General features: G+C 60.8%; 65 protein-coding genes (2 of these 65 running past the window's edge). 16 read left to right on the plus strand and 49 right to left on the minus strand.

Annotated features, from left to right (window positions below; all coding sequences use genetic code 11):
* Positions 1-1,605, plus strand: partial view of a TonB-dependent receptor domain-containing protein gene (locus RHM60_RS13065; protein ID WP_322212026.1) — the 3' portion only. 285 nt of this gene lie to the left of the window's left edge; 1,605 of the gene's 1,890 nt are visible here — the last part of the coding sequence; its start codon lies beyond the left edge, outside the window; it ends in the stop codon at positions 1,603-1,605.
* A gap of 14 nt (positions 1,606-1,619) precedes the next feature.
* Here the strand turns inward: RHM60_RS13065 and RHM60_RS13070 are convergent, their stop codons facing one another.
* The 12 genes from RHM60_RS13070 to nrdR form a co-directional block, all read right to left on the minus strand.
* Positions 1,620-1,970: a hypothetical protein gene (locus tag RHM60_RS13070; RefSeq protein WP_322212027.1), complete on the minus strand. Its 351-nt coding sequence runs from the start codon at positions 1,968-1,970 to the stop codon at positions 1,620-1,622.
* Between the two features lie 127 nt (positions 1,971-2,097).
* Positions 2,098-2,898 (minus strand): cobalamin-binding protein, encoded by an 801-nt coding sequence (locus RHM60_RS13075; RefSeq protein WP_209985316.1) that lies wholly within the window; start codon positions 2,896-2,898, stop codon positions 2,098-2,100.
* Complete coding sequence (locus tag RHM60_RS13080; protein WP_322212028.1) at positions 2,895-3,314, minus strand: MFS transporter; 420 nt, start codon at positions 3,312-3,314, stop codon at positions 2,895-2,897. The genes RHM60_RS13075 and RHM60_RS13080 overlap by 4 nt, the downstream gene beginning before the upstream one ends.
* A complete protein-coding gene (ribA, locus tag RHM60_RS13085) occupies positions 3,311-3,928 on the minus strand; it encodes a GTP cyclohydrolase II (protein ID WP_003232505.1) in 618 nt (205 codons plus the stop codon). The genes RHM60_RS13080 and ribA overlap by 4 nt, the downstream gene beginning before the upstream one ends.
* A gap of 128 nt (positions 3,929-4,056) precedes the next feature.
* Complete coding sequence (locus RHM60_RS13090; protein WP_322212029.1) at positions 4,057-4,782, minus strand: transporter substrate-binding domain-containing protein; 726 nt, start codon at positions 4,780-4,782, stop codon at positions 4,057-4,059.
* A gap of 54 nt (positions 4,783-4,836) precedes the next feature.
* Positions 4,837-5,802: a thiamine-phosphate kinase gene (thiL, locus tag RHM60_RS13095; RefSeq protein ID WP_322212030.1), complete on the minus strand. Its 966-nt coding sequence runs from the start codon at positions 5,800-5,802 to the stop codon at positions 4,837-4,839.
* An 18-nt stretch (positions 5,803-5,820) separates the two neighbouring features.
* Positions 5,821-6,321 (minus strand): transcription antitermination factor NusB, encoded by a 501-nt coding sequence (gene nusB / locus RHM60_RS13100; protein WP_003232499.1) that lies wholly within the window; start codon positions 6,319-6,321, stop codon positions 5,821-5,823.
* Positions 6,318-6,794 (minus strand): 6,7-dimethyl-8-ribityllumazine synthase, encoded by a 477-nt coding sequence (gene ribE / locus RHM60_RS13105; protein WP_003194576.1) that lies wholly within the window; start codon positions 6,792-6,794, stop codon positions 6,318-6,320. Before ribE ends, nusB begins: the two co-directional genes overlap by 4 nt.
* A gap of 88 nt (positions 6,795-6,882) precedes the next feature.
* Positions 6,883-7,974 (minus strand): bifunctional 3,4-dihydroxy-2-butanone-4-phosphate synthase/GTP cyclohydrolase II, encoded by a 1,092-nt coding sequence (gene ribBA, locus RHM60_RS13110; RefSeq protein ID WP_209985329.1) that lies wholly within the window; start codon positions 7,972-7,974, stop codon positions 6,883-6,885.
* A 15-nt stretch (positions 7,975-7,989) separates the two neighbouring features.
* On the minus strand, positions 7,990-8,652 hold the full coding sequence (locus tag RHM60_RS13115; protein ID WP_209985332.1) for a riboflavin synthase: 663 nt from the start codon (positions 8,650-8,652) through the stop codon (positions 7,990-7,992).
* 46 nt (positions 8,653-8,698) lie between these two features.
* Positions 8,699-9,826 carry a bifunctional diaminohydroxyphosphoribosylaminopyrimidine deaminase/5-amino-6-(5-phosphoribosylamino)uracil reductase RibD gene (ribD, locus tag RHM60_RS13120; protein ID WP_209985335.1) on the minus strand — a complete coding sequence of 376 codons (1,128 nt, stop codon included), beginning with the start codon at positions 9,824-9,826 and terminating at the stop codon, positions 8,699-8,701.
* Positions 9,823-10,293, minus strand: a complete 471-nt coding sequence (gene nrdR / locus RHM60_RS13125; protein ID WP_003232491.1) for a transcriptional regulator NrdR — start codon at positions 10,291-10,293, stop codon at positions 9,823-9,825. The genes ribD and nrdR overlap by 4 nt, the downstream gene beginning before the upstream one ends.
* Positions 10,294-10,433: 140 nt before the next feature.
* Here nrdR and RHM60_RS13130 point away from each other — a divergent pair, with 140 nt between their 5' ends.
* The 3 genes from RHM60_RS13130 (at position 10,434) to trxA (ending at position 12,565) form a co-directional block, all read left to right on the plus strand.
* On the plus strand, positions 10,434-10,889 hold the full coding sequence (locus RHM60_RS13130; RefSeq protein ID WP_003232489.1) for a YbaY family lipoprotein: 456 nt from the start codon (positions 10,434-10,436) through the stop codon (positions 10,887-10,889).
* Positions 10,886-11,542 carry a class I SAM-dependent methyltransferase gene (locus RHM60_RS13135; RefSeq protein WP_322212031.1) on the plus strand — a complete coding sequence of 219 codons (657 nt, stop codon included), beginning with the start codon at positions 10,886-10,888 and terminating at the stop codon, positions 11,540-11,542. Before RHM60_RS13130 ends, RHM60_RS13135 begins: the two co-directional genes overlap by 4 nt.
* Positions 11,543-11,692: 150 nt before the next feature.
* Positions 11,693-12,565 (plus strand): thioredoxin, encoded by an 873-nt coding sequence (gene trxA / locus RHM60_RS13140; RefSeq protein WP_209985342.1) that lies wholly within the window; start codon positions 11,693-11,695, stop codon positions 12,563-12,565.
* On the opposite strand, the gene RHM60_RS13145 is transcribed toward trxA, so the two are convergent.
* Positions 12,562-12,906, minus strand: coding sequence for a hypothetical protein (locus RHM60_RS13145; RefSeq protein ID WP_322212032.1), 345 nt, complete (start codon positions 12,904-12,906; stop codon positions 12,562-12,564). The two genes, trxA and RHM60_RS13145, sit on opposite strands and share 4 nt — an antisense overlap.
* 131 nt (positions 12,907-13,037) lie before the next feature.
* Between RHM60_RS13145 and RHM60_RS13150 the strand changes: the two genes are divergently transcribed.
* From RHM60_RS13150 to RHM60_RS13170, 5 genes are all read left to right on the plus strand, one after another.
* Positions 13,038-13,649, plus strand: a complete 612-nt coding sequence (locus RHM60_RS13150; RefSeq protein WP_209985347.1) for a DUF2796 domain-containing protein — start codon at positions 13,038-13,040, stop codon at positions 13,647-13,649.
* Between the two features lie 6 nt (positions 13,650-13,655).
* Positions 13,656-14,366 (plus strand): ABC transporter ATP-binding protein, encoded by a 711-nt coding sequence (locus RHM60_RS13155; RefSeq protein ID WP_322212033.1) that lies wholly within the window; start codon positions 13,656-13,658, stop codon positions 14,364-14,366.
* Between the two features lies 1 nt (position 14,367).
* Entirely contained in the window at positions 14,368-15,633 is a 1,266-nt protein-coding gene (locus RHM60_RS13160) for an ABC transporter permease (protein ID WP_231423541.1), read from the plus strand.
* 11 nt (positions 15,634-15,644) lie between these two features.
* Positions 15,645-16,166 carry a DUF3299 domain-containing protein gene (locus RHM60_RS13165; RefSeq protein ID WP_322212034.1) on the plus strand — a complete coding sequence of 174 codons (522 nt, stop codon included), beginning with the start codon at positions 15,645-15,647 and terminating at the stop codon, positions 16,164-16,166.
* Between the two features lie 157 nt (positions 16,167-16,323).
* Complete coding sequence (locus RHM60_RS13170; RefSeq protein ID WP_209985360.1) at positions 16,324-17,022, plus strand: OmpW/AlkL family protein; 699 nt, start codon at positions 16,324-16,326, stop codon at positions 17,020-17,022.
* A gap of 75 nt (positions 17,023-17,097) precedes the next feature.
* On the opposite strand, the gene RHM60_RS13175 is transcribed toward RHM60_RS13170, so the two are convergent.
* On the minus strand, positions 17,098-17,982 hold the full coding sequence (locus tag RHM60_RS13175; RefSeq protein ID WP_231423542.1) for a sugar nucleotide-binding protein: 885 nt from the start codon (positions 17,980-17,982) through the stop codon (positions 17,098-17,100).
* Between the two features lie 167 nt (positions 17,983-18,149).
* On the opposite strand from RHM60_RS13175, the gene RHM60_RS13180 reads away from it, so the two are divergent.
* Positions 18,150-22,400: a DEAD/DEAH box helicase gene (locus RHM60_RS13180; protein WP_322212035.1), complete on the plus strand. Its 4,251-nt coding sequence runs from the start codon at positions 18,150-18,152 to the stop codon at positions 22,398-22,400.
* Between the two features lie 104 nt (positions 22,401-22,504).
* Here the strand turns inward: RHM60_RS13180 and RHM60_RS13185 are convergent, their stop codons facing one another.
* The gene (locus tag RHM60_RS13185; RefSeq protein ID WP_209985369.1) at positions 22,505-24,601 is read right to left on the minus strand and encodes a mechanosensitive ion channel family protein; all 2,097 of its coding nucleotides are present in this window, start codon (positions 24,599-24,601) and stop codon (positions 22,505-22,507) included.
* Between the two features lie 192 nt (positions 24,602-24,793).
* Here RHM60_RS13185 and RHM60_RS13190 point away from each other — a divergent pair, with 192 nt between their 5' ends.
* Genes RHM60_RS13190 through RHM60_RS13205 form a run of 4 tightly spaced genes read left to right on the plus strand, consistent with a single transcriptional unit; the run spans position 24,794 to position 28,698 of the window.
* Positions 24,794-25,720, plus strand: coding sequence for a DUF72 domain-containing protein (locus RHM60_RS13190; protein WP_322212036.1), 927 nt, complete (start codon positions 24,794-24,796; stop codon positions 25,718-25,720).
* Positions 25,717-26,496, plus strand: a complete 780-nt coding sequence (locus tag RHM60_RS13195; protein ID WP_209985374.1) for an endonuclease/exonuclease/phosphatase family protein — start codon at positions 25,717-25,719, stop codon at positions 26,494-26,496. The genes RHM60_RS13190 and RHM60_RS13195 overlap by 4 nt, the downstream gene beginning before the upstream one ends.
* Positions 26,493-27,752 carry a cardiolipin synthase ClsB gene (clsB, locus tag RHM60_RS13200; protein WP_322212037.1) on the plus strand — a complete coding sequence of 420 codons (1,260 nt, stop codon included), beginning with the start codon at positions 26,493-26,495 and terminating at the stop codon, positions 27,750-27,752. Before RHM60_RS13195 ends, clsB begins: the two co-directional genes overlap by 4 nt.
* Positions 27,745-28,698, plus strand: a complete 954-nt coding sequence (locus RHM60_RS13205) for a lysylphosphatidylglycerol synthase domain-containing protein (RefSeq protein WP_231423547.1) — start codon at positions 27,745-27,747, stop codon at positions 28,696-28,698. Before clsB ends, RHM60_RS13205 begins: the two co-directional genes overlap by 8 nt.
* Before the next feature lie 93 nt (positions 28,699-28,791).
* Here RHM60_RS13205 and RHM60_RS13210 read toward each other — a convergent pair whose 3' ends face one another.
* Positions 28,792-29,547 (minus strand): alpha/beta hydrolase family protein, encoded by a 756-nt coding sequence (locus RHM60_RS13210; RefSeq protein ID WP_231423548.1) that lies wholly within the window; start codon positions 29,545-29,547, stop codon positions 28,792-28,794.
* A complete protein-coding gene (locus RHM60_RS13215) occupies positions 29,537-30,646 on the minus strand; it encodes a DUF3182 family protein (protein ID WP_209985385.1) in 1,110 nt (369 codons plus the stop codon). The genes RHM60_RS13210 and RHM60_RS13215 overlap by 11 nt, the downstream gene beginning before the upstream one ends.
* A 262-nt stretch (positions 30,647-30,908) precedes the next feature.
* Between RHM60_RS13215 and RHM60_RS13220 the strand changes: the two genes are divergently transcribed.
* Positions 30,909-31,472 (plus strand): cysteine hydrolase family protein, encoded by a 564-nt coding sequence (locus tag RHM60_RS13220; RefSeq protein WP_231423550.1) that lies wholly within the window; start codon positions 30,909-30,911, stop codon positions 31,470-31,472.
* Between the two features lie 15 nt (positions 31,473-31,487).
* On the opposite strand, the gene tam is transcribed toward RHM60_RS13220, so the two are convergent.
* The 4 genes from tam to RHM60_RS13240 form a co-directional block, all read right to left on the minus strand.
* On the minus strand, positions 31,488-32,249 hold the full coding sequence (tam, locus tag RHM60_RS13225; protein WP_209985391.1) for a trans-aconitate 2-methyltransferase: 762 nt from the start codon (positions 32,247-32,249) through the stop codon (positions 31,488-31,490).
* 92 nt (positions 32,250-32,341) lie between these two features.
* Positions 32,342-34,366 carry a methyl-accepting chemotaxis protein gene (locus RHM60_RS13230; RefSeq protein ID WP_322212038.1) on the minus strand — a complete coding sequence of 675 codons (2,025 nt, stop codon included), beginning with the start codon at positions 34,364-34,366 and terminating at the stop codon, positions 32,342-32,344.
* Between the two features lie 377 nt (positions 34,367-34,743).
* A complete protein-coding gene (locus RHM60_RS13235) occupies positions 34,744-35,259 on the minus strand; it encodes a single-stranded DNA-binding protein (RefSeq protein WP_003232445.1) in 516 nt (171 codons plus the stop codon).
* 9 nt (positions 35,260-35,268) lie between these two features.
* A complete protein-coding gene (locus RHM60_RS13240) occupies positions 35,269-36,663 on the minus strand; it encodes an MFS transporter (protein WP_209985398.1) in 1,395 nt (464 codons plus the stop codon).
* A gap of 178 nt (positions 36,664-36,841) precedes the next feature.
* On the opposite strand from RHM60_RS13240, the gene uvrA reads away from it, so the two are divergent.
* Positions 36,842-39,676: an excinuclease ABC subunit UvrA gene (gene uvrA, locus RHM60_RS13245; RefSeq protein WP_322212039.1), complete on the plus strand. Its 2,835-nt coding sequence runs from the start codon at positions 36,842-36,844 to the stop codon at positions 39,674-39,676.
* A gap of 63 nt (positions 39,677-39,739) precedes the next feature.
* Here the strand turns inward: uvrA and bfr are convergent, their stop codons facing one another.
* The 28 genes from bfr to rplD all read right to left on the minus strand — a co-directional run.
* Positions 39,740-40,204: a bacterioferritin gene (bfr, locus tag RHM60_RS13250; RefSeq protein WP_003176400.1), complete on the minus strand. Its 465-nt coding sequence runs from the start codon at positions 40,202-40,204 to the stop codon at positions 39,740-39,742.
* Between the two features lie 155 nt (positions 40,205-40,359).
* On the minus strand, positions 40,360-41,808 hold the full coding sequence (locus RHM60_RS13255) for a catalase (RefSeq protein ID WP_322212040.1): 1,449 nt from the start codon (positions 41,806-41,808) through the stop codon (positions 40,360-40,362).
* A 239-nt stretch (positions 41,809-42,047) separates the two neighbouring features.
* Positions 42,048-42,434 carry a 50S ribosomal protein L17 gene (rplQ, locus tag RHM60_RS13260; RefSeq protein ID WP_003176402.1) on the minus strand — a complete coding sequence of 129 codons (387 nt, stop codon included), beginning with the start codon at positions 42,432-42,434 and terminating at the stop codon, positions 42,048-42,050.
* A 41-nt stretch (positions 42,435-42,475) separates the two neighbouring features.
* Positions 42,476-43,477, minus strand: a complete 1,002-nt coding sequence (locus RHM60_RS13265; RefSeq protein ID WP_003176403.1) for a DNA-directed RNA polymerase subunit alpha — start codon at positions 43,475-43,477, stop codon at positions 42,476-42,478.
* A gap of 22 nt (positions 43,478-43,499) precedes the next feature.
* Positions 43,500-44,120: a 30S ribosomal protein S4 gene (gene rpsD, locus RHM60_RS13270; RefSeq protein ID WP_003210056.1), complete on the minus strand. Its 621-nt coding sequence runs from the start codon at positions 44,118-44,120 to the stop codon at positions 43,500-43,502.
* A gap of 18 nt (positions 44,121-44,138) precedes the next feature.
* The gene (gene rpsK, locus RHM60_RS13275) at positions 44,139-44,528 is read right to left on the minus strand and encodes a 30S ribosomal protein S11 (RefSeq protein WP_002555466.1); all 390 of its coding nucleotides are present in this window, start codon (positions 44,526-44,528) and stop codon (positions 44,139-44,141) included.
* Positions 44,529-44,558: 30 nt separating this feature from the next.
* Positions 44,559-44,915, minus strand: a complete 357-nt coding sequence (rpsM, locus tag RHM60_RS13280; protein WP_003210063.1) for a 30S ribosomal protein S13 — start codon at positions 44,913-44,915, stop codon at positions 44,559-44,561.
* A 129-nt stretch (positions 44,916-45,044) separates the two neighbouring features.
* Positions 45,045-45,161: a 50S ribosomal protein L36 gene (gene rpmJ / locus RHM60_RS13285; RefSeq protein ID WP_002555468.1), complete on the minus strand. Its 117-nt coding sequence runs from the start codon at positions 45,159-45,161 to the stop codon at positions 45,045-45,047.
* A 28-nt stretch (positions 45,162-45,189) separates the two neighbouring features.
* Positions 45,190-46,518 carry a preprotein translocase subunit SecY gene (secY, locus tag RHM60_RS13290; protein WP_003194637.1) on the minus strand — a complete coding sequence of 443 codons (1,329 nt, stop codon included), beginning with the start codon at positions 46,516-46,518 and terminating at the stop codon, positions 45,190-45,192.
* Positions 46,519-46,956, minus strand: a complete 438-nt coding sequence (rplO, locus tag RHM60_RS13295; protein WP_003176407.1) for a 50S ribosomal protein L15 — start codon at positions 46,954-46,956, stop codon at positions 46,519-46,521.
* A 3-nt stretch (positions 46,957-46,959) separates the two neighbouring features.
* Complete coding sequence (gene rpmD / locus RHM60_RS13300; protein ID WP_003176408.1) at positions 46,960-47,136, minus strand: 50S ribosomal protein L30; 177 nt, start codon at positions 47,134-47,136, stop codon at positions 46,960-46,962.
* 2 nt (positions 47,137-47,138) lie between these two features.
* Positions 47,139-47,639: a 30S ribosomal protein S5 gene (gene rpsE / locus RHM60_RS13305; protein WP_003176409.1), complete on the minus strand. Its 501-nt coding sequence runs from the start codon at positions 47,637-47,639 to the stop codon at positions 47,139-47,141.
* A 3-nt stretch (positions 47,640-47,642) separates the two neighbouring features.
* Positions 47,643-47,993 (minus strand): 50S ribosomal protein L18, encoded by a 351-nt coding sequence (gene rplR, locus RHM60_RS13310; RefSeq protein ID WP_003176410.1) that lies wholly within the window; start codon positions 47,991-47,993, stop codon positions 47,643-47,645.
* A 10-nt stretch (positions 47,994-48,003) separates the two neighbouring features.
* Entirely contained in the window at positions 48,004-48,537 is a 534-nt protein-coding gene (gene rplF / locus RHM60_RS13315; RefSeq protein WP_003176412.1) for a 50S ribosomal protein L6, read from the minus strand.
* Positions 48,538-48,549: 12 nt separating this feature from the next.
* On the minus strand, positions 48,550-48,942 hold the full coding sequence (rpsH, locus tag RHM60_RS13320; protein ID WP_003176413.1) for a 30S ribosomal protein S8: 393 nt from the start codon (positions 48,940-48,942) through the stop codon (positions 48,550-48,552).
* A 208-nt stretch (positions 48,943-49,150) separates the two neighbouring features.
* Positions 49,151-49,456 carry a 30S ribosomal protein S14 gene (gene rpsN / locus RHM60_RS13325; RefSeq protein ID WP_003176414.1) on the minus strand — a complete coding sequence of 102 codons (306 nt, stop codon included), beginning with the start codon at positions 49,454-49,456 and terminating at the stop codon, positions 49,151-49,153.
* A 13-nt stretch (positions 49,457-49,469) separates the two neighbouring features.
* On the minus strand, positions 49,470-50,009 hold the full coding sequence (gene rplE / locus RHM60_RS13330) for a 50S ribosomal protein L5 (protein ID WP_003176415.1): 540 nt from the start codon (positions 50,007-50,009) through the stop codon (positions 49,470-49,472).
* A 20-nt stretch (positions 50,010-50,029) separates the two neighbouring features.
* Positions 50,030-50,344 (minus strand): 50S ribosomal protein L24, encoded by a 315-nt coding sequence (gene rplX / locus RHM60_RS13335; RefSeq protein ID WP_003176416.1) that lies wholly within the window; start codon positions 50,342-50,344, stop codon positions 50,030-50,032.
* Between the two features lie 11 nt (positions 50,345-50,355).
* Complete coding sequence (gene rplN, locus RHM60_RS13340; RefSeq protein WP_002555479.1) at positions 50,356-50,724, minus strand: 50S ribosomal protein L14; 369 nt, start codon at positions 50,722-50,724, stop codon at positions 50,356-50,358.
* Between the two features lie 23 nt (positions 50,725-50,747).
* On the minus strand, positions 50,748-51,014 hold the full coding sequence (gene rpsQ / locus RHM60_RS13345; RefSeq protein ID WP_003176419.1) for a 30S ribosomal protein S17: 267 nt from the start codon (positions 51,012-51,014) through the stop codon (positions 50,748-50,750).
* 2 nt (positions 51,015-51,016) lie between these two features.
* Entirely contained in the window at positions 51,017-51,208 is a 192-nt protein-coding gene (gene rpmC, locus RHM60_RS13350) for a 50S ribosomal protein L29 (RefSeq protein ID WP_002555481.1), read from the minus strand.
* Positions 51,208-51,621 (minus strand): 50S ribosomal protein L16, encoded by a 414-nt coding sequence (gene rplP, locus RHM60_RS13355; protein ID WP_003232424.1) that lies wholly within the window; start codon positions 51,619-51,621, stop codon positions 51,208-51,210. The genes rpmC and rplP overlap by 1 nt, the downstream gene beginning before the upstream one ends.
* A gap of 12 nt (positions 51,622-51,633) precedes the next feature.
* Positions 51,634-52,320, minus strand: coding sequence for a 30S ribosomal protein S3 (rpsC, locus tag RHM60_RS13360; protein ID WP_003176422.1), 687 nt, complete (start codon positions 52,318-52,320; stop codon positions 51,634-51,636).
* Between the two features lie 13 nt (positions 52,321-52,333).
* Complete coding sequence (gene rplV, locus RHM60_RS13365) at positions 52,334-52,666, minus strand: 50S ribosomal protein L22 (RefSeq protein WP_003103908.1); 333 nt, start codon at positions 52,664-52,666, stop codon at positions 52,334-52,336.
* An 11-nt stretch (positions 52,667-52,677) separates the two neighbouring features.
* On the minus strand, positions 52,678-52,953 hold the full coding sequence (rpsS, locus tag RHM60_RS13370; protein WP_003232420.1) for a 30S ribosomal protein S19: 276 nt from the start codon (positions 52,951-52,953) through the stop codon (positions 52,678-52,680).
* 16 nt (positions 52,954-52,969) lie between these two features.
* Complete coding sequence (rplB, locus tag RHM60_RS13375; protein ID WP_057010373.1) at positions 52,970-53,794, minus strand: 50S ribosomal protein L2; 825 nt, start codon at positions 53,792-53,794, stop codon at positions 52,970-52,972.
* 14 nt (positions 53,795-53,808) lie between these two features.
* Positions 53,809-54,108: a 50S ribosomal protein L23 gene (rplW, locus tag RHM60_RS13380; protein ID WP_002555488.1), complete on the minus strand. Its 300-nt coding sequence runs from the start codon at positions 54,106-54,108 to the stop codon at positions 53,809-53,811.
* A protein-coding gene (rplD, locus tag RHM60_RS13385; protein ID WP_209985407.1) for a 50S ribosomal protein L4 crosses the window boundary here: on the minus strand, positions 54,105-54,198 show its 3' portion. The gene runs 509 nt beyond the window's last position; only the last 94 of its 603 coding nucleotides appear in the window; its start codon lies off the right edge, out of view; the stop codon is at positions 54,105-54,107. The genes rplW and rplD overlap by 4 nt, the downstream gene beginning before the upstream one ends.

Below are 54,198 nucleotides of genomic sequence, written 5' to 3' on the forward strand. Positions count from 1 at the left end.
GCACAAAGCCTGGTGCTGGTGGACGGTCAGCGCATTGCCAATGCCACGTCCGGCGACAGCGGCCTGCAATACCTGAATGTCGACCAGATTGAGCGGGTGGAAGTGCTGCGCGGCTCACGCTCGGTGATCTACGGCAGTGATGCGATTGGCGGGGTGATCCAGGTGTTCACTCGGCGTAACGCCGAGCAGGGCCTGCAACCGCGCCTGAAGCTGGGTTTTGGCAGCAACCAGAGCTGGGAGCGCAGCGTCGGTCTGTCTGGTGGCGACGAACACACGCGCTTCAACCTCGGCGCGAGCCTGGATGAAACGGCTGGCATCAACTCGAGCCATGAGTCGTTTGCCAGCGACGGCGACCGCGACGCCTACCGCAACCAGTCCGTCAGCCTGAACCTCAGCCATTCGTTCAGCGATGACTGGGAAGCGGGTTTCAATCTGTTGGATAACCGTGGCAAGTCGGAATACGACAACAGCTTCGGCCGCTACGACCTTGCCACCGGGCAAAGCGTCGGACAAAAGCCCTACACCGACTACACCGTGAGCAGCGCCAGCGGCTACGTGGATGCGAGGCTCAGCGAGGGCTGGCAATCGCGCCTGGAACTGGGCCACAGCGAAAACCGTGACACCAAGCGCGACACCCTCAGCGATGATTTCAGCGTATTCAACACCTACCGCGACTCGCTCAACTGGCAGAATGACCTGACGCTCAATGACCGCAACAGCCTGATCCTCGGCGGCGACTGGTACGAGGACCGCTTCCACGGCTCCACCACCTTCAGCGAAAACAGCCGCTGGAACCGCGCTGCCTTTGTGCAGCATCGCTTTCACGGCGAGTGGTTCTCCACCGAGCTGGGCCTGCGCCGCGATCAGAACCAGCAGTTCGGCAGCCAGAACAGCTGGAGCGGCACCCTGAGCGTACCGATCAACCCCGACAACGACGTGCTCTTGAGCTACAGCGAAGGCTTTCGCGCGCCGACCTTCAACGACCTCTATTACCCGGATACGCAGTACAGCAACCCCAACCTGCGGCCCGAAACCTCAAAGAGCTACGAGCTGCAATGGCGCAGCCAACTGTCTGACCACGCCCGCCTGGAAGCGTCGCTGTACCGCACGAACTTGAGCGACGCGATCATTCTGGACAGCACCAGCAAACCGCAGAACGTCGCCTCGGCGCGCATCAATGGCTTTGAAGCGGCGCTCAAGCAGGAGCTGTTCGGTTGGCAGGGCAATGTGGGCGTTTCATTCATCGACCCGCGTGATCGCGATACCGGCCACACCCTGGCCCGTCGCGCGCGCCGCACGTTAAGCCTGGATCTGGACCGGCAATTTGACGCGTTGGGCGTGGGCGCAAGCTGGCAGGCAATCAGCAACAGCTACAACGCTCAAGACAATCAGGACCGCCTGGGCGGTTACGCGCTGCTCGGGTTGCGCAGCAGGTGGGCGGTCACGCGCGAAGTCAGCGTTTCGCTCAACGTCGACAACCTGCTCGACCGCCAATACGCCCGCGCCCGCTACAGCTACAACGCAGCGGACTTTTCCAATAACCAGAACTACCGCGAAGAAGGCCGCACCTGGATGCTGGGCCTGACCTGGACACCTCGGTTGTAGCGACCCGGCAACCTCTAGCGGACAGACGCCTTGCCGGCATCCAGATAACCTTCCTTGATTGCCCGTTCACAGCCTATGAACCCGTACGCGCCAACACGGCCCGCGTCGGTAATGCCGACGTAAAAGTCCTGTTTTTTGCCTTTGTTTTCCAGCTGGTAGTCAAGGCACTCCAAAACACCGTTGCGCGCCGCGATAACACGCAGGGGCTGCTGGATCGCAAGCATGTCCTGCTTCGTGGCGCCACCTGCGTAGATTCTGGTGGGAATAGCGTGGTCGTTGAAATTCATGATCGTAGAGATACCTTCCAACGTGCTGCACCCGGTCAGCAATATGGCGGCGCAACTACCAATGATCAAACGTCGCATGGTCACCTCCTGTTATTGAACGATCGCTATGCGGTACGCATCGCGCGCAGCAGCGTAGCGTCACATCGCCGAAATCACCCGACCGACAAGTCTCAATAACAGGTAGGAAAACGTTTACCGTGCGTGCCTACTCACGTTGCGGCGCAATCAACTCGCAGAGTTTGGCCACCGCGTCGACCATCTGGCCGCTGGGCCGCTCCAGGCCTTTATCGGGCACCTGCAGCAAGCGCCCTTGCGCTACCGCGGCGATCTGCGGCCAGACCTTCCAGGCTTCCAGTTGAAGCTGATCCCCCGCCACGATCACCTCAGGGTTGCGCTGCAGTACCGACTCGACGCTGACCTGCGGTGCCGGCAGCGTAAGGTCGTCGAACACGTTGCGCGCCCCGCACACCGCCAGGGCATCACTGATGATCTGCCCACCGCCCACGGTATACAGCGGCTGATTCCATACCTGATAAAACACCCGCAGCGGTTCGGCGCGCTGGTAGCGCTGGCGCAATTCAAGCAGGCGCTGGCGCAGCCGGGTGGCGAGCTGGCGACCTGCGTCGGCACGGCCCACCTGCTCGGCAATGGTCTGCACTTGGCTGGCCAGTTGCTCAAGGCTGTGGGGTTCAGCGACGTACACGGGGATTTTCAGGCGTTGCAGCTGCTCACGCTGGCCCGGGCCGACGCTGCCGGGCCACAGCAGGATCAGGTCGGGTTGCAGGCTCAGCAGGCGCTCCATGTCCAACTGCCCGTAACGCCCGACCGAGGGCACGTTCGCCAGCGCCGCCGGGCGCTCGCCGCCATCGAGCACGCCCACCAATACATCGGCGGCGCCCAGTTCCAGCATGATTTCAGAGAGTGACGGCGCCAGGCTGACGACGCGCTCGGCGGCCAATGCCTGGGCACTGAATGCCAACAGCAGCGCCAGCCAGTAGCGTTTCATCCCAACTGACGCGGAATGCGGTAGAGATAAAACAACACCGTCGTCGACAGCGCCAGCAGGAACAACGGCAACGCCTCCAGACCGACGAACACCGCCAGCGCGCCGATCCAGGCAGGCAGCGCCGCCACCAGCAAGGCCGTGCGTCGACGGGCCGCGAGGGTAATCCAGGCGGCGGGTTCTTCGGCGGTGTCGAGGGCTTTGGAGGTGACGATCAGCGCCTGTTTATAGCCATGAAAATAGCGCAGGCTGAGAAACATCGAGGCCACGCCGGCAATGAACAACGGCATGGGCAGCATGGGCAGCAGGGATTGGGCGCGGCCGAACACCAGGTTGATCACGAACAACGGCAGCAAGGCCAGGGCCAGGTACTGCCACCAGTTGATGGACAGTCGCCGTTTCACCTGGCCGCGAGTCACGCGCGGTCGACCTCGCCCTGGTGCTCGTTGCCCATCATGTGGTCAAGCTTGCTGGCCTTGGTCGCCAGGTAAAGCTTGTTGTGCGGGTTGTGCCCGGTGTGCAGCGGCACACGCTCGGCGACGGTAATGCCCATCTCGGTCAGGGCCTTGACCTTGCGCGGGTTGTTGGTCATCAGGCGCAGGGATTTCACCCCCAGGTGCTCCAGCATCGGCAGGCAGATCCCATAATCGCGCTGATCGGCGGCAAAACCCAGGCGTTCGTTGGCTTCAACGGTGTCGGCGCCGCCGTCCTGCAACTCATAGGCGCGGATCTTGTTCATCAGGCCGATGCCCCGGCCTTCCTGGCGCAGGTACAGCAACACGCCACGGCCTTCGCGGGCGATAGCCTGCAACGCCGCTTCCAGTTGCGAACCGCAGTCGCAGCGCTGGCTGAACAAGGCGTCGCCGGTGAGGCACTCGGAGTGCACACGGCCCAGCACCGGCTCGCCATCAGCGATATCGCCCAGGCTCAGCACAACGTGCTCGCGCCCGGTGGCTTCTTCGAGAAAGCCGTTCATGGTGAACGTGGCAAAAGGGGTAGGCAGCTTGGAAGCGGCGACGAAAACGACGGGCACCGTGTGCTCCTGATTTCAGATTTCACAGAGGCGGGCATTGTACAGCAGGTTCCGGCAGACGCTTAAGTTGAATACGCGCTGATCAAGATCAATCGGTTCGATTGGCCTTCGCCACGGTTCTATGCACGTCAGAACGGATACGGCAGCTTCCAGCGCTGAAAGATCGGCTTCAGCTCGCCGCTTTTAACCAGCGCGGCCATGCGCTGGTTATGTACCGCCATCAATGCTCGCCCGCGCTCGTTGTCGGCAAAGCCCACGTAGAGCGGCAGTTCGATGATGGGGGTGAGCCTGAATTTTTCGGGATCGTCGGCCTGGCTGAGAACGTATCGGGCTTCGGTGAGCGAATCGATATAGAAGTCGGCGCGACCGTGCTCCAGCATCGGCAGGATCCCGTCGCGCCGCTGAATCTGGTTGAAGCGGTGTACGTTGGGCAGGTAATCCTCGTATTTATAGCCACGCACCCAGGCCAGACGGTAATTGCCCACCGTCGCCGGGGTCGGCGCCGGTGTAGTGGAAAGTCCCAGGGCGTAGACGTGATCGGCGTCGAAGGGCAAATCCGGGTACAACACGCCTTCGGTTTCGTCATGGTAGGAACCGACCCAGCCGTCCACTTCTCCACGCCGGGTCAGGCCGACCGAACGGGTGTACGGCACACTGCGGGTTTGCAGGGCGATGCCGGCGGGCTCGAACACCTGGCGCAATACGTCCCAACCCAGGCCGCTACCGTCGCGGTTGGTGTAATTGTCCCACTCCTCACTGGCCAGCGTGATTTTTCCCGGCACCGGCGATTCGTGCGCGTGCACCAGGGGCGCCACGACGCAAAGGAGGATCAGCAGCCAGCGGCGCACATCCATGGTGACGGTCTTCCATAGGTATTAATGGATTAAAGGGTAGCGCAGGTCGCCGGACTACGGCGCTTCATGAAAATGCTGATAGCCACGAACCCGCGGGGTAACGTCGTGCCCATCGGCATCCAGCAGCGTCACGCCCTGCCCCGCCGCGACCCGACCGATCACATGGATCGGCCAGCCGGCGGCCAGCAACGGCGTCAGCTCGGCCGCCGGTAACGTAAACGCCAGCACGTAGTCATCACCACCACTCAACGCGGCCACACGGGCCTCGTCATCGCCGACAAACGCCAGCAAGGCTGCAGACAACGGCAGCGCCTGACGCTCGATCAACAGGCTGACCGCCGACGCCCTGGCGATATGCCCGCAGTCGGCCAACAGCCCGTCGGAGATATCCATCGCCGAGGTCGCCTTGCCGCGCAGCGCCACACCCAGGGCCAGCTGCGGTTGCGGCGACCAGTAATGGGCCAGCAGCGGATCGGCAATGGCGGCATCCGCCGTGCGCTGGCCCAGCACCAACGGCAAAGCGCCGGCGGCATTGCCCAGCTCGCCGCCCACGCAGAGCAGATCATCCGGCTGCGCTCCGCTGCGGGTTAATGCCTGACCGGCCGGCACCCGGCCAAACACGGTCAGGGTCAGGCTCAGCGGGCCGCGCGTGGTGTCGCCGCCGACCAACCCAACGCCGCAGTGTTGCGCCATGGCGTTCAAACCCTGGGCATAGCGTTGCAACCAATCGGCATCAACGGTCGGGGTGGTCAGGGCAAGGGTGAATGCAAGGGGGCTGGCGCCCATGGCGGCCAGGTCGCTCACCGCCACGGCCAACGAGCGCTGGCCGAGCAGGAACGGGTCACAGGGGTCGGCAAAATGCACGCCGGCCACCAGGGTATCGGTGGAAACCGCCAGTTGCTCACCGGCAGGCAGCGCCAGCAAGGCGCAGTCGTCGCCGATCCCCAGGGCAATGCCTTCGCCGCCCTGCGCACACGGCGCGGTGGCGAAGTAATTGCGGATCAGCTCGAACTCGCCCATGCCGGACTCAAGCGCACATCAGCGCTTGTACGCCTTGACTTCGGCTTCACGCAGGCGCGGGGCCAGCTTGTCGAGCACGCCGTTGACGAACTTGTGGCCGTCGGTGGAACCGTAGACTTTCGCCAGCTCGATCCCTTCGTTGATCACCACGCGGTACGGCACGTCGACGCGCTTGAGCAGTTCCCAGGCGGACAGGCGCATGACGCACAGTTCAACCGGGTCGAGTTCTTCGATGGTCAGGTCCAGGCACGGAGCCAGGGCCGCGTCGATCTCGCTCAGGTTGGCGTGCACACCGTGCAGGATGTCGTGGAAGTACGGCAGGTCAGCGAAGGTGAAGTCGTTGTCGACGCGAAACTGCGCTTCGATCTCGGTCAACGAGGTGCCCGCCATCTGACGCTGGTACAGCGCCTGGGTGGCCAGTTGACGCGCAGCGCGACGCTTTTCGTTTTTCGAAGGCTTGCCGGCGTCCGCAGGGCGCGGGTCGCGTGGGTTGAAGTTGTCGCCGTCGTCGGAAATCACTTGGCCTCCAACTGCGACAGCAGGCTGACCATTTCCAGGGCGGACAAGGCAGCTTCTGCGCCCTTGTTACCGGCTTTGGTGCCGGAACGTTCGATGGCCTGCTCGATGGAATCCACGGTCAGCACGCCGAACGCGACTGGCACGCCGAACTCCATGGACACCTGGGCCAGGCCCTTGGTGCATTCACCGGCAACGTATTCGAAGTGCGGGGTGCCGCCACGAATCACAGCGCCCAGGGCGATGATCGCCGCGTATTCACCTTGCTGAGCAACTTTTTGCGCAACCAGTGGAATTTCGAAGGCGCCAGGGGCACGGATCAGGGTGATATCGCTTTCGCTCACACCGTGGCGAACCAGGGCGTCCACGGCACCGCTTACCAGGCTTTCAACCACGAAGCTGTTGAAGCGGCCAACCACCAGGGCGTAGCGGCCTTTGGGGGCGATGAAGGTACCTTCGATGGTCTTCAGGGTCATTCGACAAATCTCTTAAAGAGCAGGGACGCGAAAAATGCGTCCCTCAGTGATGTGTTAACCGCGAACAAGGGGCAAAAATCGCCAGGCTTTATTCGGAGGGCACGTATTCTACAACTTCCAGGTCGAATCCGGATATCGCATTAAATTTCATCGGTGCGCTCATCAGGCGCATTTTGCGCACGCCCAGGTCGCGCAGAATCTGCGAACCGGCACCGACGATGCTGTAGGTGGTCGGCGTCTTGATCTTCGAGTGTTCGGCGGTTTCGCGGATATGCGCGAGCAGAACATCGCCATCCACCGGGTTGCCGAGCAACAGCACGACACCGCTACCGGCCTCGGACACCGCAGCCATGGCGGCGCGCAGGCTCCAGCGACCCGGTTGCTTGACCATCAGCAGGTCGCGCAGCGGGTCCATGTTGTGCACCCGCACCAGGGTCGGTTCGTCGGCGCTGATGCTGCCCAGGGTGAGGGCCATGTGCACGTCGCCTTCCACCGAGTCACGGTAGGTCACCAGATTGAACTGGCCCAGTTCGCTGTCCAGCGGCTGCTCGGCAATCCGCTGAACGGTACGTTCGTGGATCATGCGGTAGTGGATCAGGTCGGCGATGGTGCCGATCTTGAGGTTGTGCTCTGCCGCAAAGGTCTCGAGTTCACTGCGACGGGCCATGGTGCCGTCGTCGTTCATCACTTCGCAGATCACACCGCTGGGCTCGAACCCGGCCATGCGCGCCAGGTCGCAGGCCGCTTCGGTGTGGCCAGCGCGTGCCAGGGTGCCGCCCGGCTGGGCCATCAGCGGGAAGATATGGCCGGGGCTGACGATGTCTTCGGCCCTGGCATCGCGTGCGGCGGCCGCTTGCACGGTGCGCGCGCGGTCGGCAGCGGAGATCCCGGTGGTAACGCCGGTGGAGGCCTCGATGGACACGGTGAACTTGGTGCCGAACCCCGAGCCGTTGCGCGGCGCCATCAACGGCAGCTTGAGCAGTTCGCAGCGCTCGCGGCTCATGGGCATGCAGATCAGCCCGCGGGCATGCTTGGCCATGAAGTTGATGTGTTCAGCCTTGCAGGCCTCGGCGGCCATGATGATGTCGCCTTCGTTCTCGCGGTCTTCGTCATCCATCAGGATGACCATCTTGCCTTGGCGGATGTCTTCAACCAGTTCTTCGATGCTGTTGAGCGCCACGCGGCACCCCCTTGGTCAGGATTTGAGGTAGCCGTTGGCGGCCAAAAAACTTTCGGTGATGTTACTGCCGGTGGGCTCTGCGGCCTTATCGCCCATCAACAGGCGCTCCAGGTAACGGGCCAGCAAGTCCACTTCCAGGTTCACCCGGCGGCCCGGCTGGTAGGACGCCATGATGGTTTCGCTGAGGGTGTGGGGAATGATGGTCAGCTCGAACTCGGCGCCATTCACGGCGTTAACGGTCAGGCTGGTGCCGTCCACGGTGATCGAACCTTTGTGGGCGATGTACTTGGCCAGCTCTTTGGGCGCGCGGATGCGAAACTCCACGGCCCGCGCGTTTTCGCTGCGCGCGACCACTTCGCCGACGCCGTCGACGTGGCCGCTGACCAGGTGGCCACCCAGACGCGTGGTCGGCGTGAGGGCTTTTTCCAGGTTCACCGGACTGCCGGCCTTGAGGTCGCTCATCGCGGTGCAGTCCAGGGTTTCGCGGCTCACATCGGCGGCAAAGCCATTGCCCGGCAGTTCAACGACGGTGAGGCATACGCCGCTCACCGCAATGCTGTCGCCCAGTTTGACGTCGCCCAGGTCGAGCTTGCCGGTTTCAACCAGCAAGCGGATATCGCCGCCTTTGGGGGTCATTGCGCGGATGCTGCCGATGGATTCGATGATGCCGGTGAACATGTCGTTCTCCTGAAAACGGGGGACGGGCGCCTGAGCCCGGTCAGAATTATACGCTCGCTGCTGGCACAGGGATGGCAGTGACTCGCCAGTCGTCGCCCACAGCGCGCATGTCAGTGATCTTGAGTTGGGGGGCGTCGGCCAGTTGCTCAAGCGGCCAGTCCAGCAACGGCCGGGCGGCGGAGCCGAGAAACTTGCCGGCGACGAAAATCACGTATTCGTCCACCAGGCCCTGCCGGGCAAATGCACCGGCCAGGCTTGGCCCGGCTTCCACCAGCACCTCGTTGACGCCACGGGCTGCCAGGGCCACCAGCGCCGAGCGCAGGTCGACCTGCCCCTCCACGCCCGGCACCACCAGGCATTCGGGGCCACGGGGGAATTGGTTTTGCGCGGTGACGCAGGTGATCACCAGCGCCGGGCCGGCCTTGAAGAACGGCGCATTGAGCGGCACGCGCAGACGGCCGTCGATCAGCACACGCAGCGGCGGGCGCGACATGGCCAGGGCGGTGGTTTCGGGATCGAGGCCGAGTTCGGCGGCGCGCACGGTCAGGCGCGCACCGTCGGCCAGCACCGTGTCGGCGCCGGTCAGCACCACACTGGCCTGGGCGCGCAGGCGCTGCACGGCGGCGCGGGCGGCGGGGCCGGTGATCCATTGGCTTTCACCGCTGGCCATCGCGGTGCGCCCGTCCAGGCTCATCGCCAGCTTCACCCGCACGAACGGCAGGCCATGTTCCATGCGCTTGAGAAAGCCGGGGTTAAGCGCCCGCGCTTCCGCTTCCAGCACACCGCTGCGCACTTCGATACCGGCCTGCGCCAGGCGCTGCATGCCGCGCCCGGCCACTTCCGGATTGGGGTCCTGCATGCCGGCCACAACCCGCGCGACGCCGGCCGTCACCAGCGCATCGGCGCAGGGCGGCGTGCGGCCGTGGTGGCTGCAGGGTTCGAGAGTGACGTACACCGTGGCGCCGCGCGCCTTGCTACCTGCGGCGCGCAGGGCGTTGGGTTCGGCATGGGGTTCGCCGGTGCGCTCATGCCAGCCTTCGCCGACAATCTGCCCGTCACGCACGATCACGCAACCCACGCGGGGGTTGGGATGGGTGGTGTACAGGCCCTTGCGCGCAAGTTCCAGGGCGCGGGCCATGTAATGAGCGTCGAGCACAGCCTGTTCATTGCTCATTGTTTGGACGGCTCACGCGCCAGGCGGTCGATCTCTTCGCGGAACTCGTTGAGGTCCTGGAAGCGTCGATACACGGAGGCGAAACGGATATAGGCGACTTCGTCGAGCTTTTGCAGCTCGCCCATCACCAGTTCGCCCACCACCAGGCTCTTGACCTCGCGCTCGCCGGTCGCACGCAGCTTGTGCTTGATGTGCACCAGCGCCGCTTCCAGGCGCTCGACACTCACCGGGCGTTTTTCCAGGGCGCGCTGCATACCGGCGCGCAGTTTGTCTTCGTCGAAAGGCTGGCGGCTGCCGTCGGACTTGATCAGACGGGGCAATACCAGTTCGGCGGTTTCAAAGGTGGTGAAACGTTCACCGCAGCCAGACGCCAGGCATTCGCGCCGGCGACGCACTTGATCGCCCTCGGCGACCAGACGCGAATCAATGACTTTGGTGTCGTTGGCACCGCAGAAGGGACAGTGCATGGTTGGCAGGCAACAAAAAATGGGAGGGCCATGGTAGCGCATCCCCGTGGCAAGACAAGCCATAGCCTTTACGGTATATAGGCAGGCTCATATGTTTGTTACCTTTCACGTCACGGATTTAGTCCTTTCTGGAGCTGTACATGCAGTTACGACCACTTGTTTTGCTCACTCTGCTCGGTTTTCTGGTCGCCTGCAGCAGCGAAGCCCCCAAGCCCGCCGCACCGGTGCCTGCGCCCGCGCAGGAGAAAAAAGTGCCGGGCATTGAAGAGGTCGGCCCCCTGCCCGCCTATCAGCGTGAAATCAGCGGCAACCTGACCAACGTGCCGGCCGGCGCCGAAGTCGAGATGGCTCTGCTGGTGATCGACGAACGTTCGCGCCCGCAACAACTGCTCGCCAGCAGCGTGTTGACCGGCAACGGCAAACCCCTGGCCTTCCGCCTGCGCTTTAACCCCGAGGCCTTCCCGGCCGGTGCACGGGTTGAATTGCGTGGCCGCGCCAGCCAGTCCGGCCAGTTGATCCTGCACCTGCCCGCCGTGCGCATCACCCAGGCGATCACCCAGACCACCGGCCCCCTGCAACTCGTCAAGGCGCCATGATTGCACCGCTGGACCTGCAACGCGCCTTGAGCGAACTGATCGGTGACGCGCAACTGCTGCCCTGCGCGCTGCCGGGCACCGCGCTGTCGCTGTGGCTGCTGGACGCCGACAATATGGACCGCGCATTCAGCCAGGAAGAAACCCGGCGCATCCTCCATGAGCCGCCGTACTGGAGCTTTTGCTGGGCCAGCGGCCTGGCTTTGGCGCGCTACCTGGCGGCGAACCCGCAGTGGGTCGAGGGCAAGCGCGTGCTGGACTTTGGCGCCGGTTCCGGTGTGGCCGCGATTGCAGCGGCCAAAGCGGGCGCGCTGGAAGTGGTGGCCTGCGACCTGGACCCGCTGGCACTGGCGGCCTGCCGGGCGAATGCCGAACTCAACGGCGTGGAACTGGGTTATTCGGCGGACTTTTTTGCCGAAACCGATCGGTTCGATCTGATCCTCGTCGCCGATGTGCTGTACGACCGCGCCAACCTGCCGCTGCTGGATCACTTCCTCACCCGAGGCCGGGAAGCACTGGTGGCGGATTCGCGGGTGCGGGACTTTCAGCATGCCGATTACCGGCGACTGGAGATCCTTGACGCGCTGACACTGCCGGACCTGGCCGAGCCTTGGGAGTTTCGCAGGGTGAGCCTGTACCATTCGCGGCGCGCTTGAGGCCATCGCGGGCAAGCCCGCTCCCACAGGTGGCCGCATTCTTTTGTGGGAGCTGGCTTGCCTGCGATAGCGTCTTGCATGCACTGCGCTTTCAGCCAATGGCGCCAGCCCTTATAGTTGCCATCATTCCCGCTTTATTCGAGACGCCCCATGAGTGAACCCTCCCCATACATCTTCGACGTCACCACCGCCAACTTCGAACAGGCGGTGATTCAGAATTCTTTCGAAAAACCCGTGCTGGTGGATTTCTGGGCCGAGTGGTGTGCGCCGTGCAAGGCGTTGATGCCGATGCTGGCGCAGATCGCCGAGAGTTATCGGGGTGAGTTGTTGCTGGCCAAGGTCGATTGCGAGGCGCAGCCGGACATCGTCGCGCGTTTCGGCATTCAAAGCCTGCCGACGGTGGTGCTGTTCAAGGATGGCCAACCGGTGGACGGGTTTGCCGGGGCACAACCGGAATCGGCGGTGCGCGCGATGCTTGAGCCCCACGTGCAGATGCCGCCACCGGCGGCGGCGGACCCGCTGGAGCAGGCCCAGGCGCTGTTTGCCGAAGGCCGTATCAGCGATGCCGAAGCCCTGCTGGTGACGCTGCTCGGTGAAGACAATACCAACGCTGCCGCGCTGATCCTGTATGCGCGCTGCCTGGCCGAACGCGGTGAATTGGGCGAAGCCCAGGCCGTGCTGGACGCCGTCAGCGGCGACGATCACAAAGCCGCCCTTGCCGGCGCCAAGGCACAGATCACCTTCCTGCGCCAGGCCGCCGACCTGCCGGACGCCGCCGACCTGAAAAGCCGTCTGGCACAGAACCCGCAGGACGACGAAGCGGCCTACCAGTTGAGCATTCAACAACTGGCGCGCCAGCAATACGACGCGGCGCTCGAAGGCCTGCTCAAGCTGTTCATCCGCAACCGCAGCTACAGCGAAGGCCTGCCGCACAAGACCCTGCTGCAAGTGTTCGAGTTGCTGGGCAATGAACACCCGCTGGTGACCGTGTACCGCCGCAAGTTGTTCGCCGCGCTGTATTAATCGCCGACCCAATGGAACAGCGGCGTATCCCCGCCGCTGCTCACCTTGACGCTGGCGCTATGGCGCAGGCGCACCAGCAGGCGCTTGCCCGTCGCCGCATCACCGGCCAAACCGTCCAGTTGATCAAGCAATTCCAGGCCGCTTAACTGCCCGGCCTTGCGCAACAGCGCCTGGGCGTTCTGCCACAGGTCGTCATCCTGTTTAACCGGCGGCACCGCAGCCGGCGTACTCGGCGCCGGAGCGGTCTGTAATTGCGCGCCCAGCCGTGCCCAGTCGCCGTCGTCCAGCTCCAGGGTCAAGTCCACCGGCAGGTCGCCGACGGTTCCACGAATTCGCAACATCGTCTTTCTCCTGCATTTTTTCTGACGGGCATGCTCCCATGCGGCTTGCGCAACGCCAAGCGCGCGGTCAAACTCTCGGCACTATTGTTATAAGATCACATAACAAACCTTTCATGTTCTGGAGCCTTCCCATGCGCCGTCTGCTGCTCGCTTTGCCGTTTGCCCTGCTGCCACTGGCCGTGGCCCATGCCCATGAAGATCATGACCACGAACACAGCAGCCTCGGCGCCCATGAACATGGCGTGGGCCGCCTCAACGCCGTGCTCGATGGCCAGACCCTGGAGCTTGAGCTGGAAAGCCCGGCGATGAACCTGGTGGGTTTCGAACACCTGGCCACCACCGCCGCCGACAAGGCCAAGGTCGCCGCCGCGCGCAAGCAGCTGGAGAACCCACTGGCGCTGTTCAACCTGCCCAAGGCCGCCGGCTGCGCAGTGAGCACCCAGGAACTGAACAGCCCGTTGTTTGGCGACAAGCCTGAAGCCGATCACGACGATGACGATGATGCTGATGACCACGCCACCGACGGCAAGGGCGCAGCGGCCCACGAACATCACCACGACCACAGCGAAATCCACGCGCACTACCAGTTCACCTGCGCCACGCCGACGGCGCTGAGCAACCTGGACCTGAGCCAGGTGTTCAAGACCTTCCCCGCCACCAAAAAAATTCAGGTACAACTGATCGGCCCGAGCGGCCAACAAGGGGTCGACGCAACGGCCACAGCAACCACCCTGAAGTTCTGATTGCCCATGACCCACGCCTTGATCGAACTGTCTGACCTGAGCTTCAACTGGCCCGGTCACCCGCAGTTGCTGGACATCCCCGCGTTCCGCCTGGAACGCGGGGAAACCCTGTTTCTCAAAGGCCCCAGCGGCAGTGGCAAGACCACCCTGCTCGGGCTCCTCGGCGGTGTGCAGAAGCCCAGCGAGGGCAGCATTCGCCTGCTCGGCCAGGAACTGACCGAACTCTCGGCCGGCGCCCGCGACCGCTTTCGCGTCGACCACACCGGCTATATCTTCCAGCAGTTCAACCTGCTGCCGTTTTTGTCGGTGCGCGAGAACGTCGAGCTGCCCTGCCACTTTTCCAACGTGCGCACGCAGCGGGCAAGGCAGCGCCACGGCAGTGTGGACAAGGCCGCCGCCGCCCTGCTCGCGCACCTGGGCCTCAAGGATAAAGACCTGCTGGAACGCCGCGCCGACTCGCTGTCCATCGGTCAGCAGCAACGGGTGGCCGCCGCCCGGGCGCTGATCGGCCAGCCGGAACTGGTGATCGCCGACGAACCCACTTCGGCCCTGGACTACGACGCTCGCGAGGCGTTCCTTCAGCTGTTGTTCGCCGAATGCCGCGACGCAGGCGCCAGCCTGCTGTTCGTCAGCCATGACCAGAGCCTGGCACCGCTGTTCGACCGCAACCTGTCGCTGGCCGAACTCAATCGCGCCGCCATGCCCGCAGAGGTTTGAGATGTATCTGTTCCGTCTAGCCATGGCCAGTCTGGCTAACCGCCGCTTCACCGCGACGCTCACCGCTTTCGCCATCGCGCTTTCCGTGTGCCTGCTGCTGGCCGTGGAGCGCGTGCGGGTCGAGGCGCGCAACAGCTTTGCCAGCACCATCAGCGGCACCGACCTGATTGTCGGCGCCCGCTCGGGTTCGGTGAACCTGCTGCTGTATTCGGTGTTTCGCATCGGCAACGCCACCAACAACATCCGCTGGGACAGCTTTGAGCACTTCGCCGCCAGCCCGCAGGTGAAATGGGCGATCCCGATTTCCCTCGGCGACTCCCATCGCGGCTACCGCGTGATGGGCACCAACTCATCCTACTTCGAGCACTACCAGTACGGCCGCAAGCAGAACCTGGAACTGGCCAGCGGCCGCGCCTTCGCCACTGACCCGTTCGAAGTGGTGCTGGGCGCCGAAGTGGCTGACGCACTGCACTACAAACTGGGCGACAAACTGGTGCTGGCCCACGGCGTGGCGGTGGTCAGCCTGGTCAAGCACGACGACAAACCCTTCACCGTGGTCGGCATTCTCAAGCGCACCGGCACGCCGGTCGACCGCACGCTGCACATCAGCCTGGGCGGCATGGAAGCGATCCATATCGACTGGCACAACGGCGTGCCGGCCCAGGGCAAAGGCCGCATCAGTGCCGATCAGGCGCGCAATATGGACCTCACCCCGCAGGCGATCACCGCGTTCATGCTGGGCCTGAACAACAAGATCTCCACCTTCGCCCTGCAACGGGAGATCAATGAGTTCCGTGGCGAGCCGATGTTGGCGATCCTGCCCGGCGTCGCACTGCAAGAGCTGTGGAGCATGATGGGCACCGCCGAAAAGGCGTTGTTCGTGATCTCGCTGTTCGTGGTGCTGACCGGTTTGATCGGCATGCTCACGGCAATCCTCACCAGCCTCAACGAGCGCCGCCGCGAAATGGCGATTTTGCGCTCGGTGGGCGCGCGGCCTTGGCATATCGCAACCCTGCTGATTTTCGAAGCGTTCGCCCTGGCCTTGTCCGGAGTGATCGCCGGCGTCGGCTTGCTGTACGTGTGCATCGCCGCGTCTCGCGGGTACCTGCAGGCCAATTACGGTTTGGACCTGCCGATGTCCTGGCCAAGCCAATATGAATGGACCCTGCTGGCGGGTATTCTCGCCGCGGCGTTGTTGATGGGCAGCGTGCCGGCCTGGCGCGCTTACCGACAATCCCTGGCCGATGGCCTGTCCATACGTTTATGAGGAAGGCTTTGATGCGTCGTGCCCTGTTTGCATGCTTGCTGCTGATCAGCGTGCCCGTCTGGGCGCAGGACCAGCCCAGGGATCTGTCCTGGCAGGAGATGATCCCGCCGGACGCGCCGCCGGAAATCCCCAATATGAAACCGCTGCACGACCTGTCGAACATGGCCGATGCCCTGTCCGTCGAGGCCGCGCCCGCCGCCAAGCAGGACCTGCCCAACGCGCCGGTGGTGCAGAGCCTGGACGGCAAGCACGTTCGCCTGCCGGGCTATATCGTGCCACTGGAAGTCAGCGAAGAAGGCCGCACCACCGAGTTCTTGCTGGTGCCGTATTTCGGCGCGTGCATCCACGTGCCGCCGCCGCCGTCGAACCAGATCGTGCATGTGAAAAGCGAAGTCGGCGTGAAGCTCGATGAGCTGTACCAGCCTTATTGGATCGAGGGCGCGATGCAGGTCAAGCCGTCGTCCAGTGAGCTGGCCGATGCCGGTTACCAGATGGATGCCGAGAAGATCTACCTGTACGAACTGCAGGAATAGTCCCGCCCCCAAGCACACCAACGAACAACGGTGGGAGCAAGCCCCCTCCCACCGTTTTAATGCACGCATAGCGCCTTTCATTGAGCTGAGTCAAAAGATCGGACGGTACGATCTTTACCATTGGACGTACACCTTTTAACGTCCTTTTGGAGCTCCCATGAACAAGTCTCTGCTCGGCGCGTCGCTCTTCGCGCTGGCACTCGCCGCCCCGCTCGCCCAGGCTCACGAAGCGGGCGACATCCTGATTCGCGCCGGTGCGATCACTGTGAATCCGAAGGCCGACAGCAGCAGCGTCAAGGTCGATCAAGGCCCCTTGGCCGGTGCCAACCTGGGCGGCAAGGCGACCATGAGCAGCGATACCCAGCTGGGTCTGAACTTCGCCTACATGCTCACCGACCACGTCGGCCTCGAACTGCTCGCGGCCACGCCATTCGAGCATGACGTAAAAATCAAAAACACCGCCCTCGGTGCTGCCAACGGCAAGCTCGGCACCCTCAAGCACCTGCCGCCGACCCTGAGCGTCGTGTACTACCCGCTGGACAACAAATCAGCGTTCCAACCCTACGTCGGCGCGGGCATCAACTACACCTGGATCTACGACGAGCACGTCGGCAGCCGCGCCTCCAACGCTGGCTTCAGCAATTTCAAGGCGGAAAATTCCTGGGGCTGGTCGGCGCAGATCGGCGCCGACTACATGATCAACGACAAGTGGATGATCAACGCCCAGGCGCGCTACATCGACATCAGCACCAAGGCGACAGTGGATAACAACGCGTTGGGCCAGGGCACCCGGGCCAAGGTCAATGTGGATGTCGACCCGATGGTGTACATGGTGGGGATTGGCTACAAGTTCTAAGCAGTCGTTCACAGACAGCACAAAACCAAAGTGGGAGGGGGCTTGCCCCCTCCCACTTTTGGGTTGTGTGGTGTGTCAGGTATGCCGGTAAAACCGGTCCAGCAATGCCGGCAACCCCGCCCGCCATGCCCGGGGCTTGATGCCGAAGGTGTGGAGGATTTTCTTGCAGGCCAGCACCGCGTGCTGCGGTTCGTCCGCCGCGTCCGGCCGCGCGGCGTGGGCCTGGGCGGCGGGCGACTCGATGGCCAGCGCACGGAAGTTGCGCGCTTCGGTGAGGATCGCCTGGCCCAGCGCCAGCGGCGTGGTGGCCTCGTGGCCGGCGTAATGGTACGTGCCCCACAAAGGCGCTGCGCAATCGAGTTGCTTGAGCACCGAAATGATCACACGCGCGGCATCGTCCACCGGCGTCGGGTTGCCGCGTCGGTCATCGGCCATCGGCAACTCGCCCGGCTTTTCGGCCTGGGCCAGAAAGCGCCCGAGGGTGCCGTCGGCGCTGTCATCCAGCAGCCAGCCAAACCGCAGCAGCACATGTTGCGGACAGGTGGCGCGCACGCTTTGCTCGATGCGCCACAACGCCTGGCCGCGCAGGCCCAATGGCACTGGATCGTCTTTTTCGCTGTAAGCAGTGGCGCGCGAGCCATCGAATACGCGGTAGCTGGACGGTTGCAGCAAGGTGATGCTGTGGTGCTGGCACAATTCGGCCAGACGCTCGATGGCGTATTCCTGAGCAGCCAGACGGGTTTCGCTGACGGCCTCGGCCTGGAACCAGTCGAAATAGTAGGCGAGGTTGATCAATGCATCGGGACGGGTGTCGTCGAGCAATTGGGTGAGGCTCGCGGCATCCCAGCCGTCTTGGGGCGGTTTGGGGGCGAGGAACCCGATGTCTTCCTCTGCACCGAGGCGAATCAGCGCCTGCCCGAGGGCATTCCCGCCGCCCAGTAACATAAGGCGCATTCGCATAGATTGTGCAGGCCCAGTCTGTTTGGAACGATGGTTAGTGTCGGCAGACGTGTATGCCATACCGTGGGGTGTAGCCGGAATCGTTGCATTTTGCGGGTTTGTAGCGCAACCGTCACGGATAAAGTAAGCCTTTGCAACTTGTTGGAGCCGGTGGCATCAATCATTGCATGAACCTTCCTGAATCAACGGACAGGGCATTGGACGGTTTCCACCCCGCCGTCAGCGCCTGGTTTCGCAGCACCTTCCCCGCAGTCACCGGCGCCCAGGCCCAGGCATGGCCGCTGATCCGCCAGCGGCGCTCGACGCTGATCGCCGCGCCGACCGGCTCGGGCAAGACCCTCACGGCCTTCCTCGCGGTGCTCGACGACCTGGTCCAACAGGGCCTGGCCAACGGTGGCCACCTGCCGGACGCGACGCAGGTGGTGTACGTGTCGCCGCTCAAGGCACTGTCCAACGATATCCAGATCAACCTGCAAAACCCGCTGGCCGGGATCAGCGCGCAGTTGCAGCGCCAGGGCCTGGCGCCGCTGGAGATCCGCACCGCCGTGCGCACCGGTGACACCCCGCAAAAAGACCGCGCGTTGATGCGCAAACGCGCGCCGCACATCCTGGTGACCACCCCGGAGTCGCTGTATGTGCTGCTCGGCTCGGACTCCGGCAGGCAGATGCTCGCCAGCACGCGCACGGTCATTGTCGACGAGATCCACGCCATCGCCGCCGGCAAGCGCGGCAGCCACCTGGCGCTGAGCCTGGAGCGCCTGCAAGGCCTGTGCGCCGAGCCGCTGACGCGCATCGGTTTGTCGGCCACGCAAAAACCCATCGAGGCGGTGTCGCGGTTTCTGGTGGGCAGCGCGCGCGAGTGCGCCATTGTCGACATCGGCCATGCCCGCCCGCGCGACCTGGGCATCGAAGTGCCGCCGGTGCCGCTCTCGGCAGTCATGGCCAATGACGTCTGGGAACGAGTCTACGATCGCCTCGCGACACTGGCCCGCGAACACCGCACCACGCTGATTTTCGTCAACACCCGGCGCCTGGCCGAACGCCTGGCCCGCCACCTCAGCGAGCGCCTGGGCAAGACCGCCGTGGCCGCGCACCACGGCAGCCTCGCCAAGGAGTTGCGCCTGGACGCCGAGCAACGGCTCAAAGCCGGCGCGTTGCAAGTGCTGATCGCTACCGCGTCGCTGGAGCTGGGGATCGATATCGGCGAGGTGGACCTGGTGTGCCAGATCGGCTCGCCCGGCTCCATCAACGGTTTTTTGCAAAGAGTCGGACGCTCCGGCCATCAGGTCGGCGGCACGCCCAAGGGGCGCCTGTTCGCCACCACCCGCGACGACCTGATCGAATGCGCCGCCCTGCTCGACTGCGTGCGCCGTGGCGAACTGGACACCCTGCACATCCCGGTCGCGCCGCTGGACGTGCTGGCCCAGCAGATCATTGCCGAAGTCAGCGCCCGCGAATGGCCCGAACAAGACCTGCTGGCACTGATCCACCGCGCCGCGCCCTACGCCGCGCTGGATGAACGCCACTACCAGGCGCTGTTGCAGATGCTCGCCGAGGGCTACAACGGGCGCCAGGGCATTCGCAGCGCCTACCTGCACCGCGACGCCCTGACCCGCACCCTGCGCGGTCGCCGGGGCGCCAGGCTGACCGCCGTGACCAGCGGCGGCACCATCCCCGACAACGCCGACTACAGCGTTTTGCTCGAACCCCAGAGCCTGAACATCGGCAGCGTCAACGAAGACTTTGCGGTGGAAAGCATCGCCGGGGACATCTTCCAGCTGGGCAACACCTCCTACCGCATCCTGCGGGTCGAAGCCGGCAAGGTACGGGTCGAGGATGCCCATGGCCAGCCGCCGACCATTCCGTTCTGGCTCGGCGAAATGCCCGGGCGCAGCAATGAGCTGTCCGCCGCCGTGGCACGCTTGCAGGGCCAGTTGGACCGCCTGCTCGGCGCCAGCCCCGGCGACCTGCAACCGGCGCAGGACTGGCTCACCGACACCCTGGGCCTGAACCGCGCCAGCGCCGAGCAAATCCTCGATTACCTGGCCCGCGCGCGCCTGGCGCTGAGCGCATTACCGTCCCAGGACACGCTGATCATGGAGCGGTTTTTCGACGCGTCCGGCGGCACCCAGTTGATCATTCACACGCCGTTCGGCAGCCGTCTGAATCGCGCCTGGGGCCTGGCGCTGCGCAAGCGTTTTTGCCGCACGTTCAACTTCGAGCTGCAAGCGGCGGCCAGTGAAAACGCGATTGTGCTGTCGCTGTCCACCAGCCACAGCTTTGAGCTGAATGAGGTGTGGCGTTACCTCAACAGCCACAGCGCCGAACACATTCTGATCCAGGCGGTACTGGACGCTCCGCTGTTCGGCGTGCGCTGGCGCTGGAATGCCGGGGTGGCGCTGGCATTGCCGCGCTTTACCGGCGGGCGCAAGGTGGCGCCGCAGATCCAGCGCATGAAAAGCGAAGACCTGATCGCCAGCGTGTTTCCCGACCAGATCGCCTGCCTGGAAAACCTCGCCGGCGAACGTGAAGTGCCCGAACACCCGCTGGTGGAACAGACCCTCGACGACTGCCTGCACGAAGCCATGGACAGCGACGCCTGGCTGGACCTGCTGCGGCGCATGGAACGCGGCGAGGTGCGCCTGATCAGCCGCGACTTGCCGGCGCCCTCGCCCATGGCGGCGGAAATTCTCAGCGCGCGGCCCTACACCTTTCTCGACGATGCGCCGCTGGAAGAGCGCCGCACCCAGGCCGTGCTCAACCGGCGCTGGAGCGACCCGCAAAGCACCGACGACCTTGGCGCCCTGGATGCCGAGGCCATTGCTGGCGTGCGCGAGGAGGCCTGGCCAACGCCCCATGGCCCGGACGAAATGCATGAAGCGCTGATGAGCCTGGCGTGCATCGCCGAAAGCGAAGTCACGCCGCCATGGGCGCAGTGGCTGAACGCGCTGGCGAAGGCCGGGCGCGCCTGTCAATTGCCCAACGGGTTGTGGGTCGCCGTCGAACGCCTGAGCTGTTGGCAGGCGATTTATCCTCACGATTTGCCGTTATTGCCCGGCTTCGATGAGCCCTGGACCTTCGAGGACGCAGTGCTCGAAGTGCTGCGTGCGCGCCTCGGTGGTTTTGGTCCGTTGAGTGTGATCGAGATCGCCGCGCCCATCGGGTTGCCGGTGGCCGCCGTGACCCAGGCGTTGGCCCGGCTGGAGCAGGAAGGCTATGTGTTGCGCGGGCATTTCAGCCCCGGCGCCAGCGCAGAGCAATGGTGCGAACGGCACCTGCTGGCGCGTATTCACCGCTACACGGTCAAGCGCCTGCGCCGCGAAATCGAACCGGTGGCGCTGCAGGATTTCATGCGCTTTCTGTTCGACTGGCAGCACGTGTCCGAGGCCACCCGTGGCCAGGGCAGCGCGGTGTTGCCGCAGATCGTCGGCCAGTTCGAAGGCTTTGCGGCCGCCACCTCGGCCTGGGACAGTGACCTGCTCAGTGCGCGCATCAAGGACTACTCCTCCACCTGGCTCGATGAGTTGTGCCGCAGCGGCAAGCTGGTGTGGATGCGCTTGAGCGACAAGGCCGGCGCCATGGCCCTGCGCAGCACGCCGGTGGTGCTGTTGCCGCGCAGCCAGGTGGGATTGTGGAGCGGCCTGACCGACCCCGTCGACAGCACCGCGCTGTCGCCCAAGGCACAAAAGGTCCACCTGGCCCTGCGCGAGCACGGCGCGCTGTTTTTTGATGAACTGGTGCACGAAGCCCGTCTGCTGCGCAGCGAGCTGGAAACAGTGCTGCAGGAACTGGTGGGCGCGGGCCTGGTGAATGCCGACAGCTTTGCCGGGCTGCGCGCCCTGACCACGCCCGCCAGCAAGCGCCAGGCGCGCAGCAGCCGGCGCGGGCGCGGTGCGTTTATCGGCGGCATGGACGATGCCGGGCGCTGGGCCTTGATCCGCCGCCCGCCCGGCGCTGCCGGCCCGCATTCGGCAGAGACGCTTGAGCATGTGGCGATGACCCTGCTGCGCCGCTACGGCGTGGTGTTCTGGCGCCTGCTTGAACGCGAGGCGGACTGGTTGCCGAGCTGGCGCGAATTGCTGCGCACCTTCCACCGCCTGGAAGCGCGCGGGGAGATCCGCGGCGGGCGATTTGTGAGCGGCTTGGCGGGTGAGCAGTTTGCGTTGCCCGAGGCGATTCCTCTGCTGCGCGAGGTACGGCGGCGCGCGCACGACGGGAGCCTGGTGGCGGTGTGTGGGGCGGACCCGCTGAACCTGGTGGGCACGCTGTTACCGGGCAGCAAGGTGCCGGCGGTGAGTGGCAATCGGATTGTGTACCGCGACGGGTTGCCGGCGGCGGTTATGGTTGGCGGCAAGCAGCAGGTGCTGGTTGAGGTGGATCAGCAGGCGGTGCAGGAGAAGTTGCTTGGGCGGTCTTGAGGGCCTCATCGGGAGCAGGCCCCCTCCCACACTGGATTGGGTTCACATAGTTCGATGTGTGAACCCAATCCAGTGTGGGAGGGCGCTTGCTCCCGATAGCATCCTTACTGGCTACGCGGCGGCTCGGTAATTTCCACCACCTCTTCAGCCTGCCCCACCCGCTTGGGCAACAGCACCTGCTGTGGATAAGTCTGCGCGAAATGCACCTCGTCACAGTTATCCACAAGCTTCTTCAACCGCTGGTTAAACGCGCGGCTGACTGCATATTGCCCGCCCGACACGGTGCGGAACTGCGCGGTGAGCACCACGCCGTTGAGGTCCATTTTGTCGACGCCGAACACTTCCAGCGGCCCTTGCAGGTTGTACTTGAGGAACGCGTCGTCGCGGATTGACTGCCCCGCTTCCTGGATCAGTTCCACGGCCTTGTCCACATCGGTGTCGTAGGTGAACTGCACCGAGAAGAACGCGTAGGCAAACTGTCGCGACTGGTTGGTGACCGCCTTGATCTGCCCGAACGGCACCGAATGCACAAAGCCCTTGCCGTCGCGCAGGCGCAGGGTGCGGATGGTCAGGCCTTCGACGGTGCCGGCGTGGCCGGAGTCGAGTACCACCCAGTCGCCGATCGACAAGGTGTCTTCGATGATGATGAACAGGCCCGTGATCACGTCCTGCACCAGTTGCTGGGAACCGAAACCGATGGCCAGGCCGACCACCCCGGCACCGGCCAACAGCGGCGCGACGTTGATGCCCAGGTTGGCCATGGTGGTGATCGCGCAGATCACCACGAGGATGATTTTCACCGCATTGCGCAGCAGCGGCAGGATAGTCTTGACCCGCGTGCTGGGCTGGCGACTGGAGCGTTTGTTGACCGGCGGTTTGAGCGCTTCCTGAATCGCCGTGTCGAGCACCACCCAGAACAGCCAGGTCATCAGCAGGATCAGGCCGATGCTGCTCAGCGAGTCGCTGATGGCGCGCCCGATCGAGTTGCGCTCGGCGAACTCGAACAGCGACACGCCCCAGATACGCCCAAGCACTTCGATAAACGCCACGGCCATCGCGATGCGCAGGATCGCGTGCAGCAAACTGAGGAAGCGCTCCTTGTAGGCGCTGCTGCGCTGGATCGCCACCTGGCTGCGCGACTTGAACAAGTGTTGCAGCACCGTGCTGAGAAACACCGTGCCGATCAGCAGGATCGTGGTGAACAGCGCACAACGCAGCGCCTTCTGATTATCGTCGCCGGCACCGATCAGGTTGATCGCCGAGACCAGCACCATCAGCAGGATCGGCCAGTACCACAGCCCCGAGAAGATACGCAGCGATTGCTGCAACGCCGGGTGCTTGATGCGTTGGGCCAACGACCGATTGCGGATCAAGTGGGCGACCGGACGGCGCAGGCGCACCACCAGCACGCCGAAGATCACCGTGGCGAACAGCCCGGTGAACACCGCGATGCTGCTGGTGATATTGCCGCCCAACTGGCGGGCGATCTGCGGGCTGGTCAAGGCATCGCTGAGGGCGGCGAGGAAGCCGATCAGGAACAGCGGCTTGGGGCAGTAGTCGCAAATGATCTGCACCGCCGGACGCTTGTGGCCCACGTTGAACATGACGATGACGCACAACAGCATCGAGGTGGAAAAGATGCCGCTGCTGGTGGCGTAGGCAAGGCACAGCGCCAGCGCGCGCCCCACGGAGGTGGCGAGAAAATGACTGACGTACAGGGTAAGCGGCAGGCAGATCAGCGCCGGGAGCGTATAGGGCACGACGTAGCCCAGCACATCCAGCAACCGCCCGCGCCGTTCAAAAAACGCGCGCTGGCCCAGGCGTCGCACCATCATCCGGCCCAGCAAGGTCAACAGGGTAAAGGCGCCGACCCAGACGCCGGACAACAACAGGAAATCCCCAGCCACGCTCCACGGTGAGCGGGCTGACGTCTGATTGACCAGGCGCCCGACTTCGTTGGCGGCGCGGTCGGCGCGCAGACGCCACTCGTCAATGAAGTTCTGATTGAGGTCGAGCTTCTGCTGCACGTCGTCAATGCTGGAACTGATCGCGCCGAGCAGTCCGCCTTCCACCAGCAACTCCGGCTTGGCCGGGGCCTCGGCTTCGGGGGCGGTGGCGGGTGCGGTCGCCGCCGCCTGAAGTGCGCCGCTGCCGCAAAACAGCAGCGCGCCGAGTAGCCATGCAGTCTTTAGATTCAGCAAAACACCGGGCTCCTGGGAAAGGGTCTGTAAGGAACTGACGGGTTTGAGCCCTGATCGTTCCCTGTGGGAGGAGGCTCGCTCGCTCCCACACTGGATCTACTGCATTGGAAGCATGCCGTTTGTAGGAATCGGGAAACTTTCCGACAAAAATCACAGTCATCCAACCACGCACTCTTTCCCACGGACCCAACCATGGCGGCGATTCATATCGGCATATCCGGCTGGCGCTATACGCCCTGGCGCGGGGACTTCTATCCCGAGGGGCTGACCCAGAAACGCGAGTTGCAGTTTGCGTCACGTGCCGTCAACAGCATCGAAATCAACGGCTCGTTCTACGCACTGCAAACGCCCAAGCGTTACGCCGAGTGGTACGCCGATACACCCGAGGGTTTCATGTTCAGCGTCAAGGCGCCGCGTTATATCACGCACATCCTGCGGCTCAAGGATGTGCATGCGCCGCTGGCGAATTTCTTTGCATCCGGCGTGCTGGAATTGAAGGAGAAACTGGGGCCGATCCTGTGGCAATTCCCGCCCAGCTTTAAATTCGATGCGCCGCTGTTCGAAGCCTTTTTGCAGCAACTGCCCGGCGACACGCAACAGGCCGCCGCCCTCGCCCGCCAGCATGAGCCCCGCCTGAACGGCAAGGCGAGCATGCAGGCCCATGGCAAGAGAGCCCTGCGTCACGCCGTGGAAATTCGCCATAAAAGCTTCGCCGTGCCGGCGTTCGTAAAGATGCTCGAAAAATATGGCGTCGCGCTGGTGGTGGCCGATACCGCCGGCAAGTGGCCGTCTATCGAAGACGTCACCGCCACCTTCATGTACCTGCGTCTGCACGGCGACAAGCAGCTGTACGCCAGCGGCTACACCCCTGAAGCCCTCGAACGCTGGGGCGACCGCATTGAGCGGTGGGCCCATGGCAAACAACCGGAGGATGCACACTTGGTCGACCCGCAGCATAAACCCCGCACCCGCAAGCAACGCGATGTGTTCTGTTTCTTCGACAATGACCTCAAGGTGCGCGCGCCTTTCGACGCGCGCCAGTTGCTGCAGCGTTTCGGCCTGGACCAGCACCTGGCCACAGTGCCCGGACAGCTGCCTGAACCCGGGGTGCTGGCATGACCCATCCAGAACCGCTCCCGGTGGTGGCGCCGGACGTTGCCGTCGCCCGTCTTACGGTGCTCACGGTCAATATCCACAAGGGTTTCACCGCACTGAACCGGCGTTTCATCCTGCCCGAGCTGCGCGAAGCAGTGCGCAGTGTCGGCGCCGACATGGTGTTCCTGCAGGAAATCCACGGCACCCATGAGCAGCATCCCCAGCGCTACAGCGATTGGCCGAACATGCCGCAGTACGAATTTCTCGCCGACAGTATCTGGCCGCAATTCGCCTATGGCCGCAATGCGGTCTACCCCCATGGCGACCATGGCAATGCGCTGCTGTCGAAATTCCAGATCGTGCGCTACGAGAACCTCGACATTTCCCAGAGCGGCCACGAAAACCGTGGCCTGCTGCATTGCGTGTTGCGCCTGCCCGGCAGCGGCCAGGAGGTGCATGCGATCTGCATGCACCTGGGCCTGCGCGAAGTGCATCGCCAGCAGCAACTGCGCCTGCTCGAGCAGCGCATTGGCGAAATACCCGCCGACGCGCCGCTGGTGGTCGCCGGCGACTTCAACGATTGGCGCCAGCGTGCCGACCTCAGCCAGAGCGGCTTGCAGGAAGTATTCATGCAGTCTTCGGGCAAACACGCGCGCACCTTCCCCGCGCGCTTGCCGCTGCTGGCGCTGGACCGCATCTACGTGCGCAACGTGACGGTGCATAACCCCCGCGTGCTGAATACCCGGCCCTGGTCCCACCTCTCAGACCATGTGCCGCTGTCGGTGGAGATTGAGCTATGAATATTGCGGTCGAGCATATCGCGACCGATCAGCCGCCGGATGAGGCCAAGGCCCGCGACCTGGATTACGGCTGGCAGAGTGGCAACCAGGTGGAGTTGCTGGAGAACGGCGAGGCATACTTCCCCAGGGTCTTCGATGCCATGCGCACGGCGCAGCGGGAGATCCTGCTGGAGACGTTTATCCTGTTCGAGGACAAGGTCGGCCATGAGCTGCAAGGCATTCTGATCGAGGCAGCCCAACGTGGCGTGAAGGTGGTGGTCAGCCTGGATGGCTTCGGCTGTGGCGAGCTGAGCGCGGTGTTTCTTGCAGCGCTGGCAGATGCCGGGGTGATGGTGCAGATGTTCGACCCGGCGTCCAAGACCCTGGGCATTCGCACCAACTGGTTTCGCCGCCTGCACCGCAAGATCGTGGTGGTGGATGCCGAGGTCGCGTTTATTGGCGGGATCAACTTTTCGGCCGACCATCTGGGCGATTTCGGCCCCGAGGCCAAGCAGGATTATTCGGTGCAGGTGACAGGCCCGGCGGTGGCCGACCTGCATCACTTTGCCCTGGCGCAAAGCGGTCGTCAGGTGCGCACGCGGCGTGGCTGGCGTCGTCGCCAGCAGCGGCCTTCGCCGTGGGCCACCGACAGCGGTGAGGGCTTGGTTCGCCTGATCTATCGCGACAACCTGCAGCATCGCGACGACATCGAAGAAGCGTATATCTACGCCCTGAGCCAGGCGAAAAAACGCGCGGTGATCGCCAATGCGTATTTCTTCCCCGGTTACCGTTTGCTGCGCGAAATTCGCAATGCGGCACGGCGCGGCGTGCAGGTGCAGTTGATCATGCAGGGCCAGCCCGATGTACTGCTGGCCAAACTGGCGGCGCGCATGCTCTACGACTATCTGCTCAAGGACGGCGTGGTGATCCACGAATACTGCCAGCGCCCGCTGCACGGCAAGGTGGCGCTGGTGGACGACGACTGGAGCACGGTGGGTTCGAGCAACCTCGACCCGTTAAGCCTGGCGCTGAACCTGGAAGCCAACGTGCTGATTCGCGACCGCGCATTCAATCAGCAGCTGTACGACAGCCTGGAAACCCTCAGCAAAAACCACTGCCAGGTCATCCCGGCAAAGCACAAGCCGCGCCTGTGGCTGTGGCGCCTGACCGTCGGCTTCCTGGTGTTCCATGTGATGCGCCACTTCCCGGCGCTGACCGGCTGGCTGCCAGCGCACAAACCCCGCTTGAAACCTTTCGAGAGCCAGGCCCATGACTGACCACACAGGCTCACGCTTCAAGCGCTGGAAGAAGCCACTGACCATCGCCTTCTTCCTGCTGTTGATTGTGCTGTTCACCCTGCTTGCGCGGCGGATCGACTGGAGCGAAGTGATCCAGACCCTGGGCGATTTCAAATGGCGCACCTTGCTGATCGCCGCCGGGCTGACCTTGTGCAGTTTTCTGGTGTACGCGTGCTTCGACCTGATCGGCCGCACCTACATCGGCCAGCCATTGCGCTGGAAGCAGATTTTGCCGGTGGGCTTTATCAGCTATGCGTTCAACCTGAACCTGAGTGCCTGGGTCGGCGGGATCGCCATGCGTTATCGGTTGTATTCGCGGCTGGGGGTGAGCACCGGCAATATCGCCAAGATCCTCGGCCTGAGCCTGGCGACCAACTGGTTCGGCTACATGGCCCTGGCCGGGGTGGTGTTCAGCAGCGGGCTGGTGACCATGCCACCGGGATGGAAGGTCAGCACGACGGCCTTGCAGGGGATTGGCGCGCTGCTGGTGCTGGTCAGCCTGGGCTACCTGGCGGCCTGTCAGTTCTCGAAGAAGCGCGCGTGGTCGATTCGCGGCATCGAGATCAACCTGCCATCGCTGCGCATGGCGTGCCTGCAATTGGCGCTGGGCGCATTGAACTGGTCGCTGATGGCGGCGGTGATTTTCACCCTGCTGCCTGCCAAGCTGGATTACCCGCTGGTGTTGGGGGTGTTGCTGATCAGTGCGATTGCCGGGGTGGTGACGCATATCCCGGCCGGGCTTGGGGTGCTCGAGGCGGTGTTTATCGGGCTGTTGCAACATGAGGCGTCGCGGGGCAGTTTGTTGGCGGGGTTGATTGCGTATCGGGCGATTTATTTTATTTGCCCGTTGCTGATTGCGTTGGTGATGTACCTGGGCGTGGAGGCGAAGGCCAAGGCGCTGCGGGTGAAGAAGACGCCAGCTTGATTGTGGGTGATTGACATACCGCCATCGGGAGCAAGCCCCCTCCCACACGTTGAATGCAGTTCAAATGTGGAAGGGGCTTGCTCCCGATGGCGGTTATCGAGCCTGGATAATGCTCAACCGTTCACCCACCACCATCTCGGTAATCCAGTCCACCAGGATCGAGGTATAGGCCTGCTGCGACACCGGATCGCTCAACGAATGGTCGGCGCCATCGATGATGCGGTGCGTCAGGGAATGGGTCTGCTGGCACGCCGCGCGGTAACTCATGATGGTGGCGTGGGGCACGTGGTCGTCGGTTTCCGACTCGACGATCAACACATCACCGGTAAACGCCGAACAGGCGTGCAAGGCGCGATTGGTGTCTGCACGCACCAGGGTGCTGCGGTAATCCATCAGGTCCATCTTGTTCAGGTCACGCTTGGGCTTGAGCCATTCTTCGTCGCGGTACAGCGCCGGCACGCGCAGCGCCAGCCAGCGTACCGGGCGCAATGAGGTGAGAATCGCCGCGAGGTAGCCGCCATAGCTGGTGCCCACCACCGCCACGGCCGAGGTGTCGATGGCCGGGTGGGCGAGCAGACGGTCGTAGGCCGCCAGCAGGTCGCGCAGGTTGTCTTCGCGGGTCACGCGGGCCAGCGGAATGCCAGCGCCGGCATGGCCGCGCAGGTCGAAGGTCAGGCACACGCAGCCCAGACCTGCGATGCCTTTGGCGCGTTCCAGGTCGCGTTCCTGGCTGCCGCCCCAGCCGTGCACGAACAACACGCCGGGGACTTTGGATTTGGGACTGAGGAATGTCCCGCTCATGTGTTCGTCGTCTATCTCGATTGCAATGCTTTCGCTTCTAGCCGTCATAAGATTTAACCGTTACGTACTTGAGAAGAAAGTCGCTGTTTTCGGCCGGGCCGCGATACACCTCGATGGCTTGCGCCGGAAGCGGCTGGTCCTCGTAGGTTTCCACCGATGACACATGAATGGCTTTGAGGCCCGGGTGGTTGATGAAACTTTGCAGCGCCGCGACTTCCGCGCTGCTGGCCCCGCCCATGCGCCAGGATTGTTCGAGCACGCCGCTACGGCGCTGGCCGTCGCTGTCCAGGCCCTGGGCGATGTCGTAATTGCGCCGCGAGGCATAGAACCCAGGGTAGGCCTCATCGGCGGCGCTGTCGAAAACCTGGGCCTGTTCGATGGCTTCACGCACGTCGACGGGCAGGCCGAGGGCGAGCAGGTCGTCGTAGTCGCCGGGCACCACGATCAGGTCGGAGCCGCCGTACACCTCATCACCGTTTGCGTCATGCGTGAGGTATTGCTCGCCGCAGTAGCTGAACACATGGTCGCCGATATAGCTCTGGCCCACGCTGTGGGTGATCACCTCGTGCAAGTCCTGCTCAAGCACTGCGCCATCGCTGAACAATTGCTCGGCGCCGTCCCGTTTGAGCAGCGCATCGAACTCATCAAGGCTGCGAATGACTACCTGGCCGCGCCCGGCGCAGGCATGCACCGGTTTCAGGCGAATCGGCCCGCTGTAGAGCAGGCGCTCAGCGGCGGCACGGGCGTCCTGCAAGGCAAATACGCTGAGGCCGTCGAGCACGACGGGCCTGACAAGTTCGCAGAACAACGGCGACCAGCCCTCCGGCGCCGTTGCATCGGGCCCGAGCAGGCCATGGCTGATGGCTTTGGTGCAGATGAAGTCGTGATCGACATAACCGCCCCACAGGTCTTCGGGGCCCTGGATGTTGAGCGCGCGGGCCTGGGCCGGACCCACCAGCGTCTGCGTGGGCAGTATGTAAAGGTCGCGGCCGGCATGGACCTTGGGATCGAAGCTGCCGGCGAACTCCAGCCCCAGTATCTGCGCCAGCCAACGGGCCAGTGCACGGTTGGTTTCCACTTCATGCTGCGGCGCGCCCTCTCTTGTGGAGTGAGCGACCACCAGTTTCCTGCGTTGAGTCGCGTTCATGCGGCCCCCTTGCTTCCTGCCAGGTATGTAAATGAGAGGTTGCAGGGATCAGGCCAAGGCGCGGTTGAGGCGCAGGGTTTTAAAATCAATCAGTTGCCGAATGGGCGATAGCAGTTGGCCTGTTTTATTTTGCACGACGCCACGTGCAGGGCGTGGCGTTCTGCACGATTCACCGCCACAAGGAGCGCGCCAATCCAGTGGGCGAAAGGCCAGGGCGCCAGCTAAGATAGCGGTCTGCTCAACTCATCACGAGGCAAAACCCATGGCCAAGCAGGCGCTCATTCTGATCGATATCCAGAACGACTACTTCCCCCAGGGCAAGTGGCCGCTCGTCGACGTGGACGCGGCGGCGGACAAGGCGGCGCAGGTGCTGCAGGCGTTTCGTCAGGCGGGCGATGCCGTGATTCACGTGCGCCATGAATTCACCGCCGAGGATGCGCCCTTCTTCACTCCAGGCTCGGAAGGCGCGCAGTTGCACCCCAAGGCACTCAACGAAGGCAGCGAGCCGGTGGTGCTTAAACATTTCGTGAATGCGTTTCGCGAAGCCGATCTGCGCGCTCTGCTGGAACGACGCAGCATCACCGACGTGGTGGTGGTCGGCAGCATGAGCCATATGTGCATCGATGCGGGGGTGCGCGCAGCGGCGGACCTGGGCTACAAGGTCACGGTGATCCACGATGCCTGCGCCACGCGGGATCTTGAATTCAATGGCAAGGTCATCCCGGCGACGCAGGTGCATGATGCATACATGGCGGCGCTGGCGTTCGGTTATGCGAGCGTGGTGTCGGCGGATGAGTACCTGAAGGCGCAGACGGCGGCCGTGTGACCGCCCTGTGAAGCGTCAGCGAGTGGCGATGATGAACAGGCGCGGAAATGGCAACAGCACGCTGCCGTCGCTCAGGGCTGGGTAGGCTTTGGTAATCCTCGTCTGGTATTCGCGTAGGAACGCGGCCTTTTCGTCATCGCTCAAAGGCGCGAGAAACGGCCGCAACCCCGAGCCCTTGAACCATTCCACTACCGCCGCGTGGTCGGCCAGCGGGTGCTGGTAGGTGGTGCGCCAAACATCCACGGTGCTGCAATGCTGGCTCAGCAACTCGTAGTAGTAGCTCGCGGGGTGACGCGGATTGTGCTTGAACGCTCCGATCTTCGCCGACCAGGGCCCCTGTGCCGCCACGTCGCGGGCCAGTTGGTGGGCAGGCTCGTCGAGGTTATCCGGCGTTTGCACCGCCAGCGTGCCGCCCGGCGTCAGATGACTGACCAGGTGCGGGTAGAGCGTGGCGTGGTCGGGCAGCCATTGCAGAGAGGCGTTGGCGAGAATCACATCGAATTGCCGCGCAGGGTTCCAGGCGCCGATATCCGCCAGCTCGAAATCAAGGTTGGGCAGGCGCTGACGGGCGTCGAGCAACATGTCATCGGAACTGTCCATGCCGGTGACCTGCGCCTGCGGATAGCGCTCGGCCAACACCTGCGTTGAGTTACCGGGGCCGCAGCCCAGGTCGACGGCGCTGTGCACGTCGACATTCGGGATGGCCGCGACCAGATCGCGGACGGGACGGGTACGTTGTTGCTCGAACAAGGTGTATTGCTTGGCAGACCAGGTCATCGCGGTTTTCCTTCTGCGTGGTGTAAAAACTGCACCAGTCTGCCAGAACTCATTCACACGACGGCTGCCAATAAATGCGTCCTTTTGTTTCCCTACAGTTTGAACCGCGAGACCACCGTACGCAGCTCCCCCGCCAGCAACGACAGCTCCTGCGCCGTCGCAGCGTTGTCTTCGATGCCCTCCATCAACGTGATACTGCCGTTGCGAATTTCGGTCACGTTGCGGTTGATGTCTTCGGACACGGCGTGTTGCTGCACCGCTGCGCTGGCGATCTGCGTGTTCATGCCGACGATCTGATCAACGCCATCATTGATTGCATCCAGGCTGGTCGAGGCTTGTTGAGCAGACTCGAGACAGGCCTGCGCGCGCAACTTGCCCGACTTCATCTGCTCCACGGCCGCGGACGTCGCCAGTTGCAGCTCCTGGATAATGGTGCGGATTTCTTCGGTTGAGTTCTGCGTGCGCGAGGCCAGGGTTCGGACCTCGTCCGCCACCACCGCAAAGCCGCGGCCCTGCTCACCGGCACGGGCCGCCTCGATGGCGGCATTCAACGCCAGCAGGTTGGTTTGATCGGCGATGTTACGGATCACTTCAATAACCCCGCCGATCTGCTGGCTGTGCTGGGCCAGCGCGGAGACTTTCTGCGCGCTGCGCTCCACTTCTTCGGCCAGGGCTTCGATGGTGACGCGGGTTTCCTGCATCTTCGCAAGGCCTGCGATCGAAGACTGACTGGCATGCCCGGCGGCATGGGCGGCGCCCTCGGTGTTCTGCGCCACATCGGCAACGCTGGCAGTCATCTCGTTGATGGCCGTGGCGACTTGCTCGGTTTCACTTTGCTGCACATTCATCGAGCGTTTGGCCACGTCGATGGACACCCCCATGCGCGCGGCCGCCTCGGACACCGATTGCGAACTGCGCTCAACCTGCGACAGCGACGCACTGAAGGCCTGCACCATCGCGTTGAGAGCGTTGCCCACGTCGGCCATTTCATCGTTGCCGCGCACCGGAATGCGCGTGCTCAGGTCGCCCTGGGCAATCAGCTGCGTGGCACTCAACACATCGTTGAGGGTGCGCCGCATGGCGCTGTAGATGCCGCTGAAGGCGTACACCAGCAACAGGCCAAGCCCGGCCAGCATGCCGAGGATGAGCAGGCGCTCTGCGCTTTTTTCCTGGACACGGCGTTCCAGTCTCTTCAACAGCGCGTCTTGCAGGGTGTCCTGCGCCTTGTACAACTCGGCGACTACCGCGTTGCCCTTGGCCGGCAGGTTCTGCACGCCACTGATGGTGTCGGTGGTGGAGCCAATCATCAGATCAAGATCGGCGCGAAAACCCTCCAGGCTCGCAAAGGCACTGGTAATCGGTGCCTGAATGCGATCGGCCAGGGCCGGCTCGCGACGACGCAAAAGGTCCAGGCTCTGCTGGAGCTCCTTGTGGATCATCACCTCGTTCTTGAGCATCGCCCTGATCACGCCACGCGTGCCCGGGCTCAATACCTGCCCCTCATGCAGCCCACTGACCAGACCGCGCAATTGGCCGACGATATTGATCTGGCGCGGCAACCGCAAGGTGCTCTGGTCGATCATGAACAGCGAGGCAAAGTCTTCATCGAGCACCATGCCCGAGGTGGCCGATACGTAATAAACGAAGTTCAGGGTTTCGGTGAGTTGATCGTTCCACTCGTCGAAGGTAGTGCTCGGGTTGGCGTCGCCCTTGGCCAGCTCAATCAGGCGCTGCGCCCCGGCACGCAGGCGCTGCACGCGGTCACCGGTTTCGAGCTGGGCGTTGAACTGGCGGTCGGTGGTGGCCAGTTTAGAAAATGCGTCTTCCAGCTTTGCCTGGTTGGCGGAAAGATCGGGCTGCGCGCTCTTGTCACCGCTGAGCAGGCGGTTGGTGAGTGCGCGTTGCAACATCGACAAGCGCAGCACAGGGGTCACGTCCAACAGATAGCGTTGGCCCGATTGTTCGGAGCGGATGACTTCTAGACTCTCGTTGATCTGGTGGACGATACGGGAGCCAAGCAGCACCAGAGGGATCAGGACGATGATTGCCAGCACGCCGAATTTGGTGGGGAAACGTAAACGGCTGGCCAGGTGTACGGCAGGAGCAAGGATATTCATACAGTTCTCACAGCCCGCAATGGGACAGTTTGTGGAAGGTTTATAGGTGAGAACTGTCCGTTTTCTCTCAAATGCCTGGCTCTGTCTGGCACATTTGGCTAATCACGCTGTGCATGTAACTAATCGTTTCATGCTCGGTGTCGGCATTGAGATTGAGAACTTTAAGAAAAGTTGTACATTTTTTTATATTTGTACAACTCTGGAACGCTTGAAGAAAAGTGATGTCGCGTTGATATCAACGCTGTGTGATGATTGTGTGCAGGAGAATGGCGGCGAGCGTTGCGACTATTTGAGCGCATACGAAAACGCCCCTGGGATTTTGCAATCCGCAGGGGCGTTGGGATCAGCTGAGCGCTGGGTGCCAGCGCGGGCGTCGATCAGAACGGAATATCGTCATCAAAGCTGTCGAAATCCGGAGCCGGCTGTGGCGCGGCCTGTTGTGGCGCTGGACGCGACTCACGCTGTGGCTGCTGGCTTGGCTGTGGACGCGACTGCTGTGGACGCGGTGCCGAGTTGGACATGCCGCCCTGGCCCTGTTGGTCGCCCTGTGGACGGCCGCCCAGCAGTTGCATGGTGCCTTGCATGTCGACCACGATTTCAGTGGTGTAACGCTTGATACCGTCCTTTTCCCACTCGCGGGTCTGCAGTTTGCCTTCGATGTAGACCTGCGAACCTTTGCGCAGGTATTCACCGGCGATTTCGGCAACCTTGCCGAACATCGACACACGGTGCCATTCGGTTTTCTCGACCTTCTGGCCGGTCTGCTTGTCGGTCCACTGTTCGCTGGTCGCCAGACTCAGGTTGGTCACGGCGTTACCGTTAGGCAGGTAGCGAACTTCGGGATCCTGGCCGCATGTACCGACCAATATGACTTTGTTAACCCCACGGGCCATAACGTTCTCCTAGGCTGGGCGCGCTGTCGGCACTGGGTTGACCAGTTGCTCGAGCGTCGCGCGATCCAATAATTCGGTGTCCAATTTAATGTAAATGGCCGCCTCTTCAGCGACCACTACTGCATCCGTTACTCCAACGACGGCCTTCAGGCGCTCTGCCAGACCGGCTTCGCGCATCGCCTCGGGCGACAGCGGTAAACGCAGACTGGTGACGTAGGGAGGTTCGCGCATGGTAACAGCAAAGGCCAGCCAAAGTGCAGCCAGCCCGGCGCATCCGAGGAACACAACCGACAGACCGCCATGCTGGAACATCCAGCCGCCCATGATGCCGCCCAACGCGGAACCGAGGAACTGGCTGGTGGAATACACCCCCATCGCCGTGCCCTTGCCTCCGGCCGGTGAAACCTTACTGATCAGCGAAGGCAATGACGCCTCCAGCAGGTTGAACGCGGTGAAGAACACCACCGTGCCGCTCACCAGCGCCCGCAGGCTGTCGCCGAACTGCCAGAAGAATAGTTCAGTGAGCATCAATGTCGCGACGGCGCCGAGCAGAACTCGTTTCATTTTGCGTTTCTTCTCGCCATAGATGATGAACGGGATCATGGCGAAGAACGAAATCAACAACGCAGTGAGATAGACCCACCAGTGCTGCTCCTTGGGCAGACCGGCTTTTTCCACCAGCGCCAGGGGCAAGGCGACGAAGCTGCACATCAGCATGGCGTGCAACACGAAGATACCTAAATCCAGGCGCAGCAGGTCCGGATGCTTGAGCGTCGGCAGCAGCGCCTTGCGCGCCACACCGGACTCACGGTGCTGCAAGGTGCCGGTAGAGCGCGGCACCATGAACGCGACGATGACAATGCCGATCAGCGCCATGCCGCCGGTGGCCAGGAACAGCCCATGCAGGCCGAACGCACTGGTCAGCAGCGGGCCGACCACCATGGCCACGGCGAACGACAGCCCGATAGTCATCCCGATCATTGCCATGGCCTTGGTGCGATGTTGTTCGCGGGTCAGGTCCGAGAGCAGCGCCATGACCGCCGCGGAAATCGCGCCAGCGCCCTGCAGGATGCGTCCGGCGATCACGCCCCAGATCGAATCGGCCTGGGCCGCGAGCACGCTGCCGAGCGCGAAGACGATCAGGCCGAGGTAAATCACGGGGCGGCGGCCGATGCGGTCGGAAATGATCCCGAACGGAATCTGAAAAATGGCCTGGGTCAGACCGTAGGCGCCAATCGCCAGGCCGATGAGTGCGGGGGTCGCTCCTGCGAGATCCATTCCATAGGTCGCCAGCACCGGCAACACCATAAACATGCCAAGCATACGGAAGGCGAACACCAGGGCCAGACCGCTTGCCGCTCGGGTCTCGCCGCTACTCATGCGTTCGCTGTGGGGATCGTGCATGGAAAAACCTCGTGTGAACCGGCGGCGATTCTACCAGTCCCATCGATTGAGAGGGTATATGCGGCGCTTTGCCGCGCAGCTTTCATGCAAGGCTGCAAGCGGCCTTTTGACAGTGTATATTCATCCAGTCTTTAGCCGTATACTCCGGCATTATTTACGCCCGCCGTGCGAGGCCATCTTGGACAAGATCCTGATTCGTGGGGCTAGAACCCACAACCTGAAGAACATTGACCTGACCCTGCCCCGGGACAAACTGATCGTCATCACCGGCCTGTCCGGCTCGGGCAAATCGTCCCTGGCGTTCGACACGCTGTATGCCGAAGGCCAGCGTCGCTACGTGGAATCGCTGTCGGCCTATGCCCGCCAGTTCCTGTCGATGATGGAAAAACCCGACGTCGACACCATTGAAGGCTTGTCGCCGGCCATTTCCATCGAACAGAAATCGACCTCCCACAACCCGCGCTCCACCGTGGGCACCATCACCGAAATCTACGACTACCTGCGTCTGCTGTACGCGCGCGTGGGTATTCCCCGCTGCCCGGATCACGACATTCCGCTGGAGGCCCAGACCGTCAGCCAGATGGTCGACCTGGTGCTGGCCCTGCCGGAAGGCGCCAAGCTGATGCTGCTGGCGCCGGTGATTCGCGAGCGCAAGGGTGAACACCTTTCTGTTTTCGAAGAGCTGCGTGCCCAGGGTTTCGTGCGCGCGCGGATCAACGGCAAGCTCTATGAGCTGGACGAAGCGCCGAAGCTCGACAAGCAGAAGAAGCACTCCATCGATGTGGTGGTCGACCGCTTCAAGGTGCGCGCTGACCTGCAGCAGCGCCTGGCAGAGTCTTTTGAGACCGCGCTGAAGCTGGCGGACGGTATCGCCCTGGTGGCGCCGATGGACGACGAGCCGGGCGAAGAGATCATCTTCTCCGCACGCTTCGCCTGCCCGGTCTGCGGGCATGCCATCAGCGAGCTGGAACCCAAGTTGTTTTCCTTCAACAACCCGGCCGGCGCCTGCCCGACCTGTGACGGCCTGGGGGTGAAGCAGTTCTTCGACATCAAGCGCCTGGTCAATGGGGAACTGACACTGGCCGAGGGGGCGATACGCGGCTGGGACCGGCGCAACGTCTATTACTTCCAGATGCTTGGCTCGTTGGCGTCTCACTACAAGTTCAGCCTTGAAGTGCCCTTCAACCAACTGCCGGCAGAGCAGCAGAAGGTCATCCTCACCGGCAGCGGCTCGCAGAACGTCGATTTCAAATACCTCAACGACCGAGGCGATATCGTCAAGCGCTCACACCCGTTCGAGGGCATCGTACCGAACCTGGAACGTCGCTACCGTGAGACTGAATCGGCGAGCGTGCGTGAAGAGCTGGCGAAGTTCCTCAGCACCCAGCCGTGCCCGGACTGCCGTGGCACTCGCCTGCGCCGCGAAGCGCGGCACGTGTGGGTGGGAGAAAAGACCTTGCCAGCGGTGACCGGCCTGCCGATCGGTGATGCCTGTGAATACTTTGGCGGACTCAAACTGACCGGCCGCCGTGGGGAAATTGCCGACAAGATCCTCAAGGAAATCCGCGAGCGCCTGCAGTTTCTGGTCAACGTTGGGCTCGATTACCTGTCGCTGGATCGCAGCGCCGACACGCTGTCGGGCGGTGAGGCACAGCGGATCCGCCTGGCCAGTCAGATTGGCGCGGGTCTGGTCGGCGTGTTGTACATTCTTGATGAGCCATCCATTGGCTTGCACCAGCGCGACAACGACCGTCTGCTGGGAACGTTGAAACACCTGCGCGATATCGGCAATACCGTGATCGTGGTAGAGCACGATGAAGACGCGATTCGTCTGGCGGACTATGTGGTCGATATCGGCCCGGGGGCCGGCGTGCATGGCGGGCACATTGTCGCCGAAGGCACACCTGCCGAAGTCATGGCTCACCCGGACTCGCTGACCGGCAAGTACCTGTCTGGCCGCGTGAAGATCCAGGTACCGGCCAAGCGTACGCCGCGTAACAAGAAGATGGCGCTGCACCTCAATGGCGCGCGTGGCAACAACTTGCGCAATGTCGACCTGGAAATCCCGCTGGGCCTGCTGACCTGCGTTACCGGCGTGTCCGGCTCGGGCAAGTCCACGCTGATCAACAACACGCTGTTTCCGTTAAGCGCGACGGCCCTCAATGGCGCGACCACGCTGGAAGCCGCAGCGCATGACAGCATCAAGGGCCTGGAGCATCTGGACAAGGTAGTCGATATCGACCAAAGCCCGATTGGCCGTACGCCGCGCTCCAATCCAGCCACCTATACCGGGTTGTTCACGCCGATTCGCGAATTGTTCGCCGGCGTGCCGGAATCCCGTTCGCGGGGCTATGGGCCTGGGCGTTTCTCGTTCAACGTCAAGGGCGGTCGCTGCGAGGCTTGCCAGGGCGATGGTCTGATCAAGGTGGAGATGCACTTCCTGCCGGACATCTACGTGCCGTGCGATGTGTGCAAGAGCAAGCGCTATAACCGTGAAACCCTTGAGGTGAAGTACAAGGGCAAGAACATCCACGAAACCCTGGAAATGACGATCGAGGAAGCGCGGGAGTTCTTCGACGCGGTTCCGGCGCTGGCGCGCAAGCTGCAGACGCTGATGGATGTGGGTTTGTCGTACATCAAGCTGGGCCAGTCGGCGACCACGCTGTCTGGTGGCGAGGCGCAGCGGGTGAAGCTGTCTCGCGAGCTGTCCAAGCGCGACACGGGTAAAACCTTGTATATCCTCGATGAGCCCACCACAGGCCTGCACTTTGCGGATATCCAGCAGTTGCTGGATGTGTTGCACCGCTTGCGCGATCACGGCAACACGGTGGTGGTGATTGAGCACAACCTCGATGTGATCAAGACCGCAGACTGGCTGGTGGACCTAGGGCCGGAAGGCGGCTCCAAGGGGGGTCAGATTATTGCGGTGGGTACGCCGGAGCAAGTCTCCGAGATGTCGCAATCACACACCGGTTACTACTTGAAACCGTTGTTGGCGCGCGACAGGGCCTGATGGATCGGCCAATAAAAAGCCCCTGTCACCTCATCGGTGTCAGGGGCTTTTTACCGTCTGAAGTCAGAACTGCGATTGCAGGTAATTTTCCAGACCAATCAGCTTGATCAGGCCCAGCTGCTTTTCGAGCCAGTAAGTGTGATCTTCTTCGGTGTCATTCAACTGCACCCGCAGGATTTCCCGGGTGACATAGTCGTTGTGCTGCTCGCACAGTTCGATGCCTTTGCAGAGCGCGGCACGCACCTTGTACTCAAGGCGCAAATCGGCGGCGAGCATGTCAGGCACCGTGGTACCCACGTCCAGGTCGTCAGGACGCATGCGTGGCGTGCCTTCGAGCATCAGAATGCGACGCATCAAAGCGTCGGCGTGCTGTGCCTCTTCTTCCATTTCGTGATTGATACGCTCGTAGAGCTCGGTAAAGCCCCAGTCTTCGTACATGCGCGAGTGGATGAAGTATTGGTCACGAGCTGCCAGTTCGCCCGTCAGCAACGTGTTGAGGTAATCGATTACGTCGGGGTGACCTTGCATCGCCCTACATCTCCCTGCTTGAAAGTCTGTAGTTTGAACCATGCTGACGTTTTGGTCACGGGACCAACGGCAGAAAAGTGAAGATTTCCTGAGAAAAGTGGCTGAAATAACGCAAAAACCGCCCAAATGAGGGCGGTTCTGCTTATCGTTTAGAGTTAGTTAAGCGATACACCCAGTGCGGTTGCGATTGCTTCTCCATAAGCAGGATCTGCCTTGTAGAAGTGCTGCAACTGACGCTGAACCACATCACTGGATACACCCGCCATTGCACCGGCGATGTTGCTGGTAAGCAGCGCTCTCTGATCGTCGGTCATCAGGCGGAACAATGCACCGGCGTGGCTGTAGTAATCGGTGTCTTCGCGGTGATCGTGGCGATCAGCCGTACCGTTCAGTGCCAGAGCAGGCTCAGCGTACTGCGGCGCTTGTTTGGGAGCATCGGCGTAGCTGTTGGGCTCGTAGTTGGGTGCCGAGCCACCGTTGCTGCCAAACGCCATTGAGCCGTCGCGCTGATAGCTGTTCACCTGATTGCGTGGAGCATTCACCGGCAACTGCTGGTGATTGGTGCCGACACGGTAGCGATGAGCATCGGCATAAGCGAAGACGCGACCTTGCAGCATGCGGTCTGGGGACAACCCCACACCTGGCACCATGTTGCTTGGGCCGAAGGCGGCCTGCTCTACCTCAGCGAAGTAGTTCTGCGGGTTGCGGTTGAGTTCCAGCTCGCCGACTTCGATCAGCGGGAATTCCTTTTGCGACCAAGTCTTGGTCACGTCGAAAGGGTTCTCGTAGTGAGCATTGGCCTGTGCCTCAGTCATGATCTGAATGCAGACGCGCCATTTCGGGAAATCACCGCGTTCGATTGCGCCAAACAGGTCGCGCTGGGCGTAATCAGGGTCGGTGCCCGCCAGGCGAGCAGCTTCAGCCGGCGCCAGGTTTTTGATGCCCTGTTGGGTTTTGTAATGCCACTTGACCCAGTGACGCTCGCCCCGGGCGTTGATCAGGCTGTAAGTATGGCTGCCGAAGCCGTGCATGTGACGGTAGCCGTCCGGGATGCCACGGTCGGAAAACAGGATGGTGACTTGGTGCAGCGCCTCAGGGGAGTGCGACCAGAAGTCCCACATCATCTGGGCGCTTTTCAAGTTGCTCTGCGGCAGACGTTTTTGAGTGTGGATAAAATCCGGGAATTTCAGCGGGTCACGGATGAAGAACACGGGCGTGTTATTGCCCACAATGTCCCAGTTACCTTCTTCGGTGTAGAACTTCAAGGCAAAACCGCGCGGATCACGCTCGGTATCCGCAGAACCACGTTCACCACCCACAGTAGAGAATCGCAGGAACGTAGGCGTTTGCTTGCCGACCGATTCGAACAGCTTGGCGCTGGTGTATTGAGTGATGTCCTGGGTAACGGTGAACGTGCCGTACGCGCCCGACCCCTTGGCGTGGACGCGACGTTCAGGGATGTTCTCGCGATTGAAGTGAGCGAGTTTTTCGATCAGGTGAAAATCGTCGAGCAGCAACGGACCACGTGGCCCCGCCGAGCGGGAATTCTGGTTATCCGCGACGGGCGCGCCGCTGGCGGTGGTAAGGATTTTGTTCTGGCTCATGCTCAATCTTCCTCAGGTCAGTCATGGAACTGCCGGCTAATCGGCTTGGAAGGAGTATCGACCATCAAGATGACACCATCAAATTCATTAAATCATGGTCTTTGATAGAAAATAACTAACGCGTCACAGCACAAATAGATATCGGCTTGTAAACGCGGCAGTCTGATGAGGATAGTGGGTTTATTTACGCCCACAAAAAACCGGGCACTAGGCCCGGTTCTTCGATACAGCTTGTCGTCTTACTCGGCGCTTACAGCTTCGCCGGCAGTAGCACGATCAACCAACTCGACATACGCCATAGGCGCGTTGTCGCCAGCGCGGAAACCGCACTTGAGGATGCGCAGGTAGCCACCCTCACGGGTAGCATAACGCTTGCCCAGGTCGTTGAAGAGCTTACCAACGATAGCTTTCGAGCGAGTACGGTCGAAAGCCAGACGGCGGTTAGCCAGGCTGTCTGTCTTGGCCAAAGTGATCAGCGGCTCAGCAACGCGACGCAGTTCTTTAGCTTTCGGCAGTGTAGTTTTGATCAGCTCGTGCTCGAACAGCGACACCGCCATGTTTTGAAACATGGCCTTGCGGTGCGAGCTGGTACGGCTCAGGTGACGACCACTTTTACGATGACGCATGGTTCATTCCTTACCAAACTCACGTTCGGTGATTACGACGATCAGGCAGTCGCCTTGTCGTCCTTCTTAAGACTTGCAGGCGGCCAGTTGTCGAGGCGCATGCCGAGGGACAGACCGCGGGAGGCCAGAACGTCCTTGATTTCAGTCAAGGATTTCTTGCCCAGGTTCGGAGTCTTCAACAGTTCTACTTCGGTACGCTGAATCAGGTCGCCGATGTAGTAAATGTTTTCCGCCTTAAGGCAGTTAGCCGAACGTACAGTCAGTTCCAGATCGTCAACCGGGCGAAGCAGGATCGGATCGATCTCGTCTTCCTGCTCGATTACCACTGGTTCGCTGTCACCTTTGAGGTCGACGAACGCAGCCAACTGCTGTTGCAGAATGGTTGCAGCGCGGCGGATAGCCTCTTCAGGATCCAGAGTACCGTTGGTTTCCAGATCAATAACCAGCTTGTCCAGGTTAGTACGCTGCTCGACACGGGCGTTTTCCACCACGTATGCGATACGGCGAACCGGGCTGAACGAAGAGTCAAGCTGCAAGCGACCAATGCTGCGGCTTTCATCTTCATCGCTCTGACGCGAGTCGGCCGGTTCATAACCACGACCACGAGCTACAGTGAGCTTCATGTTCAGGGCGCCGTTAGACGCCAGGTTAGCGATTACGTGATCGGGGTTAACGATCTCGACATCATGATCCAGCTGAATATCGGCAGCGGTAACCACCCCCGAACCCTTCTTCGACAAGGTCAGCGTAACTTCGTCACGACCGTGCAGCTTGATAGCCAGACCTTTAAGGTTCAACAGGATTTCAATTACGTCTTCCTGTACACCTTCGATGGCGCTGTACTCGTGGAGCACACCGTCAATCTCGGCCTCGACTACTGCACAGCCGGGCATTGAGGACAACAGGATGCGTCGCAGCGCGTTGCCCAGGGTGTGGCCAAAACCACGCTCGAGAGGCTCGAGAGTGATCTTGGCGCGGGTTGGACTGACAACCTGCACATCAATGTGGCGGGGTGTCAGGAACTCATTTACCGAAATCTGCATGGATGCACCTATTTTCTAGCCCTTACTTGGAGTAGAGCTCGACAATCAGGCTTTCGTTGATGTCGGCGGACAGATCACTGCGAGCAGGAACGTTCTTGAAAACGCCCGACTTCTTCTCAGTGTCTACTTCTACCCATTCTACGCGGCCACGTTGGGCACACAGATCGAGAGCTTGGACAATGCGAAGTTGGTTTTTTGCTTTCTCGCGAATCGCGACCACGTCACCAGCACGAACCTGGTAAGACGGTACGTTAACGGTTTGGCCGTTTACGCTGACGGATTTGTGCGATACCAGCTGACGGGATTCGGCGCGAGTCGAACCAAAGCCCATACGGTATACAACGTTGTCCAGACGGCATTCGAGCAGTTGCAGCAGGTTTTCACCAGTTGCACCTTTCTTGCCAGCAGCTTCTTTGTAGTAGCCGCTGAACTGACGCTCGAGAACGCCGTAGATACGACGTACCTTCTGCTTTTCACGCAGTTGGGTGCCGTAGTCGGACTGGCGACCGCGGCGTTGGCCGTGGATACCAGGTGCTGCTTCAATGTTGCACTTCGATTCGATCGCGCGCACGCCGCTCTTCAGAAAGAGATCGGTGCCTTCACGACGAGCGAGTTTGCATTTTGGACCAATGTAACGAGCCATTCTTTACAATCTCCTGGATTACACGCGGCGCTTCTTCGGCGGACGGCACCCGTTGTGCGGGATTGGCGTCACGTCGGTGATGCTGGCGATCTTATAGCCACAGCCGTTCAAAGCACGGACAGCAGACTCACGACCTGGACCTGGACCCTTGACGTTAACGTCGAGGTTTTTCAGGCCATATTCCAGCGCAGCTTGACCAGCACGCTCAGCAGCTACTTGAGCAGCAAACGGGGTGGACTTGCGGGAACCGCGGAAACCCGAACCACCGGAGGTAGCCCAAGAAAGCGCGTTACCTTGACGGTCGGTGATGGTCACGATTGTGTTGTTAAAAGATGCATGGATGTGGGCGATGCCATCAACCACTGTCTTTTTAACTTTTTTACGAGGACGAGCAGCAGGTTTTGCCATGATAATTTTCCTGTCGATTCGCGTGGGCGATTACTTGCGGATCGGCTTACGCGGACCTTTACGGGTACGCGCGTTAGTCTTGGTACGCTGACCGCGCACTGGAAGACCACGACGATGACGCAGACCACGGTAGCAACCGAGGTCCATCAAACGCTTGATTTTCATGTTGATTTCGCGACGCAGGTCACCTTCAGTGGTGAACTTCGCCACTTCGCCACGCAACAGCTCAATCTGCTCGTCGCTCAGATCCTTGATCTTTGCGGCTGGGTTTACCCCAGTGTCTGCGCAAATTTTCTGCGCAGTAGTGCGACCAACACCATAGATGTAGGTCAGCGAGATAACAGTGTGCTTGTTATCTGGAATGTTAACGCCTGCAATACGGGCCATTCAGTGGGACTCCAATTGACAGCTACCTACGCCCCGGAAGCCAAGAAATAGGGCGCGAGATAATATCGCTGTAATAACAAATAATCAACCCGGCAGCGCACTAGCTGCCGGGCTTCAAGCGGATCACACTCAGCCTTGGCGCTGTTTGTGACGCGGTTCCGCGCTGCAAATTACTCGAACAACACCTTCGCGGCGAATAATCTTGCAGTTACGGCACAGCTTTTTCACCGATGCACGAACTTTCATCACCAACTCCTCGAACCTTATGGGGTACTCAGCGCAACATGCCGCTGCCGTAGCCCTTCAGGTTGGCTTTCTTCATCAGGGATTCGTACTGGTGCGAAACGAGGTGCGATTGTACTTGGGACATGAAGTCCATCACAACCACGACCACGATCAGCAACGAGGTCCCGCCAAGGTAGAACGGAACGTTTGCTGCAACCACCAGAAACTGGGGCAACAGGCACACGGCCGTCATATATAGAGCACCGAACAGGGTCAAGCGAGTCAAAACGCCATCAATGTAGCGTGCAGACTGCTCACCTGGACGGATGCCCGGAATAAAGGCACCGGACTTCTTCAGGTTTTCCGCTACGTCTTTCGGATTGAACATCAACGCCGTATAGAAGAAGCAGAAGAAAATAATCCCTGCACTAAACAGCAGAATATTCAACGGCTGACCAGGAGCGATCGACTGAGAGAGGTCCTGCAGCCAGCCCATATTTTCGGACTGACCAAACCAGGTACCCAACGAAGCCGGAAACAGCAAAATGCTGCTCGCGAAAATTGCCGGGATAACACCGGCCATATTCACTTTCAGCGGCAAGTGGCTTGTCTGCGCAGCAAAGACCTTGCGGCCCTGCTGACGCTTGGCGTAGTGAACAGCAATACGACGCTGGCCACGCTCAATGAATACCACAAAACCGATAATCGCTACTGCCAGCAAACCGATGGCAACCAAGGCAAAGATATTGATATCACCCTGACGTGCAGACTCGAAAGACTGCCCGATTGCTCTCGGAAGACCGGCGACGATACCTGCGAAAATCAACATCGAGATACCGTTACCAACACCACGCTCAGTAATCTGCTCACCCAGCCACATCATGAACATCGCACCAGCCACAAAAGTGGATACCGCGACGAAATGGAAGCCAAAGTCACCAGTGAACGCAACGCCCTGCCCTGCCAGGCCAACGGACATGCCGATAGCTTGAACAAGGGCGAGGACGACAGTGCCGTAGCGGGTGTACTGGCTAATCTTGCGACGACCAGCTTCACCTTCCTTCTTCAACTGCTCCAGTTGCGGGCTGACGGCGGTCATCAGTTGCATGATGATCGATGCCGAAATGTACGGCATGATCCCCAGTGCAAAGATGCTCATCCGTTCCAGCGCGCCGCCGGAAAACATGTTGAACAAGCTAAGAATGGTCCCCTCATTCTGTCGAAACAGGTCTGCGAGTCGGTCCGGGTTGATACCTGGAACCGGGATGTGTGCGCCTATTCGGTAGACGATAATCGCCAGGAACAGAAAACGCAGACGAGCCCAAAGTTCAGACATACCGCCTTTGCCGAGCGCTGAGAGAGCACCTTGCTTAGCCATTTATTCCTCGAACTTGCCGCCAGCTGCTTCGATAGCCGAACGCGCACCTTTGGTGGCGCCGATTCCCTTGCCGATAGTGACAGCGCGAGTCACTTCACCGGACAGCATGATTTTCACACGCTGTACGTTGACGTTGATCACGTTGGCATCTTTCAGGGTCTGCACAGTAACGATGTCGCCTTCCACTTTAGCCAGCTCGGACAGACGCACTTCTGCGCGGTCCATGGCTTTCAGGGAAACGAAACCGAACTTGGGCAGGCGACGATGCAGCGGCTGTTGACCGCCTTCAAAGCCTGGAGCGATGGTGCCACCGGAGCGGGAGGTTTGACCCTTGTGGCCACGGCCACCAGTCTTACCCAAACCGCTACCGATACCACGGCCCGGACGATGCTTTTCGCGACGGGAACCCGGCGCTGGACTCAGATCATTGAGTTTCATCGATTAACCCTCTACACGCAGCATGTAGTAAGCCTTGTTGATCATCCCGCGATTCTCGGGAGTATCCTGGACTTCTACAGTGTGACCGATGCGACGCAGACCCAAACCCTTAACGCACAGTTTGTGGTTAGGAATGCGGCCGGTCATGCTTTTGATCAGCGTTACTTTAACGGTAGCCATGATCAGAAGATCTCCTTGACGGTCAAGCCACGCTTGGCGGCAATGGACTCAGGAGATTGCATGGCTTTCAGACCCTTGAAAGTGGCGTGAACCACGTTTACCGGGTTAGTCGAGCCGTAGCACTTGGCCAGAACGTTCTGAACGCCAGCAACTTCGAGGACAGCACGCATAGCGCCGCCAGCGATGATACCGGTACCTTCAGAAGCAGGCTGCATGTACACCTTCGAAGCGCCATGGGCGGACTTCATTGCGTATTGCAGCGTGGTGCCGTTCAGATCAACTTGGATCATGTTGCGACGAGCAGCTTCCATTGCCTTCTGGATCGCAGCAGGCACTTCACGTGACTTGCCACGGCCGAAGCCAACACGCCCTTTACCATCACCCACCACGGTCAACGCGGTGAAAGTGAAGATACGGCCGCCTTTAACGGTTTTGGCTACGCGGTTAACTTGAACCAGCTTCTCAATGTAGCCTTCGTCGCGCTTTTGGTCGTTATTTGACATAACTTAGAACTCCAGCCCAGCTTCACGAGCAGCATCAGCCAGCGCTTTAACGCGGCCGTGGTACTTGAAGCCAGAGCGGTCGAAAGCCACTTGCGAGACGCCAGCGGCCTTAGCACGCGTAGCGACCAGCTGGCCAACCTTTGTGGCCGCGTCGATGTTGCCGGTGGCACCATCACGCAGTTCTTTATCCAAAGTCGAGGCGCTTGCCAGGACCTGGTTGCCGTCGGCCGAGATGACCTGGGCGTAGATGTGCTGCGACGAGCGATACACGCAGAGACGCACGACTTCGAGTTCGTGCATTTTCAGGCGTGCTTTGCGAGCGCGACGCAGTCGAGTAACTTTTTTGTCGGTCATTTGCTATGCCCTACTTCTTCTTGGCTTCTTTACGACGGACGACTTCGTCCGCGTAGCGCACACCTTTGCCTTTGTACGGCTCTGGTGGACGGAAGTCGCGGATCTCAGCGGCCACCTGACCTACCAGCTGCTTATCGATACCCTTGATCAGGATATCGGTTTGGCTAGGGGTCTCAGCGGTGATGCCTTCCGGCAGTTCGTAATCCACTGGGTGCGAGAAGCCAAGGGCCAGGTTCAAAACCGTGCCTTTTGCTTGCGCTTTGTAACCAACACCGACCAGCTGGAGCTTGCGCTCGAAGCCTTGGCTTACGCCTTGGACCATGTTATTTACCAACGCACGCGTGGTACCGGCCATTGCGCGAGTTTGTTGATCGCCATTGCGAGCAGCGAAACGCAACTCACCAGCTTCTTCAACGATCTCAACGGACGAATGGATGTTCAGTTCAAGAGTGCCCTTGGCACCCTTCACCGAAAGCTGTTGGCCTGCGAATTTGACTTCGACACCGGCTGGCAGCTTAACGGGGTTCTTAGCGACGCGAGACATGCTTATCCCCCCTTAGAACACAGTGCAAAGAACTTCGCCGCCGACACCGGCAGCGCGCGCAGCACGATCCGTCATCACACCTTTGTTGGTGGAGACGATAGACACGCCCAGACCGCCACGAACTTTCGGCAGATCTTCAGCGGACTTGTACTGACGCAGGCCTGGACGGCTAACGCGCTTCACTTCCTCGATGACCGAACGGCCTTCGAAGTACTTCAGCTCGATGGACAGCAGTGGCTTGATTTCGCTGCTGATCTGATAACCCGCAATGTAGCCTTCGTCTTTCAGGACTTTGGCGACAGCTACCTTCAACTTGGAAGATGGCATGCTTACGACGGACTTTTCAGCCATCTGGGCATTACGGATACGAGTTAGCATGTCCGCTAACGGGTCCTGCATACTCATGGGCTAGACGCTCCTAATACAAAAAAATTAGCCTTGCGGCTACATATGTCGCCGAGAATCTCCGGCCATAAAAAACACGGGCTCAGGCGAGCCGCGTATTTTAGACACACTCCGGAAATGAAACAAGCCCCAAAAGGGGCTTGTTCCAGATTCAAGGCCACCGGCGGTCAGTATCTTGCGATAAAGGACGCCGGGACGCTGAACGTACTTACCAGCTGGCTTTAACCAGACCTGGTACGTCACCACGCATTGCCGCTTCACGCAGTTTGTTACGGCCGAGGCCGAACTTGCGGTAAACGCCGTGCGGACGACCAGTCAGGCGGCAGCGGTTACGCATGCGCGAAGCGCTTGCGTCACGTGGCTGCTTCTGCAGAGCTACTGTCGCTTCCCAACGTGCTTCTGGACTTGCGTTCAGATCCACGATGATTGCTTTCAGTGCTGCACGCTTCTTGGCGTACTTGGCAACCGTGAGCTGACGTTTCAGCTCGCGGTTTTTCATGCTCATCTTGGCCATGGTCCTACTCCAATCAGTTGCGGAACGGGAATTTGAAAGCACGCAGCAGGGCGCGACCTTCATCATCGTTCTTGGCAGTGGTGGTCAGGGTGATGTCCAGACCGCGGAGAGCATCGATCTTGTCGTAGTCGATTTCCGGGAAGATGATCTGCTCTTTCACGCCCATGCTGTAGTTACCACGACCATCGAAGGACTTGGCATTCAGGCCGCGGAAGTCGCGAACCCGAGGCAGGGAGATCGACAGCAGACGATCCAGGAATTCATACATACGCTCACGGCGCAGAGTCACTTTGACGCCGATCGGCCAACCTTCACGGACTTTAAAGCCAGCGATGGATTTCCGAGCGTAAGTCACAACGACTTTCTGACCGGTGATCTTTTCCAGGTCAGCAACAGCGTGCTCGATGACTTTTTTGTCACCGACCGCTTCGCCCAGACCCATGTTCAGGGTGATTTTGGTAACGCGTGGAACTTCCATCACGTTCGAAAGCTTAAGTTCTTCCTTAAGTTTCGGTGCGATTTCTTTCCAGTAAATCTCTTTTAGTCGTGCCATGGTCTTCTACCTAGCAGTGTTCAAGCATCAACCGCTTTTTGGGTCGACTTGAAGACACGAATTTTCTTGCCGTCTTCTACTTTGAAACCAACGCGGTCAGCCTTGTTGGTTTCGCCGTTGAAAATGGCGACGTTAGAAGCGTCCAGTGGAGCTTCTTTTTCGACGATACCGCCTTGCACGCCCGACATCGGGTTTGGCTTGGTATGACGCTTGACCAGGTTCAGACCGCCGATAACCAGACGGTTATTAGCGAGAACCTTGAGCACCTTACCGCGCTTACCTTTGTCTTTGCCGGCGATCACGATGATCTCGTCGTCACGACGAATCTTTTGCATGTCGGATCTCCTTACAGCACTTCTGGGGCGAGCGAGACGATCTTCATGAACTTCTCAGTACGAAGTTCACGGGTCACTGGCCCAAAGATACGGGTGCCGATCGGCTCTTGCTTGTTGTTCAAAAGAACAGCAGCGTTGCCATCAAAGCGGATAATGGAGCCATCAGCACGACGTACGCCGTGACGAGTGCGGACTACAACAGCAGTCATCACTTGGCCTTTTTTCACTTTACCGCGAGGAATTGCTTCCTTGACGGTAACCTTGATGATGTCACCGATACCAGCGTAACGACGATGGGAGCCACCCAGCACCTTGATGCACATAACACGGCGAGCGCCGCTGTTATCGGCCACATCGAGCATGGATTGAGTCTGAATCATATAATTTCTCCGACCCCTAGTCCTTAGACTTCCACAGCGCGTTCGAGAACATCAACCAGTGCCCAAGACTTGGTCTTGGCCAGCGGACGAGTTTCACGAATAGTGACTTTGTCGCCGATGTGGCACTGATTGGTTTCGTCGTGCGCGTGCAGCTTAGTCGAACGCTTAACATATTTACCGTAGATCGGGTGCTTAACGCGACGCTCGATCAAAACGGTGATGGTTTTGTCCATCTTGTCGCTGACAACACGGCCAGTCAGCGTACGGACAGTCTTTTCGGCTTCAGCCATGATCACTTACCTGCCTGCTGGTTGAGCACAGTCTTCACGCGAGCGATGTCACGCTTAACTTGCGAGAGCAGATGAGACTGCCCCAACTGGCCAGTTGCTTTCTGCATACGCAGATTGAACTGGTCGCGCAGCAGGCCGAGCAGTTGCTCGTTCAGCTGCTGTGCGGATTTTTCACGAAGTTCATTCGCTTTCATCACATCACCGTCCGTTTAACAAAGGCGGTGGCGAGCGGCAGCTTTGCAGCAGCCAGGGCAAAAGCCTCACGCGCCAGCTCTTCAGTTACACCCTCGATTTCATACAGGACTTTGCCTGGCTGAATCTGGGCTACCCAGTATTCCACGTTACCCTTACCTTTACCCATCCGAACCTCGAGAGGCTTTTTGGAGATCGGCTTGTCCGGGAATACACGGATCCAGATCTTGCCGCCACGTTTAACGTGACGGGTCAGAGCACGACGCGCTGACTCGATCTGACGAGCGGTGAGACGACCACGAGCTACAGACTTCAGCGCGAACTCGCCGAAGCTGACTTTGCTACCGCGCTGAGCCAGACCACGGTTGTGGCCTGTCATCTGCTTGCGGAACTTCGTACGCTTTGGTTGCAACATTTGGCGTACCCCTTACTTAGCAGCTTTTTTACGAGGCGCTGGTGCTTGTGGTTTCAGTTCTTCTTGGCGACCACCAATTACTTCGCCTTTGAAGATCCAAACCTTTACACCGATCACACCGTAAGTGGTGTGAGCTTCGTAGTTGGCATAGTCGATGTCGGCACGCAGGGTGTGCAGTGGCACACGACCTTCGCGATACCATTCAGTACGTGCGATTTCAGCACCGCCGAGACGACCGCTCACTTGGATTTTGATGCCTTTGGCACCAATGCGCATGGCGTTCTGTACAGCGCGCTTCATAGCGCGACGGAACATTACACGACGCTCCAGCTGCTGAGCTACGCTCTGCGCAACCAGCATACCGTCGAGCTCCGGCTTGCGGATCTCTTCGATATTGATGTGCACAGGCACACCCATTTGCTTGGTCAGGTCCTGACGCAGTTTCTCAACATCTTCACCTTTCTTCCCGATAACGATACCTGGACGAGCGGTGTGGATGGTGATACGTGCGGTTTGCGCCGGGCGATGGATATCGATACGGCTTACGGACGCGCTTTTTAGTTTGTCTTGGAGATACTCACGCACCTTCAGATCAGCGAACAAATAGTCCGCATAAGTCCGGCCGTCTGCATACCAGACGGAGGTGTGTTCCTTGACGATTCCCAGGCGAATGCCAATGGGATGTACTTTCTGACCCATCTCTTCGACTCCGTTACTTGTCAGCAACCTTGACAGTGATATGGCAAGACCGCTTGACGATGCGATCAGCACGGCCTTTGGCACGTGGCATGATTCGCTTCAGCGAACGCCCTTCGTTGACGAAAACGGTGCTGACCTTCAGGTCATCAACGTCTGCGCCTTCGTTATGCTCGGCGTTGGCTACGGCCGACTCCAGCACTTTCTTCATGATCTCGGCGGCTTTCTTACTGCTGAAAGCCAACAGGTTGAGCGCTTCGCCCACCTTCTTCCCGCGGATCTGGTCGGCGACCAAGCGGGCTTTCTGGGCGGAGATTCGAGCGCCCGACAACTTAGCGGCTACTTCCATTTCCTAACCCCTTAACGCTTGGCTTTCTTGTCTGCCACGTGCCCACGATAAGTGCGGGTACCGGCAAACTCGCCTAGTTTGTGGCCGACCATGTCTTCGTTCACGAGAACTGGGACGTGCAAGCGACCGTTGTGTACAGCGATGGTCAGACCGACCATTTGTGGCAGGATCATCGAACGACGCGACCAGGTTTTCACCGGCTTGCGATCATTCTTTTCCGCCGCCACTTCGATCTTCTTCAGTAGGTGAAGATCAATAAAAGGACCTTTTTTCAGAGAACGTGGCACTGTCGTATCCCTCTATTTACTTGCGACGACGGACGATCATTTTGTCGGTACGCTTATTACCACGAGTCTTCGCGCCCTTAGTCGGGAAGCCCCATGGCGATACCGGATGACGACCACCAGAGGTACGACCTTCACCACCACCGTGTGGGTGGTCAACCGGGTTCATGGCAACACCACGAACGGTTGGGCGAACGCCACGCCAGCGTTTGGCACCGGCTTTACCCAACGAACGCAGGCTGTGCTCGGAGTTCGAGACTTCGCCCAGGGTCGCACGGCATTCAGCCAATACTTTACGCATCTCACCAGAACGCAGACGCAGGGTCACGTAGACACCTTCACGAGCGATCAGCTGAGCCGAAGCACCAGCGGAACGAGCGATTTGCGCGCCTTTACCTGGCTTCAATTCGATGCCGTGTACGGTGCTACCAACTGGAATGTTACGCAGTTGCAGAGCGTTGCCCGGCTTGATCGGTGCCAGGGCACCTGCGATCAGCTGGTCGCCAGCACTCACGCCTTTAGGCGCGATGATGTAGCGACGCTCGCCATCTGCGTACAACAGCAGAGCGATGTGAGCAGTACGGTTTGGATCGTATTCAATGCGCTCGACAGTGGCAGAGATGCCATCTTTGTCGTTGCGACGGAAATCGACCATACGATAATGCTGCTTATGGCCACCACCGATGTGACGAGTGGTAATGCGACCATTGTTGTTACGACCACCAGTCTTCGATTTCTTCTCGAGCAGCGGTGCGTGAGGAGCGCCTTTATGCAGCTCCTGGTTGACCACCTTGACCACGAAACGGCGGCCAGGGGAAGTCGGTTTGCATTTAACGATTGCCATGATGCACCCCTTCCTTACTCAGCACTGCTGCTGAAATCGAGATCTTGGCCTGGCTGAAGGGAGATAACTGCCTTCTTCCAGTCATTACGCTTGCCCAGACCGCGAGCAGTGCGCTTGCTCTTACCCAGAACATTCAGGGTAGTAACACGCTCTACTTTCACGCTGAACAGGCTTTCGACGGCCTTCTTGATTTCCAGCTTGGTTGCGTCAGTTGCAACCTTGAAAACGAACTGGCCTTTCTTGTCAGCCAGAACCGTAGCCTTTTCGGAAACGTGCGGGCCAAGCAGAACTTTAAATACGCGTTCCTGGTTCATCCCAGCAGCTCCTCGAATTTCTTCACGGCCGACACGGTGATCAACACCTTGTCGTATGCGATCAGACTAACTGGATCGGAACCTTGCACA

It is taken from the genome of Pseudomonas sp. MH9.3 (assembly GCF_034354675.1).
Taxonomy (GTDB): Bacteria; Pseudomonadota; Gammaproteobacteria; order Pseudomonadales; family Pseudomonadaceae; genus Aquipseudomonas.

What these genes read in the sequence shown, in the direction of transcription:
- RHM60_RS13070 (WP_322212027.1), bottom strand. Translation starts at nt 1,970, where the DNA reads ATGCGACGTTTGATCATTGGTAGTTGCGCCGCCATATTGCTGACCGGG.
- RHM60_RS13075 (WP_209985316.1), bottom strand. Translation starts at nt 2,898, where the DNA reads ATGAAACGCTACTGGCTGGCGCTGCTGTTGGCATTCAGTGCCCAGGCA.
- RHM60_RS13090 (WP_322212029.1), bottom strand. Translation starts at nt 4,782, where the DNA reads ATGGATGTGCGCCGCTGGCTGCTGATCCTCCTTTGCGTCGTGGCGCCC.
- thiL (WP_322212030.1), bottom strand. Translation starts at nt 5,802, where the DNA reads ATGGGCGAGTTCGAGCTGATCCGCAATTACTTCGCCACCGCGCCGTGT.
- ribE (WP_003194576.1), bottom strand. Translation starts at nt 6,794, where the DNA reads ATGACCCTGAAGACCATCGAAGGTACCTTCATCGCCCCCAAAGGCCGC.
- RHM60_RS13115 (WP_209985332.1), bottom strand. Translation starts at nt 8,652, where the DNA reads ATGTTCACCGGCATCATCGAATCCATCGGCAGCATCCGCGCAATGACC.
- ribD (WP_209985335.1), bottom strand. Translation starts at nt 9,826, where the DNA reads ATGAGCAATGAACAGGCTGTGCTCGACGCTCATTACATGGCCCGCGCC.
- nrdR (WP_003232491.1), bottom strand. Translation starts at nt 10,293, where the DNA reads ATGCACTGTCCCTTCTGCGGTGCCAACGACACCAAAGTCATTGATTCG.
- RHM60_RS13130 (WP_003232489.1), top strand. Translation starts at nt 10,434, where the DNA reads ATGCAGTTACGACCACTTGTTTTGCTCACTCTGCTCGGTTTTCTGGTC.
- RHM60_RS13135 (WP_322212031.1), top strand. Translation starts at nt 10,886, where the DNA reads ATGATTGCACCGCTGGACCTGCAACGCGCCTTGAGCGAACTGATCGGT.
- trxA (WP_209985342.1), top strand. Translation starts at nt 11,693, where the DNA reads ATGAGTGAACCCTCCCCATACATCTTCGACGTCACCACCGCCAACTTC.
- RHM60_RS13145 (WP_322212032.1), bottom strand. Translation starts at nt 12,906, where the DNA reads ATGTTGCGAATTCGTGGAACCGTCGGCGACCTGCCGGTGGACTTGACC.
- RHM60_RS13150 (WP_209985347.1), top strand. Translation starts at nt 13,038, where the DNA reads ATGCGCCGTCTGCTGCTCGCTTTGCCGTTTGCCCTGCTGCCACTGGCC.
- RHM60_RS13155 (WP_322212033.1), top strand. Translation starts at nt 13,656, where the DNA reads ATGACCCACGCCTTGATCGAACTGTCTGACCTGAGCTTCAACTGGCCC.
- RHM60_RS13160 (WP_231423541.1), top strand. Translation starts at nt 14,368, where the DNA reads ATGTATCTGTTCCGTCTAGCCATGGCCAGTCTGGCTAACCGCCGCTTC.
- RHM60_RS13165 (WP_322212034.1), top strand. Translation starts at nt 15,645, where the DNA reads ATGCGTCGTGCCCTGTTTGCATGCTTGCTGCTGATCAGCGTGCCCGTC.
- RHM60_RS13170 (WP_209985360.1), top strand. Translation starts at nt 16,324, where the DNA reads ATGAACAAGTCTCTGCTCGGCGCGTCGCTCTTCGCGCTGGCACTCGCC.
- RHM60_RS13175 (WP_231423542.1), bottom strand. Translation starts at nt 17,982, where the DNA reads ATGCGAATGCGCCTTATGTTACTGGGCGGCGGGAATGCCCTCGGGCAG.
- RHM60_RS13180 (WP_322212035.1), top strand. Translation starts at nt 18,150, where the DNA reads ATGAACCTTCCTGAATCAACGGACAGGGCATTGGACGGTTTCCACCCC.
- RHM60_RS13190 (WP_322212036.1), top strand. Translation starts at nt 24,794, where the DNA reads ATGGCGGCGATTCATATCGGCATATCCGGCTGGCGCTATACGCCCTGG.
- RHM60_RS13195 (WP_209985374.1), top strand. Translation starts at nt 25,717, where the DNA reads ATGACCCATCCAGAACCGCTCCCGGTGGTGGCGCCGGACGTTGCCGTC.
- clsB (WP_322212037.1), top strand. Translation starts at nt 26,493, where the DNA reads ATGAATATTGCGGTCGAGCATATCGCGACCGATCAGCCGCCGGATGAG.
- RHM60_RS13205 (WP_231423547.1), top strand. Translation starts at nt 27,745, where the DNA reads ATGACTGACCACACAGGCTCACGCTTCAAGCGCTGGAAGAAGCCACTG.
- RHM60_RS13210 (WP_231423548.1), bottom strand. Translation starts at nt 29,547, where the DNA reads ATGACGGCTAGAAGCGAAAGCATTGCAATCGAGATAGACGACGAACAC.
- RHM60_RS13215 (WP_209985385.1), bottom strand. Translation starts at nt 30,646, where the DNA reads ATGAACGCGACTCAACGCAGGAAACTGGTGGTCGCTCACTCCACAAGA.
- RHM60_RS13220 (WP_231423550.1), top strand. Translation starts at nt 30,909, where the DNA reads ATGGCCAAGCAGGCGCTCATTCTGATCGATATCCAGAACGACTACTTC.
- tam (WP_209985391.1), bottom strand. Translation starts at nt 32,249, where the DNA reads ATGACCTGGTCTGCCAAGCAATACACCTTGTTCGAGCAACAACGTACC.
- RHM60_RS13230 (WP_322212038.1), bottom strand. Translation starts at nt 34,366, where the DNA reads ATGAATATCCTTGCTCCTGCCGTACACCTGGCCAGCCGTTTACGTTTC.
- RHM60_RS13235 (WP_003232445.1), bottom strand. Translation starts at nt 35,259, where the DNA reads ATGGCCCGTGGGGTTAACAAAGTCATATTGGTCGGTACATGCGGCCAG.
- RHM60_RS13240 (WP_209985398.1), bottom strand. Translation starts at nt 36,663, where the DNA reads ATGCACGATCCCCACAGCGAACGCATGAGTAGCGGCGAGACCCGAGCG.
- bfr (WP_003176400.1), bottom strand. Translation starts at nt 40,204, where the DNA reads ATGCAAGGTCACCCCGACGTAATCGATTACCTCAACACGTTGCTGACG.
- RHM60_RS13255 (WP_322212040.1), bottom strand. Translation starts at nt 41,808, where the DNA reads ATGAGCCAGAACAAAATCCTTACCACCGCCAGCGGCGCGCCCGTCGCG.
- rplQ (WP_003176402.1), bottom strand. Translation starts at nt 42,434, where the DNA reads ATGCGTCATCGTAAAAGTGGTCGTCACCTGAGCCGTACCAGCTCGCAC.
- RHM60_RS13265 (WP_003176403.1), bottom strand. Translation starts at nt 43,477, where the DNA reads ATGCAGATTTCGGTAAATGAGTTCCTGACACCCCGCCACATTGATGTG.
- rpsD (WP_003210056.1), bottom strand. Translation starts at nt 44,120, where the DNA reads ATGGCTCGTTACATTGGTCCAAAATGCAAACTCGCTCGTCGTGAAGGC.
- rpsK (WP_002555466.1), bottom strand. Translation starts at nt 44,528, where the DNA reads ATGGCAAAACCTGCTGCTCGTCCTCGTAAAAAAGTTAAAAAGACAGTG.
- rpsM (WP_003210063.1), bottom strand. Translation starts at nt 44,915, where the DNA reads ATGGCCCGTATTGCAGGCGTTAACATTCCAGATAACAAGCACACTGTT.
- rpmJ (WP_002555468.1), bottom strand. Translation starts at nt 45,161, where the DNA reads ATGAAAGTTCGTGCATCGGTGAAAAAGCTGTGCCGTAACTGCAAGATT.
- secY (WP_003194637.1), bottom strand. Translation starts at nt 46,518, where the DNA reads ATGGCTAAGCAAGGTGCTCTCTCAGCGCTCGGCAAAGGCGGTATGTCT.
- rplO (WP_003176407.1), bottom strand. Translation starts at nt 46,956, where the DNA reads ATGAAACTCAATGATCTGAGTCCAGCGCCGGGTTCCCGTCGCGAAAAG.
- rpmD (WP_003176408.1), bottom strand. Translation starts at nt 47,136, where the DNA reads ATGGCTACCGTTAAAGTAACGCTGATCAAAAGCATGACCGGCCGCATT.
- rpsE (WP_003176409.1), bottom strand. Translation starts at nt 47,639, where the DNA reads ATGTCAAATAACGACCAAAAGCGCGACGAAGGCTACATTGAGAAGCTG.
- rplR (WP_003176410.1), bottom strand. Translation starts at nt 47,993, where the DNA reads ATGACCGACAAAAAAGTTACTCGACTGCGTCGCGCTCGCAAAGCACGC.
- rplF (WP_003176412.1), bottom strand. Translation starts at nt 48,537, where the DNA reads ATGTCTCGCGTCGCTAAGAACCCCGTTAAGCTGCCAGCCGGTGTCGAA.
- rpsH (WP_003176413.1), bottom strand. Translation starts at nt 48,942, where the DNA reads ATGAGTATGCAGGACCCGTTAGCGGACATGCTAACTCGTATCCGTAAT.
- rpsN (WP_003176414.1), bottom strand. Translation starts at nt 49,456, where the DNA reads ATGGCCAAGATGAGCATGAAAAACCGCGAGCTGAAACGTCAGCTCACG.
- rplE (WP_003176415.1), bottom strand. Translation starts at nt 50,009, where the DNA reads ATGGCACGACTAAAAGAGATTTACTGGAAAGAAATCGCACCGAAACTT.
- rplX (WP_003176416.1), bottom strand. Translation starts at nt 50,344, where the DNA reads ATGCAAAAGATTCGTCGTGACGACGAGATCATCGTGATCGCCGGCAAA.
- rplN (WP_002555479.1), bottom strand. Translation starts at nt 50,724, where the DNA reads ATGATTCAGACTCAATCCATGCTCGATGTGGCCGATAACAGCGGCGCT.
- rpsQ (WP_003176419.1), bottom strand. Translation starts at nt 51,014, where the DNA reads ATGGCTGAAGCCGAAAAGACTGTCCGTACGCTGACTGGCCGTGTTGTC.
- rpmC (WP_002555481.1), bottom strand. Translation starts at nt 51,208, where the DNA reads ATGAAAGCGAATGAACTTCGTGAAAAATCCGCACAGCAGCTGAACGAG.
- rplP (WP_003232424.1), bottom strand. Translation starts at nt 51,621, where the DNA reads ATGTTGCAACCAAAGCGTACGAAGTTCCGCAAGCAGATGACAGGCCAC.
- rpsC (WP_003176422.1), bottom strand. Translation starts at nt 52,320, where the DNA reads ATGGGTCAGAAAGTACATCCCATTGGCATTCGCCTGGGAATCGTCAAG.
- rplV (WP_003103908.1), bottom strand. Translation starts at nt 52,666, where the DNA reads ATGGAAGTAGCCGCTAAGTTGTCGGGCGCTCGAATCTCCGCCCAGAAA.
- rplB (WP_057010373.1), bottom strand. Translation starts at nt 53,794, where the DNA reads ATGGCAATCGTTAAATGCAAACCGACTTCCCCTGGCCGCCGTTTCGTG.
- rplW (WP_002555488.1), bottom strand. Translation starts at nt 54,108, where the DNA reads ATGAACCAGGAACGCGTATTTAAAGTTCTGCTTGGCCCGCACGTTTCC.